The sequence below is a fragment of the Actinomadura sp. BRA 177 genome, from assembly GCF_013372625.1.
Classification (GTDB): domain Bacteria; phylum Actinomycetota; class Actinomycetes; order Streptosporangiales; family Streptosporangiaceae; genus Spirillospora.
Map to the genome: position 1 here is coordinate 1 of NZ_JABXFD010000377.1, position 41,324 is coordinate 41,324.

44 protein-coding genes and 1 pseudogene are annotated in these 41,324 nt (G+C 72.0%); 21 read left to right on the forward strand and 24 right to left on the reverse strand.

From position 1 onward, the window contains the following. The coding region (locus tag HUX53_RS21580) for a serine/threonine-protein kinase (protein ID WP_176405033.1) at window positions 1–917 on the reverse strand (917 nt) is incomplete at its 3' end. A gap of 564 nt (window positions 918–1,481) precedes the next feature. Here HUX53_RS21580 and HUX53_RS21585 point away from each other — a divergent pair. Beyond that, a complete protein-coding gene (locus HUX53_RS21585) occupies window positions 1,482–1,778 on the forward strand; it encodes a DUF4193 domain-containing protein (RefSeq protein ID WP_067488409.1) in 297 nt (98 codons plus the stop codon). 50 nt (window positions 1,779–1,828) lie between these two features. Then, window positions 1,829–2,617 carry a hypothetical protein gene (locus HUX53_RS21590; RefSeq protein ID WP_176405034.1) on the forward strand — a complete coding sequence of 263 codons (789 nt, stop codon included), beginning with the start codon at window positions 1,829–1,831 and terminating at the stop codon, window positions 2,615–2,617. 30 nt (window positions 2,618–2,647) lie between these two features. Here the strand turns inward: HUX53_RS21590 and HUX53_RS21595 are convergent, their stop codons facing one another. After that, on the reverse strand, window positions 2,648–2,935 hold the full coding sequence (locus tag HUX53_RS21595) for a DUF4235 domain-containing protein (RefSeq protein ID WP_176405035.1): 288 nt from the start codon (window positions 2,933–2,935) through the stop codon (window positions 2,648–2,650). Window positions 2,936–3,063: 128 nt separating this feature from the next. Here HUX53_RS21595 and valS point away from each other — a divergent pair, with 128 nt between their 5' ends. Next, window positions 3,064–5,658 carry a valine--tRNA ligase gene (valS, locus tag HUX53_RS21600; protein WP_176405036.1) on the forward strand — a complete coding sequence of 865 codons (2,595 nt, stop codon included), beginning with the start codon at window positions 3,064–3,066 and terminating at the stop codon, window positions 5,656–5,658. A gap of 21 nt (window positions 5,659–5,679) precedes the next feature. Here valS and HUX53_RS21605 read toward each other — a convergent pair whose 3' ends face one another. The 10 genes from HUX53_RS21605 to HUX53_RS21650 all read right to left on the reverse strand — a co-directional run bounded on the left by HUX53_RS21605 (window position 5,680) and on the right by HUX53_RS21650 (window position 11,204). Then, window positions 5,680–6,966 (reverse strand): cytochrome P450, encoded by a 1,287-nt coding sequence (locus tag HUX53_RS21605; RefSeq protein ID WP_176405037.1) that lies wholly within the window; start codon window positions 6,964–6,966, stop codon window positions 5,680–5,682. A gap of 74 nt (window positions 6,967–7,040) precedes the next feature. Beyond that, window positions 7,041–7,730, reverse strand: a complete 690-nt coding sequence (locus tag HUX53_RS21610; RefSeq protein WP_176405038.1) for a membrane protein insertase YidC — start codon at window positions 7,728–7,730, stop codon at window positions 7,041–7,043. 48 nt (window positions 7,731–7,778) lie between these two features. After that, complete coding sequence (locus tag HUX53_RS21615) at window positions 7,779–8,066, reverse strand: DUF6412 domain-containing protein (RefSeq protein ID WP_217919723.1); 288 nt, start codon at window positions 8,064–8,066, stop codon at window positions 7,779–7,781. A 35-nt stretch (window positions 8,067–8,101) separates the two neighbouring features. After that, window positions 8,102–8,245, reverse strand: coding sequence for a hypothetical protein (locus tag HUX53_RS21620; protein WP_176405039.1), 144 nt, complete (start codon window positions 8,243–8,245; stop codon window positions 8,102–8,104). Window positions 8,246–8,256: 11 nt separating this feature from the next. Beyond that, entirely contained in the window at window positions 8,257–8,811 is a 555-nt protein-coding gene (locus HUX53_RS21625; protein WP_176405040.1) for a hypothetical protein, read from the reverse strand. 18 nt (window positions 8,812–8,829) lie between these two features. Beyond that, window positions 8,830–8,988 carry a hypothetical protein gene (locus HUX53_RS21630; protein WP_176405041.1) on the reverse strand — a complete coding sequence of 53 codons (159 nt, stop codon included), beginning with the start codon at window positions 8,986–8,988 and terminating at the stop codon, window positions 8,830–8,832. Next, the gene (locus HUX53_RS21635; RefSeq protein WP_176405042.1) at window positions 8,976–9,530 is read right to left on the reverse strand and encodes a hypothetical protein; all 555 of its coding nucleotides are present in this window, start codon (window positions 9,528–9,530) and stop codon (window positions 8,976–8,978) included. Before HUX53_RS21635 ends, HUX53_RS21630 begins: the two co-directional genes overlap by 13 nt. Continuing rightward, the gene (locus HUX53_RS21640) at window positions 9,527–9,982 is read right to left on the reverse strand and encodes a hypothetical protein (protein ID WP_176405043.1); all 456 of its coding nucleotides are present in this window, start codon (window positions 9,980–9,982) and stop codon (window positions 9,527–9,529) included. Before HUX53_RS21640 ends, HUX53_RS21635 begins: the two co-directional genes overlap by 4 nt. After that, window positions 9,979–10,509, reverse strand: a complete 531-nt coding sequence (locus HUX53_RS21645; protein WP_176405044.1) for a MauE/DoxX family redox-associated membrane protein — start codon at window positions 10,507–10,509, stop codon at window positions 9,979–9,981. The genes HUX53_RS21640 and HUX53_RS21645 overlap by 4 nt, the downstream gene beginning before the upstream one ends. Further along, the gene (locus HUX53_RS21650) at window positions 10,506–11,204 is read right to left on the reverse strand and encodes a hypothetical protein (protein WP_176405045.1); all 699 of its coding nucleotides are present in this window, start codon (window positions 11,202–11,204) and stop codon (window positions 10,506–10,508) included. The genes HUX53_RS21645 and HUX53_RS21650 overlap by 4 nt, the downstream gene beginning before the upstream one ends. 171 nt (window positions 11,205–11,375) lie before the next feature. Between HUX53_RS21650 and dut the strand changes: the two genes are divergently transcribed. Next, window positions 11,376–11,867 (forward strand): dUTP diphosphatase, encoded by a 492-nt coding sequence (gene dut, locus HUX53_RS21655; protein ID WP_176405046.1) that lies wholly within the window; start codon window positions 11,376–11,378, stop codon window positions 11,865–11,867. A 3-nt stretch (window positions 11,868–11,870) separates the two neighbouring features. Then, window positions 11,871–12,683 carry a DUF3710 domain-containing protein gene (locus HUX53_RS21660; protein ID WP_176405047.1) on the forward strand — a complete coding sequence of 271 codons (813 nt, stop codon included), beginning with the start codon at window positions 11,871–11,873 and terminating at the stop codon, window positions 12,681–12,683. A gap of 199 nt (window positions 12,684–12,882) precedes the next feature. On the opposite strand, the gene HUX53_RS21665 is transcribed toward HUX53_RS21660, so the two are convergent. Continuing rightward, window positions 12,883–13,584, reverse strand: a complete 702-nt coding sequence (locus tag HUX53_RS21665) for a PIG-L deacetylase family protein (protein WP_255205487.1) — start codon at window positions 13,582–13,584, stop codon at window positions 12,883–12,885. Between the two features lie 80 nt (window positions 13,585–13,664). Here HUX53_RS21665 and HUX53_RS21670 point away from each other — a divergent pair, with 80 nt between their 5' ends. After that, window positions 13,665–14,006, forward strand: coding sequence for an SdpI family protein (locus tag HUX53_RS21670; protein ID WP_176405049.1), 342 nt, complete (start codon window positions 13,665–13,667; stop codon window positions 14,004–14,006). Between the two features lie 2 nt (window positions 14,007–14,008). Here HUX53_RS21670 and HUX53_RS21675 read toward each other — a convergent pair whose 3' ends face one another. Next, window positions 14,009–15,289 (reverse strand): ArsB/NhaD family transporter, encoded by a 1,281-nt coding sequence (locus HUX53_RS21675; protein WP_309237357.1) that lies wholly within the window; start codon window positions 15,287–15,289, stop codon window positions 14,009–14,011. Window positions 15,290–15,726: 437 nt separating this feature from the next. Here HUX53_RS21675 and HUX53_RS21680 point away from each other — a divergent pair, with 437 nt between their 5' ends. The 5 genes from HUX53_RS21680 (at window position 15,727) to HUX53_RS21700 (ending at window position 20,661) form a co-directional block, all read left to right on the forward strand. Further along, window positions 15,727–17,352, forward strand: a complete 1,626-nt coding sequence (locus tag HUX53_RS21680) for a transposase (protein WP_217919724.1) — start codon at window positions 15,727–15,729, stop codon at window positions 17,350–17,352. Window positions 17,353–17,380: 28 nt separating this feature from the next. After that, the gene (locus HUX53_RS21685; protein WP_176405050.1) at window positions 17,381–17,569 is read left to right on the forward strand and encodes a hypothetical protein; all 189 of its coding nucleotides are present in this window, start codon (window positions 17,381–17,383) and stop codon (window positions 17,567–17,569) included. 124 nt (window positions 17,570–17,693) lie between these two features. After that, window positions 17,694–19,460, forward strand: a complete 1,767-nt coding sequence (gene murJ / locus HUX53_RS21690) for a murein biosynthesis integral membrane protein MurJ (RefSeq protein WP_176405072.1) — start codon at window positions 17,694–17,696, stop codon at window positions 19,458–19,460. Between the two features lie 139 nt (window positions 19,461–19,599). Next, window positions 19,600–19,932, forward strand: a complete 333-nt coding sequence (locus tag HUX53_RS21695) for an OB-fold nucleic acid binding domain-containing protein (RefSeq protein ID WP_217919732.1) — start codon at window positions 19,600–19,602, stop codon at window positions 19,930–19,932. Window positions 19,933–19,980: 48 nt separating this feature from the next. Continuing rightward, window positions 19,981–20,661: a DUF3159 domain-containing protein gene (locus tag HUX53_RS21700; RefSeq protein WP_176405052.1), complete on the forward strand. Its 681-nt coding sequence runs from the start codon at window positions 19,981–19,983 to the stop codon at window positions 20,659–20,661. A gap of 21 nt (window positions 20,662–20,682) precedes the next feature. Here the strand turns inward: HUX53_RS21700 and HUX53_RS21705 are convergent, their stop codons facing one another. Both HUX53_RS21705 and HUX53_RS21710 read right to left on the reverse strand, forming a co-directional pair. Further along, window positions 20,683–21,342 carry a TrkA family potassium uptake protein gene (locus tag HUX53_RS21705; protein WP_176405053.1) on the reverse strand — a complete coding sequence of 220 codons (660 nt, stop codon included), beginning with the start codon at window positions 21,340–21,342 and terminating at the stop codon, window positions 20,683–20,685. After that, window positions 21,342–22,007 (reverse strand): TrkA family potassium uptake protein, encoded by a 666-nt coding sequence (locus HUX53_RS21710; RefSeq protein WP_176405054.1) that lies wholly within the window; start codon window positions 22,005–22,007, stop codon window positions 21,342–21,344. Before HUX53_RS21710 ends, HUX53_RS21705 begins: the two co-directional genes overlap by 1 nt. A 188-nt stretch (window positions 22,008–22,195) precedes the next feature. On the opposite strand from HUX53_RS21710, the gene HUX53_RS21715 reads away from it, so the two are divergent. From HUX53_RS21715 to HUX53_RS42605, 3 genes and pseudogenes are all read left to right on the forward strand, one after another. Then, entirely contained in the window at window positions 22,196–24,229 is a 2,034-nt protein-coding gene (locus tag HUX53_RS21715) for an APC family permease (protein ID WP_176405055.1), read from the forward strand. Beyond that, window positions 24,222–25,136: pseudogene (locus HUX53_RS21720) on the forward strand (class I SAM-dependent RNA methyltransferase); the annotation flags it as partial. The gene HUX53_RS21715 and the pseudogene HUX53_RS21720, both read left to right, overlap by 8 nt. A 61-nt stretch (window positions 25,137–25,197) precedes the next feature. Next, window positions 25,198–25,557 carry a hypothetical protein gene (locus HUX53_RS42605; protein ID WP_309237359.1) on the forward strand — a complete coding sequence of 120 codons (360 nt, stop codon included), beginning with the start codon at window positions 25,198–25,200 and terminating at the stop codon, window positions 25,555–25,557. Window positions 25,558–25,564: 7 nt separating this feature from the next. Here HUX53_RS42605 and HUX53_RS21725 read toward each other — a convergent pair whose 3' ends face one another. The 3 genes from HUX53_RS21725 to HUX53_RS21735 form a co-directional block, all read right to left on the reverse strand. Continuing rightward, window positions 25,565–26,404 carry a threonine/serine exporter family protein gene (locus tag HUX53_RS21725; protein WP_176405056.1) on the reverse strand — a complete coding sequence of 280 codons (840 nt, stop codon included), beginning with the start codon at window positions 26,402–26,404 and terminating at the stop codon, window positions 25,565–25,567. A gap of 84 nt (window positions 26,405–26,488) precedes the next feature. Next, window positions 26,489–26,986, reverse strand: coding sequence for a threonine/serine exporter family protein (locus tag HUX53_RS21730; RefSeq protein WP_176405057.1), 498 nt, complete (start codon window positions 26,984–26,986; stop codon window positions 26,489–26,491). 86 nt (window positions 26,987–27,072) lie between these two features. After that, window positions 27,073–28,095: a glycoside hydrolase domain-containing protein gene (locus HUX53_RS21735; protein WP_176405058.1), complete on the reverse strand. Its 1,023-nt coding sequence runs from the start codon at window positions 28,093–28,095 to the stop codon at window positions 27,073–27,075. A 423-nt stretch (window positions 28,096–28,518) separates the two neighbouring features. On the opposite strand from HUX53_RS21735, the gene HUX53_RS21740 reads away from it, so the two are divergent. Continuing rightward, a complete protein-coding gene (locus tag HUX53_RS21740) occupies window positions 28,519–28,899 on the forward strand; it encodes a DUF11 domain-containing protein (protein ID WP_176405059.1) in 381 nt (126 codons plus the stop codon). Window positions 28,900–28,942: 43 nt separating this feature from the next. Beyond that, entirely contained in the window at window positions 28,943–29,869 is a 927-nt protein-coding gene (locus HUX53_RS21745; RefSeq protein ID WP_176405060.1) for an LLM class F420-dependent oxidoreductase, read from the forward strand. Window positions 29,870–29,916: 47 nt separating this feature from the next. On the opposite strand, the gene HUX53_RS21750 is transcribed toward HUX53_RS21745, so the two are convergent. Continuing rightward, window positions 29,917–31,602, reverse strand: coding sequence for an MFS transporter (locus HUX53_RS21750; RefSeq protein WP_176405061.1), 1,686 nt, complete (start codon window positions 31,600–31,602; stop codon window positions 29,917–29,919). Between the two features lie 170 nt (window positions 31,603–31,772). Here HUX53_RS21750 and HUX53_RS21755 point away from each other — a divergent pair, with 170 nt between their 5' ends. Then, window positions 31,773–32,528 carry a TetR/AcrR family transcriptional regulator gene (locus tag HUX53_RS21755; RefSeq protein ID WP_176405062.1) on the forward strand — a complete coding sequence of 252 codons (756 nt, stop codon included), beginning with the start codon at window positions 31,773–31,775 and terminating at the stop codon, window positions 32,526–32,528. Here the strand turns inward: HUX53_RS21755 and HUX53_RS21760 are convergent. Then, window positions 32,431–33,348, reverse strand: coding sequence for a TIGR02452 family protein (locus tag HUX53_RS21760; RefSeq protein ID WP_217919727.1), 918 nt, complete (start codon window positions 33,346–33,348; stop codon window positions 32,431–32,433). The two genes, HUX53_RS21755 and HUX53_RS21760, sit on opposite strands and share 98 nt — an antisense overlap. Before the next feature lie 65 nt (window positions 33,349–33,413). Between HUX53_RS21760 and HUX53_RS21765 the strand changes: the two genes are divergently transcribed. Together HUX53_RS21765 and HUX53_RS21770 are read left to right on the forward strand one after the other, a co-directional pair. Next, window positions 33,414–34,835, forward strand: a complete 1,422-nt coding sequence (locus tag HUX53_RS21765) for a 3' terminal RNA ribose 2'-O-methyltransferase Hen1 (protein WP_176405063.1) — start codon at window positions 33,414–33,416, stop codon at window positions 34,833–34,835. Continuing rightward, complete coding sequence (locus HUX53_RS21770) at window positions 34,832–36,106, forward strand: AAA family ATPase (protein WP_176405064.1); 1,275 nt, start codon at window positions 34,832–34,834, stop codon at window positions 36,104–36,106. The genes HUX53_RS21765 and HUX53_RS21770 overlap by 4 nt, the downstream gene beginning before the upstream one ends. Before the next feature lie 59 nt (window positions 36,107–36,165). Here the strand turns inward: HUX53_RS21770 and HUX53_RS21775 are convergent, their stop codons facing one another. The 3 genes from HUX53_RS21775 to HUX53_RS21785 all read right to left on the reverse strand — a co-directional run bounded on the left by HUX53_RS21775 (window position 36,166) and on the right by HUX53_RS21785 (window position 39,141). Continuing rightward, complete coding sequence (locus tag HUX53_RS21775) at window positions 36,166–36,432, reverse strand: zf-TFIIB domain-containing protein (protein WP_176405065.1); 267 nt, start codon at window positions 36,430–36,432, stop codon at window positions 36,166–36,168. A gap of 67 nt (window positions 36,433–36,499) precedes the next feature. Then, the gene (locus HUX53_RS21780) at window positions 36,500–37,399 is read right to left on the reverse strand and encodes a phosphotransferase (RefSeq protein WP_176405066.1); all 900 of its coding nucleotides are present in this window, start codon (window positions 37,397–37,399) and stop codon (window positions 36,500–36,502) included. Window positions 37,400–37,407: 8 nt separating this feature from the next. Continuing rightward, the gene (locus HUX53_RS21785; protein WP_176405067.1) at window positions 37,408–39,141 is read right to left on the reverse strand and encodes an AMP-binding protein; all 1,734 of its coding nucleotides are present in this window, start codon (window positions 39,139–39,141) and stop codon (window positions 37,408–37,410) included. Window positions 39,142–39,567: 426 nt separating this feature from the next. Between HUX53_RS21785 and manA the strand changes: the two genes are divergently transcribed. After that, the gene (gene manA, locus HUX53_RS21790; RefSeq protein WP_309237358.1) at window positions 39,568–40,683 is read left to right on the forward strand and encodes a mannose-6-phosphate isomerase, class I; all 1,116 of its coding nucleotides are present in this window, start codon (window positions 39,568–39,570) and stop codon (window positions 40,681–40,683) included. Next, window positions 40,680–41,324: ROK family protein (locus HUX53_RS21795; RefSeq protein ID WP_176405068.1), on the forward strand; the 645-nt coding region annotated here is incomplete at its 3' end. The genes manA and HUX53_RS21795, both read left to right, overlap by 4 nt.

Below are 41,324 nucleotides of genomic sequence, written 5' to 3' on the forward strand. Positions count from 1 at the left end.
GGCGGGACCGGGGGCGGCGGCGGCAGCTGCGAGGCGATCCGGGTGCCCTGGTTGAGCAGCTCCTCCTGCCCGGCGGCCTGCCCCGCGGGCGCGGCGCCGACGGCCCCGAGCAGGTTCAGCAGCAGCTGCGGGGCGGGCGGGCGCAGGCCCGCGTCCTTGGACAGGCAGCGCCCGATCAGGTCGCGCAGCGGGCCCGCGGGCAGCGCCGACAGGTCCGGCTCCTCGTTGAGGATCCGGTTGATGATGACCGGCAGCGTGTCCGCCTCGAACGGCGACTGCCCGGTGGCGGCGAACACCATGGTCGCGCCCCAGGCGAAGATGTCGACCGCCGGGGTGAGCGGCGCGCCGGTCAGCTGCTCCGGCGCCAGGTAGCCGGGCGTGCCGACCACCATCCCGGTGGCGGTGACCGCGCTCTCCTGCGAGTTGACCGTCCGGGCGATGCCGAAGTCGACGACGCGCGGGCCGTCGGACGCCAGCATCACGTTGTTCGGCTTGAAGTCGCGGTGCACGATCCCGGCCTCGTGGATCGCGGCGAGCGCGGTCGCGGTGCCGATCGCGAGCCGCTCCAGCTCCTCGGCGCTGCGCGGCCCGTCGTGCGCGACCACGTCGTGCAGGGACGGCCCGTCGATGAACTCGCTGACGACGTACGGCTGGTCGCCGTGGACGTCGGCCTCCAGCACCCGCGCCGTGCAGAAGGGCTCGACCTTCTGCGCCGCGCTCACCTCACGGGTGAAGCGGGCACGCGCGGCCGGGTCGTTGGCCATCTGCGCGTGCAGCAGCTTGACCGCGACGTACTCGCCCCCGGGCGCCTTGCCCAGGAAGACGGCGCCCTGACCCCCGGCGCCGAGGCGTCCGATGACCTCGTACTGTCCGAGTGCCCTGGGATCGCCCGGCTCCAGCGGAGCGGCATCCGGCATCTGACCCTCCATTGACCCGCAGTGATGTGCGCGACAGTGTGCGCCGGACCCACCGCGGGCCCCGTCCCGGCGTCGTCGACGCACCGCCGGATGAACCTCCGCGGGGGGCCCGCCCCCCACCTCTCAGGCGGGCACGATATCGCGTTAGTTCAGACGTTTCACCGATCAGTCTGGTTCGCTCTTCCGGCGGCCGATCGAGGCCGCCGATCGAGGCCGCGCCGCCGCGCGTCCGCCGGGACGTCCCGCACGAGTCGCGGCGCGCCGCGCCGGTCGGCGCGCGCAACGCCGCCGGGACCGATATGATCCCCGCCGCCGCGGGAACTCCGGCAGGTTGCCGCGGCCCGGGAACCGGGCCGCCGGCGCGTGCCGGGTATGTGACGGAAGACACAGTACGAGGAAAGATCCGGGTGACGGGTGTCACTCGTGGGAACGGTCGCGCCTTGTGTGTCGCAGGTCACCAACCGTGACAGAATTTCCCGCCCGGATCGGGCACAAGAACGGTCCCTTGAGCGTTAGATCCGCGCGACGGGGCGCATAAAGCACTGAGGGGGATGGAGATAGAAGATGGCGACCGACTACGACAGCCCACGCAAGACCGACGACGATCTCAGCGAGGACAGCCTCCAGGAGCTCCAGGCCCGGCGGGCCGACAAGGCCGCCAGCATCATCGACGAGGACCTGGACGCCGGTGAGGTTGCCGAGCTGCCCGGCGCCGACCTGTCCAACGAGGAGCTCACCTTCCGGGTGGTTCCGCGGCAGGCCGACGAGTTCACCTGCACGCGCTGCTTCCTGGTGCACCACCGCAGCCAGCTGGCCGGCGAGAAGAACGGCCAGCCGATCTGCCGCGAGTGCGCCGCCTGACCGGGAGTGGCCGCCGGGTGTCGGGAGAGATCGAGAAACGTCATGACGAGGTGGAGCCGGCGCGTGGCGACGGCTCCACGGAGCTCGGTGAGCTGATCGGACGGCTCACCGCCGACGAGGACATGGACCGCGAGACCCGCGGCCGCCTGCTCGGGCGACTGGCCGGACTGCTCGGCCAGAGCGCCCGCAAGGTGGGGGCCGCGGGGATCGGCCGCGGCAGGTGGCTGGCCGACCTGCTCGTCGAGGCCGCGCCGCACATCCCGATCCGCGACCTGGAGACGCTGCAGGCCCACCACCACGGGCTGATGGGCGAGGCGCTCGCCGACCGGCTCGTCAAGGTGGCCGGCAACGGCACGACCGCCGTCGGCGCGGCGGGCGGCGCACTGGCCGCCGTGCAGTTCACCGCCCCGCCGCTGCTGCTGACGGCCCCCGCGCAGCTGGCCGCCGAGACGCTCGTCGTCGCGGCCATCGAGGTCAAGATGATCGCCGAACTGCACGAGGTGTACGGGGTGCGCGTCCAGGGGACCGGGACCGCCCGCGGCGCCGCGTTCGTCACGTCCTGGGCCCGGCAGCGCGGCATCAACCCGCTGGAGACCGGGTCGATCACGAGCGCCCTCGGCACCGCCGCCAAGGCGGCCCTGCGCAAGCGGATGCTGCGCACCTTCGGCCGGAGCATGAGCACCATGGGCCCGTTCCTCACCGGTGCCGCCGCCGGCGCCGCCCTCAACCGCTCCGCGACCAAGGCCCTGGCCATGAAGGTCCGCAACGACCTGCGCGCGGCCGCCGGGACCACGCCCCCGCTCCCCGGCGACCACCGCCGCCGCGGCCTCAAGCCCTGACCGGGCCGGACGGCCGCGACGGCGCGGCGGTCAGGCGCTGGTCTTCAGGTGGGCCGGGAGTTCGCCGGTGCCCTTGGCGTACTGGTGCGCCACGGCGCGGGTGGCGAGCAGCCGGGCCAGCTCCATGCCGACGCCCATCACCACGGCCCACCCGACCGCCTCGGCCAGGTCGACGTCCGGCGACTCGGGGTTCGTCGGGGGCTCCTTGCCCGTGCTCTTCTTCCAGATCATCGTGATGGCCTTCTTCGCGACGAACCCGCCCGCGAACGCCGCGGCGCCGGCCATCACCCGCCAGCCGATGTCGCCCTTATCCGCCATATTCGTCCTCCACTCGTCTGTCGTCTCCGACGCTACCGGAACGGCCCGCCCCCGGCGGCGGAGGCGGTCGTCGCGTCGGCCTCGGCAAATGGCGTGCGGCCCGTGCCGATGTCAATACCATTGGCCCCATGACAGAGCAGCCGCGTACTCCGCACGTCCCTCCGAAGCCCTCCCTGGACGGCCTGGAGGAGAAGTGGGTACGCGCCTGGGAGGACGGGGGCGTCTACCGCTTCGACCGCACCCGGCCGCGCGCCGAGGTCTACTCGATCGACACCCCGCCGCCCACCGTGAGCGGATCCCTCCACGTCGGACACGTCTTCTCCTATACCCACACCGACACCGTCGCGCGGTTCCACCGCATGCGCGGTCGCGCGGTCTTCTACCCGATGGGGTGGGACGATAACGGCCTGCCGACCGAGCGCCGCGTGCAGAACCATTTCGGCGTCCGGTGCGATCCGTCCCTTCCCTACGACCCGGACTTCGAGCCGCCGGCCAAGCCGGACCCGAAACGGCAGCAGCCGATTTCCCGGCGCAACTTCATCGAGCTGTGCGAACGGCTTACCGAGGTCGACGAGAAGGCGTTCGAGGAGATGTGGCGCCAGGTCGGCCTCTCGGTCGACTGGAACCACCTCTACACGACCATCGGGCACGTCTCCCGGACGGCGTCCCAGCGCGCTTTCCTGCGCAACCTTGCGCGCGGTGAGGCGTACGTCTCGGAGGCGCCGACGCTGTGGGACGTGACGTTCCGCACGGCCGTCGCGCAGGCCGAGCTGGAGGACCGCGAGCACCCCGGCGCGTTCTACCGGATCCGGTTCCACGGCGACGAGCGTCCCGTCTACATCGAGACGACGCGGCCGGAGCTGCTGCCCGCGTGCGTCGCGCTGGTCGCGCACCCCGACGACGAGCGTTACCAGGAGCTGTTCGGGACGACCGTCCGCACGCCGCTGTTCGGCGTCGAGGTCCCGGTCGTCGCGCACCGCCTCGCCGAGCCCGACAAGGGTTCCGGCATCGCGATGATCTGCACGTTCGGCGACGTCACGGACGTCACCTGGTGGCGCGAGCTGGCCCTGCCCACCCGCGCGATCGTCGACTGGGACGGGCGCCTGGCCGCCGACCCGCCCGCGGGCGTCGCCGCGGAGCCGTACGCGGAGCTGGCGGGCAAGACGGTCTTCTCCGCCAAGGAGCGCGTCGCCGAGCTGCTGCGCGAGTCCGGCGACCTGGACGGCGAGCCGCGCAAGATCAGCCGGCCGGTGAAGTTCTACGAGAAGGGCAGCAAGCCCCTGGAGATCGTCACCACCCGGCAGTGGTACATCCGCAACGGCGGCCGCGACGAGGGCGTCCGCGCGGAGCTCCTCGCGCGCGGCCGCGAGCTGGAGTGGTACCCCGGCTACATGCGGGCCCGCTACGAGAACTGGGTCGAGGGCCTGAACGGCGACTGGCTGATCTCCCGGCAGCGGTTCTTCGGCGTGCCGATCCCCGTCTGGTACCCGCTGGACGACGCGGGGGAGCCGCGCTACGACCGGCCGATCGTCCCGTCCGAGGACGCGCTGCCGGTCGACCCGTCGTCGGACGTCCCGCCGGGCTTCACCGAGGAGCGGCGCGGCGAACCCGGCGGCTTCATCGGCGACCCCGACGTGATGGACACCTGGGCGACGTCGTCGCTGACCCCGCAGATCGCGGGCGGCTGGGAGCGCGACACCGACCTGTTCGGCCGCGTCTTCCCCTACGACCTGCGTCCGCAGGCGCACGACATCATCCGGACGTGGCTGTTCTCCACGGTCGTCCGCGCGCATCTGGAGCAGGGCTCGCTGCCGTGGACGGGCACCGCGCTGTCCGGCTGGATCCTCGACCCGGACCGCAAGAAGATGTCGAAGACCAAGGGCAACGTCGTCACCCCGATCGACCTGCTGCGCGAGTACGGCTCCGACGCCCTCCGCTACTGGGCGGCGAGCGGGCGCCCCGGCACCGACACCGCGTTCGACACCGGCCAGATCAAGGTCGGCCGGCGCCTCGCCATCAAGATCCTCAACGCCTCCAAGTTCGTCCTCGGCCTGGGTGAGGACGCGGGCGCACTGAGGAACGAAGGGCGCACGCGTGAAGGCCGAGGGCTCGCAGGCACAGAAAACACAGTGGAGGCCGACGCTTCGGTCACCGAGCCGCTCGACAGGGCGATGCTGGCGGCGCTGTCCGGTGTCGTCCAGGAGGCGACCGACGCGTTCGAGGGCTACGACTACGCGCGTGCCTTGGAGCGCACGGAGCGGTTCTTCTGGGAGTTCTGCGACGACTACCTGGAACTCGTCAAGGTCCGCGCCTACGGGGACGGCCCGGAGGCGCAGTCGGCACGGGCCGCGCTGCGGACGGCGCTGTCGGTGCTGCTGCGCCTGTTCGCGCCCGTCCTGCCGTTCGTGACCGAAGAGGTCTGGTCGTGGTGGCGGCACGGATCGGTGCACGCCGCGTCGTGGCCGTCGGCCGCCGAACTGCCGGTGGGCGGCGACCCGGCCGTCCTCGCGGCGACGGGTGAGGCGCTCCGCCAGGTCCGCAAGGCGAAGTCGGAGGCGAAGGCGTCGATGCGCGCCGACGTGTCCCGCGCCGTGGTTCGCGGCGCAGAGGTCACGCACATCGCGCGGCCGGATCTGGCCGCCGCGGGACGCATCGCCGACCTCACGCTGGAGGCCGCCCCCGCCGACCTCACCGTCGACGTCGAGTTGGCGCCGTCCACCTGACGGCCCGGGCGCCTGCCCTGCTCAGAACGTGCAGGGCAGGTGCTTGATGCCGTTGATGAAGCTGGAGAACAGCCGGTCGGGCTCGCCGGTGGCGCGGATGTCCGGGACGCGGGTGAACAGCTCGCGGAACATCACGGTGATCTCGCGGCGGGCCAGATTCGCGCCTAGGCAGAAGTGCGGGCCGGGACCGCCGAAGCCGACGTGCGGGTTGGGGGAGCGGGTGATGTCGAAGACGTCCGGGTTCTCGAAGACCGCCTCGTCCCGGTTGGCGGAGTTGTAGAACAGCAGGACCTTGTCGCCCGCGCGGTACTGGTGGCCGTTCATCTCGTGGTCGCGCGTCAGCGTCCGGCGGAACTGGATGACCGGCGTCGCCATCCGGACGATCTCCTCGACGGCGCCCGGCATGTGCGCGTCGAAGTCCTCCAGCAGCAGGGCGCGCTGCTCGGGGTTGTCGGTGAACAGCTTGAGGCCGTGCGACATCGCGTTCCGCGTCGTCTCGTTCCCGGCGACCACGAGCAGGATGAAGAACGAGCCGATCTCCTGGTCGGTCAGCCGCTCCCCGTCCACCTCGGCCGAGATCAGCGCGGACACCAGGTCGTCGCCGGGATGCCGGCGGCGCCGCCGGGCCAGCTTCATCGCCAGGTGGTTCAGCTCGTACCCGGCGACCATCACCTTGAGGAGCCCGTACAGCGCGCCGAGGCGGGTGATGCCGTCGCGGGTGTAGTCCTTGCCGCCGCTGAACTCGGGGTCGCCGAGGCCCAGGATGATGTTCGTCCGCTCGTACACCATCGGGCGGACGGGCTCGGGGATGCCCATCATGTCGCAGATGACCTGGAGCGGGAGCCGCGCCGCGACGTCGCTGACGAAGTCGGCCGAGCCCTTGGCGATCAGGTCGTCCACGATCCGCGTCGCCGCGGCCTGCAGGTCGGTCTCCATCTTCGCCAGGACGCGGGGGGTGAACGCCCGCGACACGATCTTGCGGATCTTGGCGTGCCGCGGGTCGTCCATGTTGATCATCGACCCGAAGTACCGGGCCAGGTACTCGGGCATGTCGGCGATGCTGTTGGAGCACGGCTCACTGCTGAAGACCTGCGGCGTCCGGCTGGCCTCGACGACGTCGGCGTGCCTGGCCAGCGCGTAGAAGCCGGGGCCCTGCTTGACGAACGGCAGCTTCAGCTCGGGGAAGAACGCGGGATGCTCGCGCTGCCGGAGCCCGGCGAACTCGGCCAGCCGCCGCTCCTGCGGCAGGGCCCAGAAGGCCAGGTCCGACACGCTCAGCCTGCCGGTCTCCGGCACCGTCGTCGTCACTGCGCACCGCCTCGCGTCCAGAATCTGGTTCGGTTTCTATCGAACCGAGACACCGGCGACGCCGTCAAGGGGAATCAGCCGACGCTCACGATCCTGCGCTGCAGCACCGCCCGCTCCACCGCCGCCCACGCCCCCGACGTCAGCAGGTACAACCCCGCCGCCAGCGGTACGAACGCCGCGAAGACGACCGTCCCGAACGGAATCACCCGCGCCACCGCGCCCATCGGCCCCTCGGCGGTGACCCGCCGCGACGACCACACGGCCACCGCGCCCAGCAGGACGAACAGCCCGATGAACACCAGCGACGGCGGCGAGAACAGACCTCCGCCCAGCACGCCGATCCAGTTCTGCCCCAGCGGCGCCGCGAGCAACGTGTGCGCGAGCAGCAGATTCTGGTGTCCCGCCACGGTCGCGGACATGAACAGCCGGTACGTGACCATGAAGAACGGCACCTGCGCGAACATCGGCAGGAACCCCGCGACCGGCGTGGCGCCTTCCGCCTCGTAGAGCGCCGCCATCTCCCGCTTCAGCCGCTCGGGATTCTTCGCGTGCCTCTTTTGCAGCGCCTGGACCTTGGGCATCAGCCGCGTCCGCGCCCGCTCGCCCTTGGCCGCCGCGACCGACAGCGGAACCAGGACCAGCCGCACGGCCGCGGTGAAGAGCACGATCGCCAGCGCCGTCGCGAGGTCGCCGGCGACCGGGTGCAGGACGTCCGCCAGCCCCGTGACCAGGGCAGCGGCGATCGAAACAGGAACATCGAACATGAGAGAACCTTCCGGAACGAGAGGAGATCGGATACGTCCCGGCCGCGCTCAGGCGGCCGCGATCTCCGTTCCAGGTGCTCTCGGACGGGGACGCCCCGCCGCGTCCGGATCCCGCTGCGGCAGGAAGGCGGTGCGCAACGTCCGTTCCCGCAGGGTCGTCCGCACCCGCGCCAGCGCCGCCCGCTGCCCCCGCCGCGCCGCGCCGACCCGCACGGCGGCCAGTACCAGCAGCCCCGCCACGGTGACGGCGGCGAGCACCAGCAACGCCGGCTGCCCCGGCGCCCACTCGGCCACGGCGAATCCCCGCAGCACGAGGAACACCACCAGCGACCACACGGCGAACGACCCTTCCCAGCAAGACGGACGGAAGCTCAGTCTGCCACCCGTCCACGTTCCGCGTCGACGGCATCCATGATCGCGAGCTTCGCCTCGACCCCGGCCGGATCGATCGGGCCGTTCTCGGTTTCGAAGGCCGCGATCAACTCTTCCAGCCGCTCTCGCTCATCGTGGTCCATGCGTTGCAGTGTCATATGAGCAGGAGGGCGAGGGCGGAAAGAGAGATGACGGCGGTGGTGGTCTTCGTTATGGGCATTCGGGTGGCTATGGCGGCGTCTCGGTGGTCGTCTCGGGCCAGGTAGGTGAGGGTGGCGCTCAGGGCGCGGCCCAGGGCGAAGGCCGCGCCGGTGAGGAGGGTGATCAGGAGGCTCTCGTGGGCGAGAAGGAGCGCCAGGGCCAGGACGTACGGGGCCGTGGCGGGGACGTAGGTGCGGACGCCGGTGCCTAGTTCGAAGCCGAACTGAAGGGTGCCGCGGCGCAGGTTGGTTTGGAGGACTTCGGGCGGGATCTGGCGGGCGTTCTGGGGCAGGGGGAGGTTGATCAGGCCGAATTCGCGGGCCACGCCCAGAGCGGCGACCGCCAGGATCGTCCATGTGCGGGCCGCTGGCGGGAGTGGGGCGGTGAGGCCGGAGAGCAGCCAGATCGCCGTGGCGCTCAGGGTGCCTCCGAGGAGGAGGCCGAAGGTGAAGACGGCCAGGACTTCGCCCTGCCGTACGGGGGCTCGCCAACCTGGCGAGAACAGCACGGATTCGCTGTTGCGTGTTCAAACGCTGCCCGACAGCGAGAAGCCGGCGAGCGCGCCGATGGACGACCAGCACAGGACGGTGGCGTTCAGGGCGGCCGCCGCGATCGCGAGCAGGGCGAGGGCGGCGACCGGGAGGAGCGGGTCGGTCAGGCGCCGCCGGGCGGTCAGTCCTTGCACGCCATCGCTTTACGGCAGATGGTCTTGTACCAGTTGCCCTTCTTTGATTTCTTCCAGCCGTCGTGGCAGCGCCAGGTGACGCCCTTCTTGCATTTGCCGCAGCTCTTGGTGTAGGCCCAGAGCCAGCCGTCGTAGCCGCCGCCATAGCACTGGTTGGGGCGCAGTTTGTAGCGGCCCGGGTCGGAAACGCCGGATTTGTGGAAGCCCTTGTACTTGCCGCTCGTCCGGCAGCACCAGCTGCACACGTAGCTCGGCCCGCAGCCGGGGGAGCAGTTGTGGTTGGCCGCGTACGAGGGGCAGCGCGGGTAAATGTCGTAGTAGCCGACCAGCTGGAAGCCGGACGACAGTGCCTCCCGGGCGGGCGGGAACACGCCGAGCGCCTTCAGCCCGGCGGTGGCGCCCGCGGCGGCGAGGCCGGTCAGGACGCTGCGCCGCACCGGCCGAAACCTCGGTTCGTCCGGCGGGACGGGACGCCGCCGGATGCGCCGGGCCCCGGCGGGACGCGGCCCGCGCAGCGGCGGGATGTCCTCCAGCTCGATCATTGGACCGCCTCCAGGGTCAGCTCATGGAGGGCTTCCGGGGAGCCCACGGGCTGCGCGGCCCGCACGCGTCCGTCCGCGCCGACGAGCACGGCGAACGGGGTGGCGGGGACGCGGTAGTCGGCGAACAGGCCGTCCTGCTCGCCGGTCAGCACGGTCACGCCCGGACGGGACGCGCCGTCCGGCGGCGGCCCCGCGAAGATCGCGTGCAGCGGCCCTTCCGCGGCGGCCAGCACGTCGGTGCAGACGCCGCAGTCGCGGTCCAGGAAGAGCAGCAGCCCCGGCCCGAGCCGGTCGAACGCGGGCGCGGGCGTGCCGGGCGCGGGGCCGAGCCCGGCCGTCCGGGGCGCCCCCTGGCCCAGCGCGTGGACCTGCCGGACGAGACCGGCGACGACCAGGGCGAGCAGCAGGATCGCGACCCACGACAGCAGCAGCGCGCTGTTCTGGAAGCTCATCCGGCCGTCCTCCTCTCCGTGAGCAGTGCGCGGGGGAGCGTCCAGAGGAGCACCGCGAACCCCAGCCCCGCCGCGACGGCGATGAACATCTCGTATGCGGTCGAACCGGCCGGAAGGCCGTGCAGCGCGCCGGTGAGGGCGAGCAGGGCGAGCGCGGCGGCGCGTCCGGCGACCCAGCCGGTCATCGGCGTGCCGTCGCCCGCGCACCCGCACGGGACGCCCGTCCGGGTGCGGGACACGAACGTCCCGTAGAGGGCGTAGAGGGCCAGCAGCACGGCCGCCGCCCAGGAGGCCGCACGCATCGGGCCGTCCAGCCAGCGCAGCAGCGCCGCCGCGCCGCCCAGCCCGGTCAGCGCCTCCACGGCGATCACCGTGACCGCCAGGGCGGCGGCGGACCGGCGCGGGAACACCCGGTGCGCCCGCAGCGCGGCGGCCAGCGCGCGGGGGTGCCTGACCTGGCCGACCACCGATGCCAGCAGGACCAGCGGGACCGCGACCGCGGCGATCCCGGCGAGCAGGCCGGTCACCGGACCGCCTCGACCGCCAGCCCGGCGAGCCGCCGCGGGACCTCGCGCACCCGGTCCTCCTCCGGTAGCACGGTCACCAGCAGCGACTTCAGCGCGAGCAGGAAGTAGGGGCCCTGGCCCCCGACGGTGTCCTGGAACAGCTCGCCGCCCGCGATCGACGCGCCGCGCCACGACGGCAGCCGCTTCCGCGTCTGCGTGGTCAGCGCGGTGATCTCCAGGAGCCCGAGGCCCGGGACCTCCTTGACCATCTCGGCCGACTCGGGGCGCCGGGCCCGGCCGCGCGGGACGGCGGTGATGCCGTCCTCGTGCTCGGTCAGCCGGACGGTGTCGAAGAACGCCACCGCGTCCGCCGGGCGCCCGTGGTAGAGGTGCGTGAACACCGCGTGCCGGCGTCCCTCCCAGACGGCGGCGAGGACGGGGTCGCTCGTCCCGGTGTCGCCGTCGCGGGTCGCCGTCCGGCCCACCCGCAGCCGCCCGCCCTGGATGCGGAACTCCTGCTCGAAGCGCGCGACGCCGATGTCCTCGGCCCAGGCCAGCGCGTCCGCGCGGGTACCGCTGGAGATCTCGTGCAGCCGCCCGCGGTCGGCGATCCGCGCGACCGACGTGCACGGGCGCCCGAGGTCGTGGACGCCGGTGAGCCGGACCCGCACGCCGTCGAGCGACCGGTGGGTGACCTTGCGTTCAGGCGCGCCCATCCCCGCCCCCTTTCTGTGGGACGGATTTCCCACAGCAGCACCGCAGGTAACAGAGGTGACGCTACGCGTAATTCAACACTTCGGGGCCAAACCTTCCGGAAGTGGTCACGGCCCGGAACGGGTAGGGTCAACTGCCGGACTTCCCGGCAGGTACGCGCTGAGGTGGAATGCGTGAGCGACGTCGATGTGCTGATCCGGCGGCTCGATCCCGGGCTGCCGCTGCCCGCGTACGCGCACGCGGGCGACGCGGGCGCCGATCTGGTCGCGGCCGTGGACGTCGAGCTGCCGCCGGGGGAGCGCGCCGTCGTCCCGACCGGCATCGCGATCGCGCTGCCGGACGGCTACGCCGCTTTCATTCACCCCCGGTCCGGATTGGGCGCTAAGTTGGGAGTGACCATAGTCAACGCACCCGGTACGGTCGACGCCGGCTATCGGGGTGAGATCAAGGTGACCCTGCTGAACACCGACCCCCGCGCCGCGGTGACGCTGCGGCGCGGAGACCGCATCGCGCAGATGGTCGTGCAGCGGGTGGAACGGGCGGTCTTCCACGAGGTCGCCGACCTTCCCGGAGCGGCGCGCGGAACCGATGGATTCGGCTCCACAGGCGGTTTCGCTGGTACGCGTGTCTTCGGGAACAATGAGCACAGTCGAGAAGGAGTGTGAGTCGTGGCTTTTGGACGTCGCCGGCCAGCCGAGGAGCCCGAGAAGGGTCCCGAGGCGATCGAGGAGCCGGTGGAGGACGCCGAAGAGGCCCCCGCCAAGGCGGAGTCGGTCGAGGGCGGCCCGTGGGACTCCGAGGACTCCTTCCCCGAGCTGCAGCGGCTCGACTTCGGGGCCCTGCAGGTGCCGGTCGCGCCGGGGCTGGGTTTCCAGGTGAACTTCGAGGCCACCCAGGTGGACGAGGAGGGCAACCCGCTGGACGGGCGGCCCGTCGCCGTGCTGGTGCAGTACGAGGAGAGCGCCATGCAGCTCCAGGTGTTCGCCGCGCCGAAGCGCAGCGGCATCTGGGACGACGTGCGCCGTGAGACCGCCCGGGACATCACGGAGGAGGCGCAGGGCCAGACCCAGGAGGGCGAGGGCCCGTTCGGTCCCGAGCTGCTGGCGATGGTCCCGGCGGCGCTGACCGAGGAGGTCCTCGCGGAGATGCCGCCGGAGGTCCGCGAGCAGATCCCGGCCGAGTTCGTCGAGCAGGGCTGGGCGCCGCAGATCATCCGCTTCCTCGGTGTGGACGGCCCCCGCTGGTTCCTGCAGGCCGTGGTGCAGGGCGCCGCGATCGAGGACGAGGAGCAGTGGCAGGTCCTGGAGGACGTGCTGCGCGGCGTGGTCGTCGTCCGCGGCGACGCGCCGATGCCGCCCCGCGACCTGCTGGAGCTGCAGATCCCCAAGGAGTTCAGCGAGGCCGGGCAGGACGAGGACGAGGAGGCCGTGGAGACCTTCGACCCGTTCGAGCGCGGCCCGGAGATCACCGAGGTCCGCTGACCCGCGGCATCCGGCCCGCCCGTGCCGCACGCCTTTTCGGACGTGCGGCCGGGCGGGTTTCGCCTTCCGGCGCCCCGGCCGATCCCTTGCCTTGACCGCCCGTCCGGGTGGTCAATCGGGACATGTCGAAGAAGACGCGCAAACGCCGTGCCCGCAAGCGGAGCAAGCACAACAAGGGCAAGCGGCCGAACGCCCGCCGCTAGCTCTCGATCATCTCGAACGTCATCGCGTGCTGGACGCCGGCGGCGCGTCCGGCCGGCTCCGCCATGCCCGTGAGGAACTCCGCGGCGTCGAAGTCCGCGCCGAGGTTCGCGAAGTAGACCTCGTGCGCGAGCAGCGAGTCGATCCCGGCCCGCAGGTGGCCGGTGACGTCCACGTAGTGCGTGGCCTGCGGCGACCCGCCGAACAGCGCGAACCGGACGCCCTGCCACGGGTCGAGGGCGAGGTCGCGGAACACCCACCGGTTGGCGGCGTCCCTGATCGCGTCCGCGACGGCGAGCCCGAGGACCCGGTGGTCGGCCATGTTGAAGCCGCCGCCGGGGAAGCCCTCCCGGAAGTTGATCGACAGGACGACCTCGGGCCGGTGCCGGCGGATCGCGGCGGCGAGCGCGCGCCGCAGCGGCAGCCCGTACTCCAGCATGCCGTCCGGCAGGTCCAGGAACTCGACGGTGCCGACGCCGACCCGCCGCGCCGCCTCGACCTGCTCGGCGCTGCGGACGCGGCGGACCTCGCCGGGGTCCATCGAGTCGATCCCGGCCTCGCCGCGGGTGGCGAGCACCTCCGTCACCGTCTTGCCCTGCGCGGTCCACTTGGCGATCGCCGTCGAGCACCCGTACTCCAGGTCGTCGGGGTGCGCGACGATGGCCAGGGCCCGTTCCCAGTCCTCCGGTACCTCGTCCATGCCCCTCATCCTGGCCGATCGCCGGACGGTCGACGGAAGCGGGACCATGGTCGTCAGGCAGAGAAGGGGAGTGAGAGGCCGTGAACATCGCCACGGGGCTGATCCTGGTCGCGGCGGGTGTGCTGGTCGTGGTCGTCGGGAGGCTCACCGCCACCGGCCGTATCGGGCGCAACAACCTGGTCGGGATCCGCACCGCCCGCAGCAAGGCCGACGACGAGTCGTGGCTGATCGTGCACCGGGCCGCCCAGCCGTGGATGATCGGCGGGGGTGTCGCGCTGGCGGTGGGAGGCGTGGTCGCGGCGGCCGCCGAGCCGGCCCGGACGGCGGCCGTCATCGTCGGTGCCGTCCTGCTGGTCGTGCTGGTCATCGCGGGGACCGTGGCCGGGCACGCGGCGCTGCGGCACCGGGACCTGCCCAGGTAGGGCTACAGGTAGCGGAGCCACAGGTACGGCGTCGCGAGCGCGACCGTGACGAAGGTGACGACCAGGCCGTAGCGGGTGAAGCGCCAGAAGCTGATCGGGGTGCCGTTGCGGGCGGCGATGCCGAGCACGACCACGTTGGCGCTGGCGCCGATGGCGGTGGCGTTGCCGCCGAGGTCGGCGCCGAGGGCGAGCGCCCACCACAGGACGTGCCCCTGGTCGCCGGGATGCTGCTGGACGAGGTCGGCGACGATCGGGCTCATCGTCGCGACGTAGGGGATGTTGTCCACGATCGCCGACAGCACGGCCGACGCCCACAGCAGCAGCATCGTGGCGACCCCGAGGCGTCCCTCGGTGGCGTCGGCGGCGGCCTTGGAGATGTCGCCGATGACGCCGGTCTCGACGAGCCCGCCCACCATGACGAACAGGCCGGCGAAGAACACCAGCGTGGGCCATTCGACCTCGCTGAGCGCCTCCTCGGTGGTCACCCTGGTCGCCGCGACGAGCAGCCCGGCGCCGAGCAGCGCGACCACGGACGGCTCGTAGTGCAGGACGGGGTGCAGCACGAACGCCGCGATCACGATGGCGAGGACGCCGAGGCCCTGCGCGAGCAGCCGCCGGTCGGTGATGGCCTCCCGCTCCTCCAGCGCCATCACCTCGGCCGCGCGATCGGGGTCGTAGCGGAACGCCGAGCGGAACAGCCACCGGCAGAGCAGGCAGAACACGACGATCAGCACCACGACCAGCGGCGCCAGGTGGACGAGGAAGTCGTTGAACGACAGCCCGCCCCGGCTGGCGATGATGATGTTGGGCGGGTCGCCGACGAGGGTCGCGGTGCCGCCGATGTTGGACGCCATGACCTCGGCGATCAGGTACGGCTCGGGCTGCAGCGCGAGCCGCTCGCAGACGAGGAACGTGACGGGCGCGATCAGCAGGACGGTGGTGACGTTGTCGAGCAGCGCGGACGCCGAGGCCGTCAGCACGACCAGCATGACCATCAGCCGGTAGGGGCGTCCCCGCGCGCGCTTGGCGGCCCAGATCGCCACGTACTCGAACACGCCGGTGCGCCGCAGCACCGAGACGATCACCATCATCCCGAGCAGCAGGAAGATGACGTTCCAGTCGATCCCGGACTCGGAGGAGAAGAAGGCTCCGTGCGCGTCGGTGATGTGCAGCAGCAGCATCAGGCCCGCGCCGCCGAGCGCCACCGCCGTCCGGTGCACCTTCTCCGACGCGATCATCACGTACGCGGCGACGAAGATGACGATCGCGGCGGTGGCCTGCACAAAGCCTCCCGGTCGGCATGCGGATATCGGGACCTGCCGACCAGACTTCCCGGCGCACCGGGGGCGACTCTAGTCGTCCGCCGGGGTCCGTGGCGACGGCGGGGCCCAGCCGTGGTGGGGTTTGAACTGTTGCTGTTTGAGCGTTCATGAGTGTCTGCGGGCGGTCGGACGTGTTCGTGCATTGTGCGGGCGGGCTTGCGGTGGCAGGTCGGCGGGTGTGGCTCCCCGCCGAGCCGGGGTTAGTTTGTGGGCGTGGCTCACAGGATTTGCCAGTCGATTGCGCGTTCGAGTGATGGTCACTTAAAGTATTGGCCATGTCGCGATCTGCTTCCGGTTGCGGGGCCGTCGAGGCCACCTGCCGCAGCCCCCGTGATCACGGCCACGAACCCGACCCCGGACCCGGGGCCGTGCCCGGTGGCGAGGGTGCGGCTGGTGAATTGCGTGCGGTCGCGCCACCGTTCGTGGCGGCGGGCCCGCGCGGGGTCGCGGTCCGTACTCGTCTCGCGGGCCTGACCGGCACCGATGAGCGGGTGCTGCGGGCGGTGGGGGCGCATCTGGGTTCGCTGGCGGCCCGTGATTTGAAGGCGCGTTGCGCGGATGGCCTGGAGCATGGTGCGGATACGTGGGCGGCGCGCAAGCGGGAGTTGACGGGCGAGTCGTCGGCACGGTGGGCTGGGTCGATCACCAAGGCGTCCCATGACCAGTGGGCGCTGGCCCGCCGCTGCCAGGTGGCCCACCTGCGGTCCCTGGAAGCGGGCGTGCGGACCATCGAGTGCCGGTTGGCGCTACCGATCGGCCAGAAGGGCACCAAGCGGGTACCGGGCGGGTACCGGTCCCGGCGGGAGTGGTTCGCCAAGTCCCGCCGGCTGCGCATCCTGCAAGATCGGCTGGCGGCCGAGCGCGCCGACTTCGAGGCGGGGGTGGTGCGCGTAGTGCGGGGCGGTAAGCGGCTGGCCCGTACCCGGCACAATCTCGATGAGGCCGGGATGAGCGAGCGGAAGTGGCGGACGCGGTGGGAGGCCGGACGCTGGTTCTGCCAGGCCGACGGGGAGTCGGGCAAGCGTTACGGCAACGAGACCATCCGCGTCACCCCCGACGGTGAGGTGTTCATTCGGCTTCCGGGCCCGCTGGCGGAGTTGGCCAACGCCCCGCACGGCCGGTACGTCTTGGCCGCCCGGGTGCGGTTCGCGCACCGGGGTACCGAGTGGGCCGACCGGGTGCAGGCGAACCGGGCGGTGGCCTATCGCGTCCATCTGGATGTGGGCCGGGGCCGCTGGTACCTCACCGCCTCCTGGCAGATCCCCAGATCACCAGCCGTCCCGATGGCCGCTGCGCTGGCCGGCGGGGTGATCGGGGTGGACACAAACGCCGATCACCTGGCCGCCTGGCGCCTCGACCGGCACGGCAACCCCATCGGTGATCCGCGCCGGTTCGGCTACGACCTGAGCGGCCCGTCCGGCCATCGTGACGCCCAGGTCCGGCACGCCCTCACCCGGCTCCTGCACTGGGCGCAGGACTCGGGTGTGCGCGCCATCGCGGTCGAGGACCTGGACTTCGCTGGAGAGAAGACGAGGGAGAAGCACGGCCGCCGCAAGAAGTTCCGGCAGTTGATCTGCGGGATGCCGATCGGGCGGCTGCGGGCCCGGCTGACCTCGATGGCCGGCCAGACCGGTATCGCGATCGTCGCCGTCGACCCCGCCTACACCAGCAAGTGGGGCGCCCAGCACTGGCAGCAGCCGCTCACGTCCAAGAATCGTACGACCACCCGGCACGATGCGGCGAGCATCGCGATCGGGCGACGCGCCCAAGGGCACCCGGTCCGGCGACGGACGGCACCGCCCCCTGCCCACCGGAGCGATGAGCAGGGGCATCGGACCGCCCAGGCCCGACCGGGCACCCGCGGGCGTGAGGGAACCCGCCAACCTGCCACGGACCGCGCACACGATGCGCCCCGCCGGGCGGGCCAAGTTGGACGAACGCGGGGGACCAGCGCATCCAACACCGTTCGGGATGCGCGCAGTACCGGGCCGTGGGTCCAAGACTCACTCCTGGACACTGCTTAGGAACGGTTTTGCCTACCCCGATCGGCGCATGCCGCGTCCGCCGTCCGTAATTTCGATCCCGAGACACCTCGCCCGGCGCGACTCCGCCGTCCCGGACGGCGACGTGTGGACCTACCTCGCGGTCGCCGCCCTCGCCGCCGTGCTGACCGGTGCGACGGCCTACGGCGCGACCCGTCGGACGATCCGCGTCCCGGCCGTGGAGGCCGCCCTCCGCTGACGGCGTCCCGCCCAGGCGCGTCCCGTTCCCGGCCGTCCGGTCGAGGACGGGACGCTCTCCTGCGGGCATACTGGCGCGTCCGGGGGTGGTGCCGACGGACGAGCCCGGCAAGCGCCGGATCCTCATGCCGGGGGTGTTCGACGAGGCGGAGCGCGCGGAGCCGCCCGGCGAGCCGGAGCCCGGCCTCGTCCCCGTCCGCGACCCCGGCGACGTCGGCGATCCCGGCACCGCCGACCGGCCGGGCTCCGAGGGCGACGAGATCGGCGGCGCCGCCCAGGCCGCCCCGCCGGACGTCGCGCACTCCAGCGCCGTCATGGCGATCGGGACGGTCTTCTCCCGGCTGACCGGTTTCCTGCGCACCGTCGTGATCGGCGCCGCGCTCGGCACCGCGCTGCTCGGCGACGCCTACCAGGCCGCCGAGATGATCCCCTACACCGTGTACGAGCTGCTGCTCGGCGGGCTGCTCGCCAGCGTCTTCGTCCCGTTCCTGGTGAAACGCCGGATGCGGGACGCCGACGGGGGAGCGGCGACCGAGCAGCGGCTGCTCAGCGTCGTCCTGCTGGCCCTCGCCGTCCTGACCGTGCTCGCGGTGCTGGCCGCCGACCGGCTGATCTCCCTCTACGCGGGCGGCTACAGCGGTCGGCAGCGCGAGGTCGCGGTGCTGCTCACCCGGCTGCTGCTCGTGCAGATCTTCTTCATCGGCGTGAGCGGTCTCGCGAGCACGCTGCTGAACGTCCGGCGGCGGTTCGGCGCGCCGATGTGGGCGCCCGTCGTGAACAACCTGATCACGATGGCGGCCGGGCTGGTGTTCCTCTGGGTCGCGGGGCGCGGGCAGACGACCGCGACCGTCACCGACGGGCAGCTCACCCTCCTCGGCCTCGGCTCCGCGTTGGGGACGGTCGCGCAGAGCGCCGTCCTCGTCTGGCTGCTCCGCTCCGCCGGGTTCCGCTGGCGCCCGCGCCTGGACCTGCGCGGATCCGGGCTCCGCGAGGCCGCCCGCACCGCGACGTGGATGCTGCTCTACATCGTCGTCGCGCAGATCGGCGTCCTGGTCACCGCGAACGTGGCGACGCGCGCGGGCGACCGCGCGGCGGCCACGGGCAGTGGGCTCGCCGTCTACAAGTTCGCCCTCGTCGTCTTCCAGCTCCCGTACGCGATCATCGCCGTCTCGGTCATCACGGCGCTGCTGCCCCGGATGAGCGCGCACGTCGCGGACGGGCGCCGCGACCTGGTCCGGGCCGACTTCTCCCGCGGCCTGCGGGTGGCCGCCGCGCTCCTCGTCCCGCTGTGGCTCGGCATGCTGGTGTTCGCGGTCCCCGGCTCGATCACGTTCTTCGCCTACGGCAGCATCACCCCGGACGGGGCGCGCCGCATCGGCACCGTCCTCATGGTGTTCGCCGTCATGGTGCTGCCGTTCACCCTCCACCAGCTCCTCATGCGCGTCTTCTACGCCCTCGGCGACACCCGCACGCCGGGCCTGATCGCGGTGCCCGCCGGGATCGCGCAGGCGGTGACGGCATTCGCGCTGCTGGCGTTCGTCCCGGCGCGGCAGGTCGTGATCGGGCTGCCCGCCGCGTACGGGCTGTTCTACCTCGTGGGCGCGGCGGGCGCCGCGTTAGTCCTGCGCAGGCGGCTCGGCGGCCTGGACGGGCGCCGCATCCTGCGCGCCCTCACGCGACTGCACCTCGCCGCACTGCCCGCGCTGGCGTTCGCGGCGGCGGTCGTCTGGGCGTCCGGACGGCTGCCGGGCGACCGCGTCCCGGCCCTGGTCGCGGTCACCGTCGGCGGCCTCGGCGGCGGCGCGCTCTACCTCCTCACCGCGCGCCGCATGAGCATCCCCGAGATCGGTTACTTCACCGCCATGGCCAGGTCGCGTCTCCGGCGTTCCTGACCGGGGCCGAGGGGGTCGATTCGGGCGGGGATGTCATACGCTTCGAGGTATGGACGAGGTTTCGGCCCGTACGCAGTCCCAGGGCGATCCGGGGGCGCGCGAGCGGGGCAGGGGCGGCCTGCGGCGCTTCCTGCGGCGGATGGCGGCCGGCAAGGCCGAGCTCGAGGCCGAGGAGCTGCAGAAGACCACCGGCCACGAGGGCGCGACGCCGATCTCCGACTGCGCCGCGCGCCGGCGGCACTGCGTGGCGGGTACGCTGCGAACCGTGACCCTGCGTCCGCGGGGCGGCGCGCCCGCGCTGGAGGCCGAGCTGTACGACGGCACCGACGTGGTCGACCTGGTCTGGCTCGGCCGCCGCAGGATCGCCGGGATCGACCCGGGCCGCATGCTGCGCGCCGAGGGCCTGGTCAGCGTGCAGGACGGGCGCAAGGTCATGTTCAATCCCCGATACGAGCTGCGCGGCGGCTCGTGAACAGCGTGGTGGCAGCGTGAGCGAGACGACCGTGGGCGGGATGGCAGCGTGAGCGAGACGACAGCCGGCACCGGGCGCGCGGAGACGGCCGCGCACGACACCGTCGAGGCGGCCGTCCGCGCGCAGCTGAGCAAGGCGCTCGGCGGCGTCCGCGGCATGCTGGAGGCCGCCCTCCCCACGATCGCGTTCACCGGCACCTACGTCGCGATCGACGACATCAAGACCGCCGTCGCGGCCGGCATCGGCGCCGCGGTGGTGCTGCTGGTCGTGCGGATCGTGCAGCGCTCCAACCCGCAGTTCGTGCTGAACAGCCTCGTCGGCATCGGGATCGCCGCGTTCTTCGCGCTGCGCTCGGGCAAGGCCGAGGACGCCTTCCTGCCCGGCATCATCCTCAACGCCGGCTACGGCGCCGCGATGATCTTCTCGATCGTGGTGCGCTGGCCGGTCGTCGGCTTCATCATCGGCTCGGTCACCGGCGACCCGACCGCGTGGCGCGCCGACCGCGGCATCGTGAAGCTGTGCTCCCGGCTCACCTGGCTGCTGGTGCTGCCCTGCGTGGCGCGCGTCGCCGTGCAGTACCCGATCTACCTCGCCGACGGCGACCAGAGCGGCCTGCTCGGCACCGCCAAGATCGCGATGGGCTGGCCGCTGCAGGTCGCCGCGCTGGCGGCCATGGTGTGGCTGCTCGCCCGCGGCCGCACCCCCATCGAGCGGAAGGAACCCGCCTGACCGGCGGGTCCCCTCGCGCGGCTAGCGTCCGCCCAGGAGCGCGGCGAGCTCGTCCTCGACGTCCTGGCTGGCCACGAACATCAGCTCGTCGCCCGGTTCGAGGGTGTCGTCGGACGAGGGGACCAGCACCCGCCCCTCCCGCAGGATCGCGACGAGCGCGGTGTCGCGCGGCCAGTCCACCGACCCGACCCGCTGCCCGCCGAGCGGCGCGTCGTCCGGCAGCGTCAGCTCGACCAGGTTCGCCTCGCCCTGCCGGAACGTCATCAGCCGGACCAGGTCGCCGACGCTGACGGCCTCCTCGACCAGCGCCGACAGCAGCCGCGGCGTGGACACGGCCACGTCCACGCCCCACGACTCGTTGAACAGCCACTCGTTGTTCGGGTGGTTGATCCGCGCCACCACGCGCGGCACCCCGTACTCGGTCTTGGCCAGCAGCGACACCACCAGGTTGACCTTGTCGTCGCCGGACGAGGCGACCACGACCTGGCAGCGCTCCAGCGCCGCGTCGTCCAGCGCGGAGATCTCGCAGGCGTCCGCGAGCAGCCACTCGGCGCGCGGCACCATCTCGACCTTGATGGCCTTGGGGCTCTTGTCGATCAGCAGCACCTCGTGCCCGTTCTCCAGCAGCTCCTGGGCGATGGAGCGGCCCACCGCGCCGGCCCCGGCGATCGCGACCCGCATCAGGCGTCCTCCCCGTTCCCCGCCGCGACGGCGGCGTTGACGCGCTCCAGGTCCTCGGCGCTCGCCATCACGTGCACGATGTCGCCGTCCTGGATCACCGTGTCCCGCTCGGGGACGAGGGCCTCGCCCATCCGCGCCAGGAACGCCACGCGCGTGTTCGCGTGCTCCTCCAGCGCGGCGACCTTCTCGCCGACCCACAGGTGCCCGGCGTCCAGCTCGGCGAGCACGACCGCGCCGGTCGGGTCGCGCCACAGCGGCTCGGAGCCCTCCGGCAGCAGCCGGCGCAGGATCTGGTCGGCCGTCCACCGGACGGTCGCGACCGTGGGGATGCCGAGGCGCTGGTAGACCTCCGCGCGGCGCGGGTCGTAGATCCGGGCCACCACGTTGTCGACGCCGAACGTCTCGCGCGCCACCCGGGCGGAGATGATGTTGGAGTTGTCGCCGCTGCTGACGGCCACGAACGCCGCCGCCCGCTCGATGCCGGCCTCGGCTATCACATCGCGGTCGAACCCGAACCCGGTGATGCGGCGGCCGCGGAACCCGCTGCGCAGCCGGCGGAACGCCTCCGGGCTCTGGTCGATGATGGCCACCGAATGGCCCCTGTCCTCCAGGATGTGGGCGAGCATCGAGCCGACCCGCCCGCATCCCATGATCACGATATGCACGGCCGTTCCCTCTTCCGTCCAGGGGGACGCTCCCCCTGTACCCCCGCGCCGGTGCACGGTCTCCGTCAATGATCCTGCCGGGCTGCAAACCTACACATCCCCCCAGGCGAGTACTACCCAACCCGGTGCCGGCGGGGACGGGCAGGGCCGCGAACCGCCGTCCCGCCCGAGGGTTAGGCTCTCTATCCGTGTCAAAGGTTCCGGACCTCACGAAGAGGCTCCTCCTCGGCCGTGCGCTGAGCAGCTCCCAGCAGCACGAGCAGCTGCTGAAGAAACGGATCGCGCTGCCGGTCTTCGCCAGCGACGCGCTGTCCTCGGTGGCCTACGCCCCGCAGGAGATCCTGCTCGCGCTCGGCGCCGGCGGGCTCGTGATGTACCACTACACCCCCTGGGTGGCCGCGGCCGTGGTGGTGATCCTGCTCACCGTGGTCGCGTCCTACCGGCAGAATGTCCGGGCCTACCAGAGCGGCGGCGGCGACTTCGAGGTCGCCACCACCAACCTGGGAAGCAACTGGGGCGTGCTGGTCGCGAGCGCGCTGCTCGTCGACTACACCCTCACCGTCGCGGTGTCGGTGTCGTCCGGCGTGGAGAACCTCGGCGCGCTGCTGGAGTTCATGCGCCCGCACGAGGTCGGTGTCGCGATCGCCATCGTCGTGCTGCTCACCCTCGGCAACCTGCGCGGCATCAAGGAGGCCGGGGTCGCCTTCGCGATCCCCACCTACCTGTTCATGTTCGCCGTGTTCAGCATGCTGGCGTGGGGCCTGGTCCGGCTGATCTCCGGCACCGAGCTGGAGGCCGAGACCGCGCACCTGGAGGTTCGCGGCGACGAGACCGACATCGCCGGTTTCGCCCTGGTCTTTCTGCTGCTGCGGGCATTCTCGTCCGGCTGTGCCGCACTGACCGGCGTCGAGGCCATTAGCAACGGGGTGCCCGCGTTCCGCAAGCCCAAGGGCGAGAACGCCGCGCGGACGCTGCTGGCGCTCGGGCTGGTCGCGATGACGATGTTCGGCGGCGTGGTCGCGTTCGCCTTCATCACCGATGTCCGGTTCACCGACGTCGGCCAGGACAGCAGCCTCGTCGACCCCGCCACCGGGCGGGTGGTCGAGCAGGCCGACCCGGTGATCGCGCAGGTGGCGCACACCGTGTTCAGCAACTTCACCCCTGGCTTCGCGGTGGTCACCGCGATGACCGCGCTGATCCTGTTCCTCGCCGCGAACACCGCGTTCAACGGATTCCCGGTGCTGGCCTCGGTGCTCGCGCAGAACCGCTACCTGCCGCGCCAGCTGCACACCCGCGGCGACCGGCTCGCCTACAGCAACGGCATCATCATCCTCGCCACCATGGCCGGGCTGCTGATCTACGCCTATGACGCGTCCGTCAGCCGGCTCATCCCGCTCTACACCGTCGGCGTGTTCGTGTCGTTCACCGTCAGCCAGGTCGGCATGGTCCGGCACTGGAACCGGCTGCTCGCCACCGAGCAGGACCCGGCGCAGCGCCGCCGGATGAAGTCCTCCCGGGGCATCAACGCGTTCGGCGCCACCCTCACCGGGATCGTCCTCGTCGTCGTGCTGATCACCAAGTTCGCGCTCGGCGCCTACATCGTGTGCATCGCGATGCCGCTGCTGTTCCTGCTGATGAAGGCCATCCGCAAGCACTACGACCGGGTCGCCGAGGAGCTGGTGCCCTCCGGCGAGGACGTCGCGCTGCCCGCCCGCAACCACGGCATCGTGCTCGTCTCCAAGATCCACAAGCCGACGCTGCGGGCGCTCGCCTACGCCCGCGCCACCCGCCCGTCCACGCTGGAGGCGGTGACCGTCGCGGTGGACGCCGCGGAGTCCCGGCGGCTCCAGCAGGAGTGGGACGCCCTGGACATCCCCGTCCCGCTGAAGATCCTCGACTCGCCGTACCGGGAGATCACCCGGCCCGTCCTCGCCTACGTCAAGAACGTCCGGCGGCGCAGCCCCCGCGACGTCGTCACCGTGTTCATCCCCGAGTACGTCGTCGGCCACTGGTGGGAGCAGCTGCTGCACAACCAGAGCGCGCTGCGGCTCAAGGGGCGGCTGCTGTTCCAGCCGGGCGTCATGGTGACGAGCGTCGCGTGGCAGCTCCAGTCGTCCGACCGGCTCAAGGGACGGGTCGAACCGCCCGGCCCCGGCTCGTCCCGGCGTCCGCCGCGGACCGGGACGCGCCCCGGTGCCGGTAGTGTTTCGGATCGTGACTGAACTCGAACCCGACGTCCTCGAACTGGAGGTCGGCAACGTCGCCAACGGCGGTTTCTGCGTCGCCCGGCACGAGGGCCGCGTGGTCTTCGTCCGGCACGCCCTGCCCGGCGAACGGGTGAGAGCCCGCGTCACCGACCGGACCAAGAACTTCCTCCGCGCCGACGCCGTCGAGATCATCGAGGCGTCCCCGGACCGCGTCCAGGCCCCGTGCCCGTTCGCCGGGCCCGGCCGGTGCGGCGGCTGCGACTGGCAGCACGCCTCGCTGCCCGCCCAGCGGGCCCTCAAGGCGGCCGTGGTGGAGGAACAGCTCCAGCGGCTCGCCGGCATCACCCGCACGGTGACGGTCGAGGAGGTGCCGTACCCGGTCGACAGCGAGGTGGCGCCCCCGCCCGGCCTCGGCTGGCGCACCCGCGTGCAGTTCTCCGTCGCGTCCGGCACCGTCGGGCTGCGCAAGCACCGCTCCCACGACATCGAGCCGATCGACGAATGCCTGATCGCCCACCCGGGCGTCGAGCTGATGGGCATCGAGCGCAAGCGCTGGCCGGGCGCGACCGGCCTCGAGGGCATCGTGTCCGCGACCACCGGCGACCGCCTCGTCGTGCTGCGCGGCCGCGACCGGCGCAAGATCCGGGTGCCGCGGCTGGACGTGCCGGTCCGGCTCGTCCGCGGCAAGCCGGAGCCCGGTTCCGCGCTCCCGTACGTCCGCGAGGAGGTCTCGGGACGGCTGTACCAGGTGAGCGGCAGCGGCTTCTGGCAGGTCCACCCGGGCGCCGCGCAGCTGCTCGCCGGCGCCGTGCTGGACGCCCTGGAGCCGAAGCCCGGCGACATCGCCCTCGACCTGTACTGCGGCGTCGGCCTGTTCGCCGGCGTCCTCGCCGACCGCATCGGCCCGGACGGCCTCGTCGTCGGCGTCGAGTCGGACGGGCAGGCCGTCCGCGACGCCCGGCACAACCTGCGCGACCTGCCGAATGTGTCGATCGAGCGCGGCCCCGTCGAGGAGGTCGTCGCCGACCTGGAGTTCGGCCGCGCCTCCTCCTCGTCCCGCACGCAGAACAAGCGCGGCGGCGGCCACCCGCGGCGAGCGCGTCCGCCGCGCCGACGTGGTCGTCCTCGACCCGCCCCGCACCGGCGCGGGCCGCGACGTCGTCGAGCACATCACCCGGCTCGCCGGCCGCAAGATCGCCTACGTGTCCTGCGACCCGGCGACGCTGGCCCGCGACCTCGCCTACTTCAACGAGCGCGGCTGGACCCTGGAGACCCTCCGCGCTTTCGACGCCTTCCCCATGACGAGCCACGTGGAGTGCCTGGCGACCCTCGTTCGCGGCTGAGCCGTGCTCACGCCTCGCCCGGGGGTCGTTCCTCCCTGAGTTCCCTCTTGGCGCCCAGGATCTGGCCGAGGACGATGCCCGCTCCGATGGCCACGGTGACGATCAGGGCGCTGAGCAGCTGCCGTCCGGCGCCGGGTGATCCGGCGGTGTAGGCGGAGAGGCTGCGGTACATGTCGGCGCCGGGCAGCAGGGACGCGCCGATGGCGGGGGTGATCAGCACGCCCGCCGGGAGGCGCAGCCGGGGCGCGAGGCGGCTCGCGACGGCGCCGAGCACGGTGGCGGCGACGAACACGGTGGCGGCGACGAACACGGCGAGGGACAGCGGCAGGTCCAGATGCACCCTGGTGAGGGTCCGGACGGCGATGGAGAGCATGCCCATCAGGGCGGCGAAGGGCAGCAGCCGTGCGGCGCCGCCGGCCGCGACGGCGCCGGCGACGGCGCCGACCGCGGCCGCCGCCAGGGCGAACGAGATCGGCAGCGCGACGAACTGGACGTTCTCGGCGTTGCCGACGACGCGCACGTCCCTGGCGATGAAGCCGACGGTGGCGATGCCCGCGAACAGGGCGCCGAAGACCAGCACCGTGTTGATCAACCGCACGGCGGCGGTGGTGCCGAAGCGGGTGATCGCGTCCTGGGCGAGGGCGACGACCGACGCCACCGGGAGCAGCAGCACCAGGTTGGCCGCGGTGGCGCTCGCGTACGCCCGGAGCGACAGCACCTCGAAGCTCAGCGCCAGGATGCCCAGCCCCGCCACCAGCGCGGCCTGCGCGAAGGTGGCGTAGTAGCCGGGGACGCCGCCGCGGCCCAGCGCCCACCCCGCGCGGTCGGCGACGACGAGCACGCCCATGGCGAACAGGACGTCGTCCAGGGTGCCGCCGGCCTTCAGGGTGATGGACGAGACCAGGGCCGCGCGGCCCGCGAGCCGCGCCCATCAGGGCCACCGCGACCGGAGCCGCTTGATGTCCCGCAGCCGCCGCTCCGCGCTCGGCAGATCGACGTCGCGGTGGACGACGTCCTCGACCATGCGGTGGATCCGCGCCGCGCGGTACAGGTCCCGGCCGTCATCGGTGCGGGCGACCCTCATCAGGACCCGCGGGTCGCGGTCCTGCGGCGCGTGCTGGACGATGACCGTCCGGCCGACGATGGTGAACTCGAACGGGCTGAGCCCGTAGGTGGCGGCGACCGCGACGATGGAGACCTCGATCGCCCGCGTGTCGGCTCCGGCGACGAACATCTGCTCGGCGAGGTCGAGGACGAAGTCCATCGCCCGCCGCGCCCGCCGGAGGGAGATGTCGGCCCGCTGCGGCGGCAGCCCCGCGAACCGGCTCCCGGCCAGCAGCCCCACCAGCGCGGGATCCTGCGGCGGCTCCTCCACGGTGGCCGGGCGTAGCAGCCGGTTCAGCGCCTTCCGTAGCCGGCCGCTGGGCACGCACCCTCCCGTCTGCAGTCGGCCACCGTCGGACCAAGGACCGCGACACTACTCTAAGTGTTCGCGCCGTCGTGCAGTGTGACCCCTTATCGCCAGAAGAAGACCTTCGCGCTGCCGTCGGTGATGGTCGCCGCCGCGTCGCCGTGCTGGATCAGCTGGAAGCGGACGCGGTGGCCGGAGCGGACGGTGTCGGCGGGGAGGCCGTAGACCAGGTTCATCGTTTCGCCGACCGACAGGAAGTCCTGGACGGGGCCCGCCTCGTACGTGCTCGTGTCCTCGATCTCGATGGCGCGGGCCTGGATGAGGGTTCCCTCGGGGACGCCGGTTACGGTCGCCGAGACCATCAGGCTGTAGCGGGCGGAGCCGGTCAGCAGGCTCGGGCCGCCCGGGTTGTTGTGCTGGTGCTCGGTGTCGGAGTACTCGTGGTCCCAGTTGACGTTCGTCCACCTGCCGGGGGAAAGCTGCTGCTCGGTATCGGTGCCGACGGACACGTAGTCGGGCATGTCGTCCTCTCCCTCGGGCGAGACGCCGACGCGCCACTGCCCGTAGTCGCTCTGCACGGCGCGGTCGTAGTCGACGCCGACGCCGTTGATGGTGTGGTCGTTGGAGTACTGCTGCAGCTGCGCGCGGGAGTCCCAGCGGCCGCCGGACCAGGCGTACGTCTGCCAGCCGTAGGTGATCTTCCCGGCGTCGAACGCGCGGTCGATCGGGCCGTAGCCGCCGTAGAGGCCGACGCGGTCGCGGCCGAGGACGCTGGCGGCGCCGTCCAGGTAGGCGTTGATCTCGTCCTGCTGGGAGGCGGCGGCGTCCCAGTCGGCGGCGAAGTAGATGGGACGGTCGTCCGGCATGCCGCAGGCGTCGGCCTGGGCGGCGGCGTCCTTGGCGTCCGCCACGCCGGCGGAGCGGCCCGCCAGCGGGCGCTGCGCGGTGGACTCCCAGACGACCACCAGCCAGATGCCCGCGTCGGACAGGTCGTCGGCCTCCGCGCGGGTCAGGTTCTTGCCGGTCGTGTCGTGCGACAGGTAGCGGCACGCGAACTTCGCCCCGGCCCGCTTCAGCGCGGCGGCGCCGGGGCGTCCCCACGCGTAGTCGACGCCGAAGACAGCCATGTCAGCTCCATGGGTGGGGGATCGGTTTTGGCTGATTCAACAGCTTTCGCCCCTTACGTCGCAGCAAGTTGGACATGTTCGCAGCTCAGCCGGGGCGTCCGCGCCGACACGCCGCCGGGGCGCTAGGCGGCCGGTGCGGGGCTCGCTAGAACGGACGTGTCCGCAACGAATCCGCAGGCCACGGGGGGTCTCAACATGGTCCGGACATGGAAAGGGCGCGGCCTGGTGCTACTGGCCGCCGTGCCGCTGCTCGGGGCGGCGCCAGTGCCCGCCCACGCCGACGGGCCCGGCCCGACCGCACACAAGGGAGACAAGGGGAGCACCTCGGAACCGGCTCCCCGACCCAGAACCCACCCCAAGCCCAAGGCGCACGTGAAGCCAAAGGCGCACGTGAAGCCTGCGGGGCATGCGGTCGTGCTTCATATGAAGAGCCCGAAGCAGGCCGTCGTTCCCGGGCGCACCTACGAGTGGACGTTCACGGTGACCGCCAAGGGGCCGAAGAAGTCCGGCAAGGCGGTGTTCAGGACGACGCTGCCGAAGTCGCTCGCGTTCGTGTCCGGTGAGAAGCACTGCAAGCCCGCCGGACGGAAGGTCGTGTGCCACCTCGGCACCGTCAAGAAGGGGCACAAGGCCACCGGCGTCATCAGGGCGAAGGTGTCCAGGCGTGCGGAGCCGGGCGAGAAGATCAGCCCGCGCGGGACGGTGACGTGGGGCAAGGCGCACGCCACCCGGAGGTTCCCGGCCGTGCGCGTCGCGCGAAGCGCCGGCCTGGCGTCGGCGAAGACGGCCCCGGCGACGCGCTGACCCGGTGGCGCGACCGGGGCCGGGCGGGTACCAGGATGGAGTCATGCGTCTTCGGATCTTCACTGAGCCCCAGCAGGGGGCGAGCTACGACACACAGCTGGCGGTCGCCAAGGCGACCGAGGACCTCGGCTTCGAGGCGTTCTTCCGCTCCGACCACTTCGTCAAGATGGGCGACGTGACCGGTGAGCCGGGCCCGACCGACTCCTGGATCACGCTGGGCGCGATCGCCCGGGAGACCAGCCGGATCAGGCTCGGCACGCTGGTCACGGCGGCGACGTTCCGGCACCCGGGGCCCCTCGCCATCGCGGTCGCGCAGGTCGATCAGATGAGCGGCGGACGGGTCGACCTCGGTCTCGGGACGGGCTGGTTCGACCAGGAGCACACGGCCTACGGCATCCCGTTCCCGAGCCTGGGGGAGCGGTTCGAGCGGCTGGAGGAGCAGCTGGAGATCCTCGCCGGGCTGTGGGGGACGCCCGCCGGCGAGACGTACTCGTTCAGCGGCGGCCACTACACGCTGGCCGAGTCGCCCGCGCTGCCGAAGCCCGCCCAGGCGGGCGGCCCGCCGATCATCATCGGCGGGTTCGGGGCGAAGCGGACGCCGCGCCTCGCGGCCCGCTACGCCGACGAGTACAACGTCCCGTTCCACGGGGTGGCGGAGACCGGCGAGGCGTTCGGCCGGGTCCGCGCGGCGTCCGCCGAGGCGGGCCGGACGGAGCCGCTGGTGTACTCCGCCGCGCAGGTCGTCTGCTGCGGCCGGGACGAGGCCGAGATCAAGCGCCGGGCGGACGCCATCGGACGCGAGGTGTCCGAGCTGCGCGACAACGGCCTGGCGGGGACGCCCGGCGAGCTGGTCGACAAGATCGGCCGGTTCGGCGAGCTGGGCGCCGAGCGCGTCTACCTGCAGGTCCTCGACATGCACGACCTCGACCACCTGGAGCTGCTGGCCGCGGAGGTCATGAGCAAGGTGTGACGAGCCGAAAGGCCCGCGTCCCGAGGGGCGCGGGCCTTTCCGTTGCGTCAGGCCATCTCCTCTTCCGGGCGCGGGTGCATCGGCAGGAGGAACGCCGCCAGGAACGTCAGGCCGAGCATCCCGACCTCGACCCACAGCGTGATCTTTATGGCGTCGCTGAAGCCGGCCTTGGCCGAGTGCTCCCCGGCCTGCGCGACCGCCTTCTGGACGGCGGGCGCGGCGGTCCCGATCTCGTCCTGCAGCCGGTGGCAGGACGCGGGGACGGCGACGGCGTCCTTGGCGGTGGCGCGGTCGTGGCCGCAGGCGCGCAGGCCGTCCACGATCCGGTCCTGCTGCGGGGCGGGGACGGAGGCCGCGGCAAGGTCGCGGCGCAGCGCGGGCGCGCCGTCGTCGGCGGCGGCCGCGACGTGCCCGCCGAGCAGCCCGAAGAAGATCGTGCCGAGGACGGCGGCGCCGAGCGCGCTGCCGAGCTGCTGGACGGCGGTGAGCGTGCCGCCCGCCGACCCGGTCTCCTCGGGCTCGACGCCGGCGAGGACGGTGTCGAAGAACGGTGCCATCAGCATGCCCATGCCGAGGCCGGTCACGGTCAGGGCCGGGACGAGCTGCCAGGCGGTGACGTCGATCCCGGCGTACTGGAGCGTGGCGTAGGTTCCGGCGATGCCGGCGGCCATGATGGCGGTGCCCGCGTGGATCACCTTGCGGCCGAAGCGCCGCACGGCCTGCGCGACGCCGAATCCGATGATGACGCCGGCCGACCAGGGGATCTGCGCGAGCCCCGCCTTGAGCGGGGAGAAGCCGAGCCCGAGCTGGAAGAACAGGGCCAGCACGAGGGTGCTGCCCGCCATCCCGGTGAAGAACACCAGGCCGACGACGAGGCCGCCGCTGAAGCCGCGCTTGCGGAACAGGCTCGGCACGATCAGCGGGTCGCCGCCGGCGCGCTGCACGCGGACCTCGTACCAGGCGAAGAGGCCCCAGACGGCGAGGGACGCGGCCATCATCAGGAACGTCCAGAGCGGCCAGTCGTGCTCGCGGCCCTGGACGAGCGGGTAGATGAGCAGGCCGGCGGCGAGCGAGGCGAGAGCGGCGCCGGGGAGGTCCAGCCGGGTCGCGTGCTCGGCCCGGCCGGCGGGCAGGAACTTCAGCCCGGCCAGCACGGCGGCGAGGCCGAGCGGCAGGTTGATCAGGAAGATCATCCGCCAGCCGGTGCCGAACAGGTCGGCGTCGATCAGCCAGCCGGCCAGCACCGGGCCGCCGACCGACGACAGGCCCATCACCGGGCCGAACAGCCCGAACGCGGCGCCCATCTCCTTGGCGGAGAACATCTGCTTGATCATCCCGATGCCCTGCGGCAGCATCAGCGCGCCGAACAGGCCCTGCATGGCGCGGGAGCCGATGAGCATGCCGGGGGAGACGGCGACGCCGCACAGCAGCGAGCCGAGCGTGAAGCCGGCCGCGCCGATGACGAACATCCGCTTGCGGCCGTAGAGGTCGCCGAGGCGGCCGCCGGTGATGAGCCCGACCGCCATCGACAGCGTGTAGCCGGCGGCGAGCCACTGGATGGTGGCGGCCGATCCGCCCAGCTCGGCCCGGATCGTGGGGGCCGCGATGTTGGTGATCAGCGCGTCCAGCATGTCCATGATCTCGCCGGCGAGGATCACGAAGAGGGCGACCCAGCGCCAGCGGTAGCCCGCGTCCGCGGTGCCGGGTTCGCGGGACGTCAATGTCTCGGTCATGATCGTCTCCCATCAGGAACAGTGTTCGTAACTACGAACAGCGTTTCTAATCCCGAACGGCGTTCGTGTCAAGTACGATGTTCGTGTCGCCCGAGCTTCTCTCGCTAGTAGAGAAGATATATCGCGTTTCGGGATAGTCAAGATGTATCGCGAGATTGGGAGGTCCCGACGTGGCCACCGCACGCCCGGACAAGCCGGCATCCGACCTGCCGACGCCGCCCGGACGCAGGCCCCGCAAGGCCGCGACGCCGAGGCGGCCGCTCACCCAGGAGGCCATCGTCGAGACGGCGATCCGCGTCCTGGACGCCGAGGGGCTGGAGGCCGTCACCATGCGCCGGGTCGCCCAGGAGCTGGGCACCGGCCCGGCGTCCCTCTACGCGCACGTCTCGGGCAAGGAGGAGCTGCGCGAGCTGATGCTCGACCGGGTCGCGGCCGAGATCAAGCTCCCCGAGCCCGATCCCGCGCGCTGGCAGGAGCAGTTGAAGGAGCTGGCGCGCGAGATCCGCCGCGTCTACACCTCGCACCGCGACATCGCGATGGTGTCGATGGGGCTCGTCCCCACCGGCCCCCACCTGCTGGACGTCGCCGAGGCGCAGCTCGCCCTGATGCGGGCCGGCGGTGTCCCGAAGAAGATCGCCGGTATGGCGGTCGACACCCTCGGCATGTTCCTCGACGCCGACGCCATCGAGGGAACGATCTATTACGCGAAGGCGCCCGCCGGCGAAGACCCGCACGCGTATTTCGAGGAGTACTTCGGGCAGTTCAGGGAGTACTTCGCCGCCCTGCCCCCGGACCGCTATCCGGTCCTCACCGGGATGGTCCGGGAGCTCACGGACTCGGACGACGACGGACGGTTCGAGTTCGGGCTCGACCTCCTCGTCCGGGGCGTCGCGTCCTACGTCGAGGACGAGGAGCGTCCCGGCTAGGCGAAGACGTCCTCGAAGGCGGCCTGCCTGGGGGAGCCTCGGCGGTGTCCCAGACCGCGAAGACGACGTGCTCGAAACGTCCGGCGAACTCCCCGCCCGGACGCAGCGGCCCGGCGAACGCCTCCGCGACCTCCGCCGGGTCGTTGCGGAACACGCCGCAGCCCCACGCGCCCAGCACCAGCCGGCCGTGCCCGTTGGCCAGCGCGACGGCGAGGACCTTGCGGGCGCGCAGCCGGAGCGCGGCGGGAATGCCCTCGGCTGTGGCGGGGTCCCGGATCGCGTCGCGGTTCGGGGCCGGGGACGTCAGGAACGCCACGTCGTACGGCTCGTCCAGCAGCCGGCCGGCGTCGTCCCGGAACACCGGCACGCCGGGCGAGTAGATCATGTGGTCGCTGTAGAGGAGGTCGCGCTGGGCGCGGTGGAAGTCGTAGAACTCCCGCGCCGACAGCAGCGACGTGTACAGGCCGGACGAGCGCGCCAGTCCCTCCTCCTGGGCGTGCGCTCCGTTCAGGAACCCGCCGCCGGGATTCTTCGCGGACGCGAAGTTGAGCGCGAACGGGACCGTCCCGTCGCCGCACAGCCGGTGGGCGGCGGCGAGGGTCGTCTCACCGGTCACCTCGATGCGCGTCTCGGCCTCTGTGGCGGGCAGTCGCTTGAGGAGCGCGTCCAACTCGTCCGGACGGTAGAGGACGGTGTTCTCGACGGCACGGGCGAGGCCTTCCGCGATCGATATCTTTCGGCCGAAAGGCGCCGTGTAGTCGCCGCGTTCGAGGATGGCCACGGTCTCCTGCGCGGTCATGCGGCGGGGATGTCTGCTCATGTCGCGCCGCATTCTGCCGGAAAAAGGAATGCGGGTCATCCGGTTATGTCCGCCACACTTGGGACGTGCTTCTGACGATCACAACGACCATGGACCAGGCGACCGACCTGGGATACCTCCTGCACAAGCATCCGGACCGGGTGCAGCGCTTCGAGCAGTCCTTCGGCACGGCGCACGTTTTCTACCCCGACGCCGGCGAGCGGCGCTGCACGGCGGCTCTGCTCCTGGACGTCGACCCAGTGAAGCTCGTGCGCACGCGCGGCAGAGGCACACCAGATTTCTCACTCGGCCAGTACGTGAACGACCGCCCATACGCGGCGTCGTCACTGCTCGCTTCTGCGATGGCGAACGTTTTCCGTACGGCCATGCGTGGACGGTGCAATCTGCGTCCCGAGCTGGCGGAGTCGGCGATTCCGCTCGAAATCGTCCTGCCGGCTCTCCCATGCAGGGGCGGGCCAGGGCAGGCCGAACGATTCTTCGCGCCACTGGGCTGGGACGTGTCTGCGGTGCCGGTTCCGCTCGATCCGGAGTTCGCCGAGTGGGGCGACTCCCGGTACGTGACGCTCACGCTGACCGGCACGCTGCGGCTCGCCGACGCGCTCAACCAGCTGTACGTGCTGCTGCCCGTCCTGGACGACGCGAAGCACTACTGGCTCGCGCCTGACGAGGTCGACAAGCTCATCCGCGCAGGGGAGGGCTGGCTCGCCGCGCACCCCGACCGGGGCGCCATCACGCGCCGCTACCTCGCCAACCGGCGCGGGCTCGTCCGTACCGCGCTGGGCCGTCTCGCCGACGCCGAGGACGCGCCCGAAGAGGAACTCGACCCCGTGCAGGTCGAAGAGGAGCCGGCGCCCAGCGAGGACTCGGAGCAGGCGGAGAAGGCCGTTTCGCTCGCGGAACACCGTCTCCAGGCGGTCGTGCATGCGCTGCGCGACGAGAACGCCCGGCGCGTCATCGACCTTGGCTGCGGCTCGGGGAAACTGCTCGCGCGGCTGCTCAAGGACGACTTCTTCAGCGAGATCTCCGGTACGGACGTCTCGCACCGTGCGCTCAGCCACGCCTGGCGGAGGCTGCGCTGGGACGACCGGCCGCGCCGCGAGAACGATCGCGTCCGGGACGTCTTCCAGGGCGCGCTGACCTACGCGGACGAACGGTTCGGCGGCTATGAGGCGGCCGTCCTGATGGAGGTCATCGAGCACATCGACCCGCCGCGCCTCGGCGCGGTGGAGCGGGTCGTGTTCGGGCACGCCGCGCCCCGCGTGGTCATCGTGACGACCCCGAACGCCGAGCACAACGTCCGCTACGAGGGGCTCGCGCCGGGCGCGATGCGCCACTCCGACCACCGCTTCGAATGGACGCGGGCCGAGTTCCGCGCCTGGGCGGACCGGGTCGCCGCCGCGCACGGCTACCGCGTCCGCCACGTGCCCGTCGGCGACGACGACCCCGAGGTCGGCGCGCCCACCCAGATGGGAGTGTTCACCCGATGACCGAGATCCGAGTGCCGGAGATGGGGCTCGTCGTGCTGGTCGGCGTGACCGGGTCGGGCAAGTCCCACTTCGCGCGCAAGCACTTCACGCCCACGCAGGTGGTCTCGTCCGACTTCTGCCGCGGGGTCGTGTCGGACGACGAGAACGACCAGTCCGCGTCCGGCGACGCGTTCGACCTGCTCCACTACATCGTGGCCAAGCGACTGCGGCGCGGGCTGCTGACCGTGGTGGACGCGACGAACGTGCAGACCAAGGCGTGGCAGGCGCTGCTGCGGATCGCCAAGGACCACGACGTCATGGCCGTCGCGATCGTCCTCGACGTGCCCGAGAGCCTCGCCGCCGAACGGAACGCGACGCGCCCCGACCGGAACCTGCCGCCGCACGTGATCCCGCGCCAGCGGCGCGAACTGCGGCGCGGCATGCGGGAGCTGACCCGCGCGTTCCGCCGCTACCACGTGCTGACCGGCGCGGACGAGATCGACGCCGCGACGATCGGCTACGAGAAGGCGTGGAACGACAAGCGTGAGCTGACCGGCCCGTTCGACCTCGTCGGCGACGTGCACGGGTGCCGTGCGGAGCTTGAGGAACTGCTCTCCAGCCTCGGCTATGAGATCGAGCGGGACGCGCAGGGGCGCGCCGTAGGGGCGAACCATCCCGGTGGGCGAACGGCCGTCTTCGTCGGCGACCTCGTCGATCGCGGGCCGGATTCGCCGGGCGTGCTGCGTCTGGTGATGGGGATGATGGCCGCCGGCGACGCGCTGTGCGTTTCGGGTAACCTCGCGGGTGAAGGCCACTCGTGGGCGGACGAACGCGACCACGAATGGCACATGGCCGTGGCGGGACGTCTCGCAGAAGGCGACACGAGCGGGCTCGTCCAGCGGACGGAGTCGGTGACCGTCGATCTGGCGTCTCCGCAGTCGGAGGCCGCCGTCACCGAATGGTGGGAGAAGCTCACCGCGGCGGGCGGCGAGGGCATGGTCGTCAAGCCGCTGGGCCCGCTCCCCGGCGACGCGAAGATCCAGCCCGGGATCAAGTGCCGCGGGCCGGAGTATCTGCGGATCATCTACGGCCCGGACTACCTCGAGCCGGCGAACCTCGACCGGCTGCGCCGCAGGTCGCTCGGCCGGAAGCGGTCGCTGGCGATGCGCGAGCACGCGCTCGGCGCCGAGGCGCTCGCCCGGCTCGCCGCCGGGGAACCGCTGTGGCGCGTCCACCAGGCGGTCTTCGACGTCCTGGCGCTGGAGTCCGAGCCCGTCGACCCCCGCCTCTGACAGGTGGGCCGGTAGGGCGTGCGGCCCGCCTCGTCAGGGGCGGGCCGCATCGGGTCGGGTCAGGTCGAGAACAGCATGTTGAAGACGCTGCCGTGGCGGGGGCGGTGGTGACCGCCGTGGTGATGGTGATGCACCGGCCCGGCCGGTGCTCCCCAGCCCGGCGCGGCGGCGGGCGGGGGCGCCGCCCGGTACTGCGACTCCATCTGGGCCAGGGCCTCCAGCTCGCCGTAGTCGAGGAAGATCCCCCGGCAGCTGTCACATTGCTCGATGTGGACGCCGCTGCGGGTGTAGGTCCGCATCACGCCACGACACTTAGGGCAGTGCATCGCTTTGTCGTCCTTCCGGTATGGATCCCCAGGTAGAGGGTAAATGTAGGGCAGATTTCGCGCTAGGTCATGCCGCGTCCCCCGCCGCGGATATTCTCACGCAGGCATCGATCATCGCCTGCTCGGGCTCGTCGAGCACCCGATCATCCCTCCCTGCCGTTATGACGCACGTGGCGGCTATCTGGATCGCAAGACTTCGTGCCGGAATGTCCAGGCTCGTCCACGGGTCGTCCTGTGCGGGGACCGCCGGGCCGCCGGCCGCCCTGTACGCGCCCAGGAACCGCTCCCAGTCGTCCGGGGGGAGAACCCCTGCCGAGTAGAGCGCCGCCGGGCGGGCGAGGTCCCAGGCGGGGTCGCCTCTGCCCATGTCCTCGATGTCGATGAGCCGCCAGTGCCCGTCCTGTATGCGGATCATCTGGCCCAGGTGCCAGTCTCCGTGGATGAGGCGTTCCGTCTGAGCTGGGGGCTCGTCCACCTCGCCGCGTATCCAGGCGGGAAGGGTGACGAACGCGCGACGTACGGCATCCTCTGCAGGACCGTCGCCAAGCCGTGAGACCAGGCGAGCCACCCGTGTTGGACGTCCCCAAGACGGTGCCTCAGCCGGAACGCTCTCTGAATGGAGAGCCGCTAGAAGCCGAGCACCCTCTTCCCAGGGGAGTGCTTGGCTCGGATCGACCGGCTCACCGAATGACGCGAGAGTGACCGTCCTGCCGTCCACGGTGAGCGGCGAACCCAGCGGCGCTATGACGATGCTCGGAAGCGTGCCCGCCAGCCGTATCCGTTCGAGGAACGGAGGCCCGTGTTCACGATCGGCTTGATGCGCCTTCACCACCACGTCACCGACACGCACCACGAGCACGCCATGCCGGTCGTACAAAACCTCAGGGGACGCGGCGGCACGGGCCGAACCATGCCCGATCTCAACGAGCCGGGCGAAGAGCCCGGGCTGGACGGTCTCGGTCTGCACCCGCCCAGTCAACCACTCTGCGCCGACCCCATCCTCCTGTGCGATGAGTCCTCGAACTCGTCCCGCAGCCGCTGCCGGACGACCTTGCCCAGCAGGTTCCTGGGCAGCTCCGTGCGCGGACGGAACTCGGCCGGCACCTTGTAGTGCGACAGATAGCGCTTGCAGTGCGTCCGCAGCTCCTCGTCCGAGAACGGGTAGGCGGGGTGCTCCACCACGTGCGCGATGATGCGCTCCCCGCGCCGCGCGTCCGGCACGCCGACCACGGCGCAGTCGTAGACGGCGGGATGGCGGCGCAGCACCTTCTCCACCTCGGTCGGGAACACGGTGAAGCCGCTCACCTTCATCATGTCCCGCATGCGTTCCAGGATGGTGATGAAACCGTCCTCGTCCATCACGGCGATGTCACCCGTGCGCAGCCAGCCCTTCGACAGGGTCTGCGCGGTGGCGAGCGGCGCGTTCCAGTAGCCGGCGAAGACCTGCGGCCCGCGCACGACGAGTTCGCCCGCCTCACCGGGCGGCAGCACCTTCGTCGGCTCGTCCTCGTCGACGACGACAGCGTCGGTCATGGGCAGCGGCAGCCCGACGGTCAGGTTCCGGGCGGTGCCGTCCAGCGGGTTGCCCGTGACGGCCGGGGACGCCTCCGTGAGCCCGTAGCAGTTGATCAGCCCCTTCGCGCCGAGCCGCTCCAGCCGGTCGATCGTGCCCTGCGTCAGGCCCATCGCGCCGGAGATGAAGACGCGCGGTGACCGCAGGTCGGACGGCCGGAACCGGGGGCTGTCGAGCACCTGCTCGTACAGCGTCGGCACGCCGGGGAAGATGGTCGGCCGGTACTTGCGGATCGCGCGCACCACCCGGTCGCCGTCGTAGCGCGGCAGCAGCACCACCGCCCCCGCCGTCATCACCGGCGCGACCAGGCAGCTCATCAGCCCGAACGAGTGGAACAGCGGCAGGACCGCCAGCGTCACGTCCTCGCCGGGCCGCCCGTCGACGTCCCACGCGTGCTGCTGGCAGGCGTTCGCGACGAGGTTCCGGTGCGTCAGCATCGCGCCCTTCGGACGTCCCTCCGTCCCGCCCGTGTACTGGATCGCCGCCAGGTGCCGCGCCGGGTCGACGGGCAGCTGCCGCACCGGCTGCCGCGCGGGCCGCTGCAGCTCCTTGAACGCGACGACGCCCTGATCGTGCGGCACGTCCGCCGTGATGGCCGCGCGGCGCCGCTGCATCTGCACGAGCGGCAGCCGCAGCGCGATCCGGCGGGGCGCCGGGAGGTAGTCGAGCAGCGACGTCACGACGATGTGGTCCAGCCGCAGCCGGGACCGCACCGCCCGCACCGTCGCGAAGGAACGATCCAGCACCACCGCGACCCGCGCGCCGCAGTCGGCGAGCTGGCGGAGCATCTCCTCCTCGGTGTAGAGCGGGTTGTGCTGGACGGCGATGGCCCCGCGGCGGAGCACCCCCCAGAACGCGATGACCTGCTGCGGGCAGTTCGGCAGGATCAGCGCCACCCGGTCGCCGGGCTGGACCCCGAGCCGGGCCAGCCCGTCGGCGAACCGGTCCACCGCCTCGCGCAGGTCGCGGTAGCAGAGCTGCTTGCCGAAGAAGATCAGCGCCGGCTTGCGCGGATACCGGTCGGCGGCGTCGTCGAGCAGTCGGGTGACAGGGATGTCCGGGATGTCGAAATCGACGGGAACACCAGGCTGATACCTCCGTCGCCAGGGCTTGGAGCGCAGTGACGAGTGCCACATAGCGCACGATTCAACCATTTCTCGGGCGCCCGCGCCGCCGCTTCACCCCCCGGAGGCTCCCGGCGGGCCCACCCCTCGGAGACCGCGACCGGCGTCAGATGCGTCCCGTGCCGCGGCAGACGTTGCATCTCTCGTGGGTGGCGGTGCTGGTCCCGGTCCCGTTGCAGCCGGGGCACGACCGCGTCGCCGGCTTGTTGTGCTTGCCCACGTCCACCACCTCCCCGGCGTTCATCCTAGAGGGTCCGGCCCGCCGGGCACCGTCCCCGTTGAGCAGTTCGAGGGCGGGCCGCCGGAGGTTCATCCGGAATGTCGCTTTGATCACGTGCCGCGGGCACCGCGCCCGCAGGAGCCCGACACTTGTACCCTGTCTGTCACGAGCGCCGACCTCCCGACGTGGCGCACCGAGTAAGGAGAACGCGCGGGTTGGTGCCCCTGCCGCTGTCCACCGTGATCCGGCCCTACGACTGGGGGTCGCGTACCGCGTTGCCGGAGCTGCTCGGCGCCGAGCCGACCGGCCGTCCGCAGGCGGAGCTGTGGGCGGGCGCGCATCCGGCCGCCCCCTCGTCGGTGGACGGGACGCCGCTGAACGTTCTCATCGAGCGCGACCCGGCGGGGATGCTCGGCGCCGCCTCGGTGGCCCGCTTCGGCCCGACGCTCCCTTACCTGCTCAAAGTGCTCGCCGTCGAGAAACCGCTATCTCTCCAGGTGCACCCCACCACGGCGCAGGCCCGCTCGGGCTTTGCCGCAGAAGAGGCGCGCGGCATCCCGATCGACGACGGCACCCGCACCTACAAGGACCCTTTCCACAAGCCGGAAATGGTCTGCGCGCTCACCGACTTCCACGGCCTCTGCGGTTTCCGCGACCCCGCGGAAACGGCGGCCGTCCTCGAAAGCCTCGCCGTCCCCGAACTGCACCCGTGGATCGCCGCCCTCCGCGACGACCCGCCCGCGAAAGCGCTTCGCACCGTCCTCACCCAGATGCTGGACGAGAGTTCCCGCCCCATCCTCGCCGCGGTCGAACCCGTCCTCACCGGCGTCTACGCCGACATCGCCGGCGCCCACCCCGGCGACCCGGGTATCCTCGCCGCCCTCCTGCTCAACCACGTCCGGCTCAAGCCCGGCGAAGCCCTCTTCCTCGACGCCGGAGTTCCCCACTCCTACCTGGGCGGTCTCGCGATCGAGGTCATGGCGAACTCCGACAATGTTCTGCGCTGCGGCCTCACCGGAAAGCACATGGACGTCCCCGAACTGATGCGCGTAGTGGAATTCGCCCCCTCCGCCCCCGCCCGGGTCGAACCGGCCGAAAACGAATACAGCACGTCCGCCGAAGAATTCACGCTCGTCCGCCACGACCTCACGGACACCCCGTACGACCTGCCGACCGGCCTCCCCCAGACACTCCTCTGCCTGGACGGCGAGGCCCGGCTCGCGTCCTTGACCCTCACCCGGGGCGAGGCCGCCTTCATCCCCGCCGGGGCCCCGGCCGCCGCCCTCACCGGAAAGGGCACCCTCTACCGGGCGCTCCCGGGGATCGGGTCATGACCGTCCTCGCCCTCGACATCGGCGGCACCAAGTTCGCCGTCGCCCGCGTCGACGCGTCCGGGACCCTCCTCGACCGCGCCGAGCACCCCGTCGGGCAGTCGCCCACCGCGACCCTCCGCGGCCTCGTCGCCGACTTCGCCGACCGCGGCGTCACCGGCATCGGGATCGGCTCCGCGGGCCCGATCGACACGATGGCCGGCACCGTCAGCCCGATCAACATCCCCCGCTGGCGCGGCTACCCGCTCGTCGCCGCCGTCCAGCGCCTCGTCCCCGGCGTCCCCGTCTCCCTCGCCGGCGACGCCCAGTGCATGGCCCTCGGCGAATGGTGGCGCGGCGGCCACTCCGGCTCGTCCCTCCTCGGCATCGTCGTGTCGACCGGCGTCGGCGGCGGCCTCATCATCGACGGCCGCCCCTGGACGGGACGGACCGGCAACGCCGGCCACATCGGCCACGTCCTCGTCGACCACGACGGCGAACCCTGCGTGTGCGGCGCCCGCGGCTGCCTGGAGACGGTCGCCTGCGGCCCCAGCATGGTCCGCTGGGCGCTCGCCCAGGGCTGGACCCCCGCCACCGCCCGCCCCGCCCCCTGCCCCCTCTACCCCTCTCCCCCTGCCGACGCAGACGACACGGCCGCGCCCTGG

Bases quoted from the DNA above. Each gene is read 5' to 3' on its own strand.
- HUX53_RS21635 (WP_176405042.1), bottom strand. From the start codon at position 9,530: ATGATCGAGCTGGAGGACATCCCGCCGCTGCGCGGGCCGCGTCCCGCC.
- HUX53_RS21650 (WP_176405045.1), bottom strand. From the start codon at position 11,204: ATGGGCGCGCCTGAACGCAAGGTCACCCACCGGTCGCTCGACGGCGTG.
- HUX53_RS21705 (WP_176405053.1), bottom strand. From the start codon at position 21,342: ATGCGGGTCGCGATCGCCGGGGCCGGCGCGGTGGGCCGCTCCATCGCC.
- HUX53_RS21760 (WP_217919727.1), bottom strand. From the start codon at position 33,348: ATGAGCAGACATCCCCGCCGCATGACCGCGCAGGAGACCGTGGCCATC.
- HUX53_RS21735 (WP_176405058.1), bottom strand. From the start codon at position 28,095: ATGGCTGTCTTCGGCGTCGACTACGCGTGGGGACGCCCCGGCGCCGCC.
- HUX53_RS21695 (WP_217919732.1), top strand. From the start codon at position 19,600: ATGGCGGCCGGCAAGGCCGAGCTCGAGGCCGAGGAGCTGCAGAAGACC.
- HUX53_RS21745 (WP_176405060.1), top strand. From the start codon at position 28,943: ATGCGTCTTCGGATCTTCACTGAGCCCCAGCAGGGGGCGAGCTACGAC.
- HUX53_RS21585 (WP_067488409.1), top strand. From the start codon at position 1,482: ATGGCGACCGACTACGACAGCCCACGCAAGACCGACGACGATCTCAGC.
- HUX53_RS21640 (WP_176405043.1), bottom strand. From the start codon at position 9,982: ATGAGCTTCCAGAACAGCGCGCTGCTGCTGTCGTGGGTCGCGATCCTG.
- valS (WP_176405036.1), top strand. From the start codon at position 3,064: ATGACAGAGCAGCCGCGTACTCCGCACGTCCCTCCGAAGCCCTCCCTG.
- HUX53_RS21595 (WP_176405035.1), bottom strand. From the start codon at position 2,935: ATGGCGGATAAGGGCGACATCGGCTGGCGGGTGATGGCCGGCGCCGCG.
- HUX53_RS21770 (WP_176405064.1), top strand. From the start codon at position 34,832: ATGACCGAGATCCGAGTGCCGGAGATGGGGCTCGTCGTGCTGGTCGGC.
- HUX53_RS42605 (WP_309237359.1), top strand. From the start codon at position 25,198: ATGTGTCGATCGAGCGCGGCCCCGTCGAGGAGGTCGTCGCCGACCTGG.
- murJ (WP_176405072.1), top strand. From the start codon at position 17,694: ATGCCGGGGGTGTTCGACGAGGCGGAGCGCGCGGAGCCGCCCGGCGAG.
- HUX53_RS21775 (WP_176405065.1), bottom strand. From the start codon at position 36,432: ATGCACTGCCCTAAGTGTCGTGGCGTGATGCGGACCTACACCCGCAGC.
- HUX53_RS21665 (WP_255205487.1), bottom strand. From the start codon at position 13,584: ATGGACGAGGTACCGGAGGACTGGGAACGGGCCCTGGCCATCGTCGCG.
- HUX53_RS21785 (WP_176405067.1), bottom strand. From the start codon at position 39,141: ATGTGGCACTCGTCACTGCGCTCCAAGCCCTGGCGACGGAGGTATCAG.
- HUX53_RS21740 (WP_176405059.1), top strand. From the start codon at position 28,519: ATGAAGAGCCCGAAGCAGGCCGTCGTTCCCGGGCGCACCTACGAGTGG.
- HUX53_RS21725 (WP_176405056.1), bottom strand. From the start codon at position 26,404: ATGGGCGTGCTCGTCGTCGCCGACCGCGCGGGGTGGGCGCTGGGCCGC.
- HUX53_RS21685 (WP_176405050.1), top strand. From the start codon at position 17,381: ATGCCGCGTCCGCCGTCCGTAATTTCGATCCCGAGACACCTCGCCCGG.
- HUX53_RS21750 (WP_176405061.1), bottom strand. From the start codon at position 31,602: ATGACCGAGACATTGACGTCCCGCGAACCCGGCACCGCGGACGCGGGC.
- HUX53_RS21620 (WP_176405039.1), bottom strand. From the start codon at position 8,245: ATGGACCACGATGAGCGAGAGCGGCTGGAAGAGTTGATCGCGGCCTTC.
- HUX53_RS21610 (WP_176405038.1), bottom strand. From the start codon at position 7,730: ATGTTCGATGTTCCTGTTTCGATCGCCGCTGCCCTGGTCACGGGGCTG.